Consider the following 57671-nt stretch of genomic DNA (forward strand, 5'->3'; position numbering starts at 1 on the left):
CGGTACGATCAACATGGTATTTAATGGCTTCATTGTTGTGGCAGCAGGCTTTATGTTTGGGTGGCCCTACGCATTTTATTCCGCTTTAGGTTTGTTCGTTAACGCTAAAGTAATGGATATGGTTTACACACGACAAAAAAAGATGCAGGTCATGATCGTAACTTCGTCCCCAAACAGTGTGATCGAGTCTATACAAAATAGATTAAGACGTGGGGTTACCATCGTTCATGGGGCTGAAGGTGCATACAAACACGATGCGAAGACGATTTTATTTACCGTTATCTCGCGTTATGAACAACCTGAGTTACAACGTGCTATGCACGAAGCTGATCCCCATGCTTTTGTTAGTATCGCTGAAGATGTGCATATTATGGGTCATTTTTATGAACCGGACCTTTAGATCGGAGATGTGTTCTTAATAAATGTTAAAAACTATTTATTTGTGGCTGGTATCGTTTTGTTCAAGGTTATTTTTCAAAAACAACTCGGGACAAGTTGTTTACCTAATGAGTTTTTCTGGTAACGAAGATTTTATTGTTCATTTGGCTCAGCGAGTTGAACAAGAACCAGGAGATAAGTTGCTTGTACTTTACCGTGAAAATTGCACTACCAGTGTGCAGAAATTACAAGATCACGATATTGAATGTATTGAGTTTTCAGATGACTTCCATTTCTTGTTACATCAACTGAAAAACGTGGTTCAAGCCAAATTGATTTTTGCAGATAATTATTATGCCTTTTTAGGTGGCTGTAAATTTGACCATCAGCGAACACGGATCGTTCAAATATGGCACGCTAATGGAGCTGTTAAAACTTTTGGCTGGGAGGAACCAAGGACAAAAGAGAGATCAGCCAGTGCTAAAAGACGTTTTCAAAAAGTCTATGACCAATTTGATGATTTTATAGTCGGTTCTGATAAGATGGGTGAAGTCTTTTGCAACAGTTATCATCAACCAGGGGAGAAGATGAAAGTTTTAGGTTATCCCCGTACAGACTTTTGGTTTGCAAATGAAAAAAAAGCGCAAAGGAGAAAACAAATATTATCTCAACATCCCGAGTTAGAGAAAAAAGAAGTGATCTTATATGCACCTACCTACCGTGAAACTGCTGCTGGTGAAACGTATTTCACTTTACCGCAAGATTTTGTTGCGATGTTATCAGCTTTAAATGATAAGCAAGTTATGCTAATAAAATTGCATCCACATTTGAAAGCAGCTACTGCTCAATTAAAAGAGCAGCATTTACCCCATGTTGTCTGGATCGATGACTTTACTACTGATGATTTATTATTGGTAAGTCAACGTTTGGTAACAGATTATTCTTCTGTGATATTTGACTATACTCTCTTAGAAAACGCACAACAGCTGATCTTTTATTGTTATGATTTCGAAAAATATGCCCAGGTAGTTGGTATCCAAAAAGATTTTAACGAATGGATCCCGGGTCCGCTTGTTTCTAATGCTCGCGACTTGCAAAAACTTTTAGAAGTTCCGCTCTCTTTAACGTCAGCTGATTTTAGTGTTTTTAATTATCTATGGAATAAGGCAAATGATGGTAACGCCGTATCTCATGTGTTAAAAAACTATTTCTTCGGAAATTAAATATTTGTGGATCATATTTTACGGTTATGTAAGGAGGCTTATTATGTTATTAGGGTGTCATGTTAATATGCGCGGGCAAGAAATGTTATTAGGGTCTGCAAAACAAGCTGTCAGTTATGGGGCTAATACATTCATGATCTATACAGGTGCTCCGCAAAATACTAGACGTAAAGAAATTAGTCAAATGAATATCCCCGCTGCTCACCAATATATGAAAGAGCAAGGGATCTCAAATATTGTTGTTCATGCTCCCTATATAGTCAATCTGGGAAATACCACTAAACCAGAAAAGTTCGATTTTGCGGTCCAATTTTTACGAGATGAGATCAAAAGAGCAGCAGCATTAGGTGCCAAGCAGATCACCTTACATCCTGGTAGTCATGTTGGTGCCGGTGCTGATGCTGCGATCAAGAGTATTGCTAAGGGTTTAGACGAGGCAATTTTACCAGAAGATGATGTGCAGATAGCATTAGAGACGATGGCAGGAAAGGGAACAGAAGTTGGCAAGACTTTCGAAGAGTTGGCGAAAATTATCGATCGAAGTCAAATGAATGACCGCTTGTCGGTGACACTTGATACTTGTCATACCAATGATGCAGGTTATGATATCAAACATAATTTTTCTGGCGTTTTGAAAGAATTTGATCAAGTGATCGGATTAGACAGACTAAAGGTTGTTCATGTCAATGATTCTACAAATGAGCGTGGTGCACATAAGGATCGCCATGAGAATATCGGCTGCGGAAAGATCGGCTTTCTTGCATTAAATAATGTAGTTCATCATCCACAATTGAAAGGGATCCCTAAGATTTTAGAAACACCTTTTGTTGGTCCTGATAAAAAGCATAAATTTGCACCTTATGGCTATGAGATCAAAATGCTGCAAGAGGGAAAATTTGAACCTCAGTTAAAAGAGTTGATCTCACAGAATCAAGGAATAGTGCAGAAATAAAAAAACGAGCTTTAACACCTGTCTTCACACAAAGTAAAGTCGAGGATGTTAAGGCTTGTTTTTAATACTTAAAAATTATTCGGTAGGATCTTGGTGGTCGTTCAAACTTTCCATAATCAAAGTAGCTGTTTCTTCAATGGATTTGTTGGCAGTGTTAATAACTAAGCAACCTAATTGGCGGTAAAGATCTTGAGAAAAATTCAGCTCACTATTGATATTATCGAGATCAGAATAATGTGAATCAGGGTCTAATCCATATGCCACCATTCTTTGACGGCGAATTGAGTTTAAAATTTCTGGATCATTAGTTAATCCAAAAATCCTACGCTGATCGATCTCGTATAATTCTGCGGGTATTTTAGTTTTTGGAACCAAAGGAAGATTGGCTACTTTATAGCCCTTATTAGCTAAATATAAGGACAATGGCGTTTTAGAAGTCCGTGAACCCCCTAGTAAAACAATATCTGCTTGAGTAAAACCGCTTGGATCCTTGCCATCGTCATAGGTGACCGCAAATTCCATACATTCGATCCGCTTAAAGTAATCTTGGTCTGTATGGCGGTTCATACCCGCTTCTAAACGAGGAGCAACATGACTCTTGTCTGTTAACATTTGTAACAAGTCATCTAAGGCTCCTAAACATTGGAGATAGTTTTCCTGGCAAAACGTCTCGATTTGTTCAGATAGTTTTTTTAAAACCAAGGTGTGGACAATAATTGCATTTACACGTTTGGCCCGTTTAAGGATACCACTCAGCAAAGATGATGTTCTAACTAGTGGGTATTGTTGAATGTTAAAATTAACCTCAGGAAATTGGACTGTTGCTGCCTGAACTAAATTATAGGCAGTTTCGCCAATTGAATCAGAGATCACAAATATATTTATTTTTTCGTTGTCTGACATGTAACTTCCCCCTTAATAAATATGATCACTTGCTAGTGCTTATTGCTAAATTTTACAGTAATACTTCTTGCCAATAATTATACATGCTAAGTAAACCGAATAAAACCGCTAATATCTTAAGTGACATTTTCTTTTCAAGGAAAAGTACTTTCAGTAAACTAAGAAGTCATAATAATTTGAAAATTTGTAATTAGGTTTTAATAATATATTGACTGGTATTTTAAGTTTATGTATCGTCGTTTGTAAAATTAAGTTAGAAATAAAAAAGCCATTTGTGGTAGACTTTTGAATATCCCTAATCAAAAGAGAGGTAACCACAAATGACTTATAAACATCTTACCACACGTGAATTAACCTTTATATATAATTTTTGGAAACAAGATATTAAAGCCTATCATGCCGCTAAAGCTCTTAAACGTTCCAGCGAAACCGTTTATCGTGTTTACCGGTTTCTAGATGCTGGTAATTCAATTAGTCAATTTCAAGAAAATCATCGAGTTAATAAAACTCATTGCGGTCGAAAAGCAATTGAATTACCAGAAGATGAAACCAAATACATTAAGCAGAAACTCGCATTAGGTTGGACCCCTGATACGATTATTGGTCGAGCTGAGATACAGATCAGTTGTAGTATGAGAACCTTATACCGACTTTTTCAAAGAGGTGTTTTCAATGTGAAATTGTTGCCAATGAAAGGTAAAAGGCATCCAAATGGTTACGTTGAACGGCGTGGTAAAGCTGGCCGACTCGGCAGAAGTATTTATCAACGCTATCAGGATTATCCTCATTTTCAACATGAATTTGGTCATTTAGAAGCAGACACCGTCCAAGGCAAAGCACATCAAGGTGCAGTTATGACCTTAGTTGAGCGTCTCTCCAAAGTTGAAATCATTTTAAACATCCAACAAAAATCGGCTGAATGCGTTAACAAACATCTTAATCAATGGTTGTCCCAACAGCCAAAACACCTTTTCAAGTCAATTACTTTTGATAATGGTAAAGAATTCACTGGTTGGAAAGAAATCGCAAATAAGCATGATATTAGTACTTATTTTGCCGAAGTTGGGGCTCCTAACCAGCGTGGCTTAAACGAAAATAATAATGGACTAATTAGACGAGATGGTCTCAACAAGAGCATGGATTTTCGCAATTTACCAAATGCTTTAGTTCAACAAGTCAGTAGCCGGCGTAATCATATTCCAAGAAAATCATTAAATTATAAAACACCAATTGAGGTATTCATGGAAAACATCACAGATAAACAGCTATGTTATTTCTAACTTAATTTGACATTTCAAGTATAATAATAAAGAACTGGTAAGTTTGTGTTTTGATATGCAATTTTATACGGTTACACTTTAAGCTCGGAGGGAGGGAAAACATCATGTCAAAGACAGTCGTTCGTAAAAACGAATCTCTTGATGACGCTCTTCGTCGCTTCAAACGTACCGTTTCCAAAACAGGTACATTGCAAGAATATCGGAAACGTGAATTCTATGAGAAGCCAAGTGTTAAGCGTAAGAAAAAATCTGAAGCAGCTAGAAAACGTAAAAACAAACGTCGTTTCTAAAGTCCTAAGGGGGCAGATGGTTTGAGTTTGTTAGAGACTCTGCAAAAAGATATGGTAGCAGCGATGAAGGCAAAGGATAAGGAAAAATTAAGCACTATCCGGTTGCTGAAGGCTGCTGCGACAAATGAAAAAATCAACTTGGGTCATGATTTGACTTCCGATGAAGAAGTTGCAGTTTTGTCGCGTGAGCTTAAACAACGTAAGGATTCTTTGGCAGAGTACAAAGCTGCTGATCGTCCAGAGACAGTTGCTACGTTGCAAAACGAAATTAAAATCGTTGAAAGCTATATGCCTGCTCAACTTAGCGAAGAAGAAGTTAAACAAGTCGTCGCTGAGACAATTGCAGCTGTCCATGCGGAATCACCAAGTGATTTTGGTAAAGTCATGGGTGCTGTGATGCCCAAACTAAAAGGGCAGGCTGATGGAAAGCTCGTTAACTCAACTGTTAAAGAGTTACTTTCAAATTAAAGATCAAGGAGTTCGACTATTCAAAGTCGGACTCTTTTTATGTTACTAAAAATTTCGTTTTCAGCAAGCTATACTTGTAATAAAATAAGGTATAAGCTATATTTAAGTTATTCTAGTTACGATTTTAAAGGAGACGTTCAATTGTCAGAGGAACAATTAATTGAAAAAGAACTGCGAGTCGGCAAGCCGGAAGTACAGGCAGCCGTGTCTGGCGTGAATGACAGTTACCTAAAATTGATCGAAGAAGGTCTCAGTGTAGATATCAGACCTGTGGGGGATGCACTCAAGATCAAAGGTGATCAGCAAGCGGCAAGTCAAGCAATTGATATCATTCAAAAGCTTAAAAAACTAGTTGAACAGGGTGTTGGTATTTCCGAAAGTGACGTCCTTTCCGCGATAAAAATGGCGCAAAATGGGACCTTAACTTATTTTCAAGATCTATATAAAGAAACCTTGATCAAAGATAATAATGGTCGTCCTGTGCGTGTTAAAAATTTTGGTCAACGTAAATATGTCCAAGCGATCAAAAACAACGACCTTGTTTTTGGTATTGGACCGGCCGGAACTGGTAAGACCTTTCTTGCGGTTGTGATGGCGATCGCTGCTCTTAAGAAGAAACAAGTTGAAAGGTTGATTTTAACTAGGCCAGCGGTTGAAGCTGGTGAATCACTTGGATTTTTGCCGGGTGATCTCAAGGAAAAGGTCGATCCATATTTGCGTCCGATCTATGATGCGCTGTACGCAATTTTAGGCTCTGAGCATACTGAAAGATTGATAGAACGTGGTGTCATAGAGATCGCACCATTGGCATATATGCGTGGACGGACATTGGATAATGCGTTTGTGATCCTTGATGAAGCACAAAACTCGACACGGGCACAAATGAAAATGTTTTTGACACGTTTGGGGTTTGGTTCCAAGATGATCGTGAACGGTGATGTCAGTCAAATCGATTTACCAAAAGGACATCAACAAAGTGGTTTGATCGATGCTAGTAAAATTTTGCAGGGATTACCGCACATCAAGTTTATTCAATTTTCCGGTAATGAAGTCGTCCGTCATCCAGTAGTTTCAGAGATCATTGCTGCTTATGAAGATGTTGACAATAAATTGCCGTAACAATTATACAGAAAAAGAGGATTATTAAATATATGGATCTAGAGATTTTTGATGAGACAAAAGCAGTATCACAAGAATGGTTGACAATGATCGCTGAGTTGCTAAATTATGCGGGAAATTATATCAACTTACCCGATAACACTGAGATGTCTGTGACGATCGTTGATAACGATAGGATCCACGCTATCAATAAAAAATATCGTGGAGTTGACAAGGCGACGGATGTGATCAGCTTTGCGATCGAAGAAGATGACGGTGAAGAAGGCCCAATAATTTTTAGCGACGATTTTGATTTTGACATTCCTAAAAATATTGGGGACATTTTTGTTTCACTCGAAAAGGTAAAAGAGCAAGCAGCATATTTGGGACATTCTGAAAAAAGAGAATTAGGATTTCTAGTCGTTCATGGTTTTTTGCATTTAAATGGTTACGATCATATGAAATCTGAAGATGAAAAAGAGATGTTTGGCTTACAAAGAAAGATTTTAGATGCCTATGGCCTCAAAAGATAAAAGAAGATTTACCACAAAATGGAAAAATCATAGTTTTTTGCAGTCTTTAAAACATGCCAGTGAAGGCCTACGGACTGTTTATCAAAATGAACGGAATTTTCGCTTCGACTGTTGGGCAGGAGTGCTTGTCGTTATTGCGGGTTTTTTGTTGCGGGTAACTAATAATGAATGGCGCAGCTTGTTACTGGCTGTTTTTTTGGTTTTGGCCAGTGAGGCGTGGAATACAGTGATCGAAAACATTGTTGATTTGGTATGTGGTGCAAAACACTATTCGTCTGCTAAAAAAGCAAAGGATATTGCCGCGGGGGCCGTTTTACTCTCTTCTTTTTATGCTATTTTCACGGCAGCTATGATTTTATTACCAAAATTCTGGCACTTGTTTTTTTAAATTTCACTCGTGCTAAATTCTTCTTAACAAAGAAAGGAAAATATAATGACAAACACTTTTCACTCTGGCTTTGTTGCGATCATCGGTCGTCCAAATGTCGGTAAATCAACTTTTCTTAATCATGTGATCGGACAAAAAATTGCTATTATGAGCGATAAACCACAGACTACCCGTAATAAGATCCAGGGGATCTATACTACTGATGATTCGCAAATTATTTTCATTGATACTCCTGGTATACACAAACCTCAAAGTAAATTGGGGGATTTTATGGTAGATTCTGCACTCTCCACGTTAAATGAAGTTGATGCAGTTTTATTTATGGTCAACGCGACACAAAAACGTGGGAGAGGTGACGATTTCATCATCAAGCGATTACAAAATGTCAAAAAGCCGGTCTACTTAGTGATCAATAAGATAGATCAGATCCATTCCAATGATATTTTGCCAATTGTTGACGATTACAGAAAAACATTAGATTTTCAAGAAGTTTATCCGATTTCCGCTTTGAAGGGGAATAATGTGTTTGAGTTAGTTGATGATCTGGTAAATGATTTGCCAGAAGGGCCGCAATTTTACCCAGAAGATGAGATCACGGATCACCCTGAACGCTTCATTATTTCCGAGTTGGTCAGAGAAAAAGTTAACCAACTAACACGTGAAGAGATCCCCCATTCTGTCGCGGTAGTGACTGAACGCGTTAAACGAGAGGATGAAGAAAAGGTCCAGGTTTCTGCTTCGATCATCGTTGAACGTAACAGCCAAAAAGGTATTATTATCGGTAAAGGCGGCAAAATGCTGAAAAGGATCGGTACTTTAGCTCGTAAAGATATCGAAACTTTATTAGGAGATAAAGTATACTTGGAGTTATGGGTCAAAGTTCAAGAGAATTGGAAAGACCGTAAAACTGACCTTCAGTCTTTGGGGTACAAACAAGATGATTATTAACTCTTAAACAGATCTAGCTTTTACTGGTTTAGATCTGTTTTTGTTAGTCTTAAAAGGTGTAAGATACGAAAAGGGGGGGTTAAGTTGGCTCAACATCAAGGCATAGACTTCCAAGGGATCGTTGTTTCACGAAATGATTATAAAGAACGGGATATGTTGGTTAAGATCTTGACCGATAAGTTTGGCATCAAAACGTTTTTTGTTAGAGGCGCGCGAAAAAAGGGCTTCAAACTAGCCTCAGCGATCTTGCCATTTTCGCATGGGCTGTATTTCGGAAACGTTAATGACCACGGTCTTTCGTTCATCAATGGCACGTCAGAACTGGAGCAGTATCAACAAATATATGCAGATATCGAGTTAAATGCCTATGCGTCGTATATTTTCGGACTGGCAGGGGCTGCATTTGGAAATGACGAACCTCTACCTGGTGGATGGTTTAATAAGATCGCTACTTCTATCAATTTGATCGACCAAAGATTTGATCCCGCGATAATTACCAATATCATTGAGATCCAACTTCTAGATCAATTTGGTGTTAAACCATTTTTGGAGAGTTGTGTAGTCTGTAGCAGCACTTCTGGCCCATTCGATTTTTCTGAAAGTTATGGTGGGTTATTGTGTCGCAAACATTGGTATCTTGATCTTCATCGGCTGCATCTAGATCAGCGGACAATTTATTATTTAAGACAGTTTTCTGCCATTGATCTTGACCAATTACGTTCGGTCAATGTCAAAAATGAAACTAAGAAGTGTTTACGTCAGACTATTGACACTTTGTACAACGATCAAGTTGGTGTTTATGTAAAAGCCAAAAAATTTATCGACCAAATGGGCAAATGGGATCAAATTTTGAGAGATCCTCAAGAATGATTCAGGTATTTTGCACAATTGTTTACCTGAGTATCTTTATGATAAAGTAATTGAAGTTGGCATCCCCCTAATTGTCAACAAAATCACAAAGAGCACAAGTCTCCACGAGTGATGTTCAGTCGGTAACGACTGGACATTTTTTACGTATAAGTATATTTTGAAAACTGCACTATAATTTTTTATTGACAAATATTTCTTTCTGACTTATTGTTTAACTATTCGAATAACGTTGGCGAGAATGAGATTTGATCGAATTTAACTGGTTTTAGCGAGTCTGGAAAGTGAAAGCAGATCACCAGTACTTCGAGTGGCGATCTTTAGTCAGAATTTAAAAGTAGTCGGTTGCGTAAACCGGAAATAGGGTGGAACCGCGATCGTTTGACCGTCCCTATGTAGCATCATCTATTGCTGCATAGGGGCTTTTTTTGACTTCTAATATTGAGATAAAGTGGTTATGTTTTCTGCCGGCTGATCTTATTATTCAAACAAGGTTCGGGAAATGATTTGTCTTATTGCTACCGTTATTGCTGGTTATATTTTCGAGGAGGAAAAACTTCATGTCTAAAAAGTTAAGTATTCAAGAGATCATCTTAACATTACAACGCTTTTGGTCAGACCAAGGCTGTATGTTGATGCAGTCTTATGATACGGAAAAAGGGGCCGGGACGATGAGTCCATACACCTTTTTACGTGCGATCGGTCCTGAACCGTGGAATGTTGCTTATGTTGAGCCATCACGTCGTCCTGCAGACGGTCGTTATGGTAAAAATCCTAACCGTTTGTACCAACATCACCAGTTTCAGGTGATAATGAAACCATCTCCTGCTGATATTCAAGATATTTATTTGGATAGTTTAGCTGCTTTAGGGATCGACTCTAAAGAACACGATATTCGTTTCGTTGAAGATAATTGGGAAAATCCATCAATGGGCTGTGCCGGTGTTGGCTGGGAGGTGTGGTTAGATGGAATGGAGATCACTCAGTTTACCTACTTCCAACAAGTGGGTGGCTTGAATGTCTGGCCGGTTGCTGCCGAAGTAACGTATGGTTTAGAAAGATTGTCATCTTACATCCAAGACGTTCAGTCTGTTTTTGATCTAGAGTGGGCAGACGGTGTCAAATATGGCGACATTTTTTTACAGCCTGAGTATGAGCAATCAAAATATTCGTTTGAAGAGAGTGACCAAGAAATGTTGCTCAAAGCTTTCGATCAGTATGAGATCGAAGCAAAAAAACAAATTGCTAATGGTTTAGTTCATCCGGCTTATGATTACATTTTGAAATGCAGTCATACATTTAATTTATTAGACGCCAGAGGAGCAGTTTCTGTGACAGAGCGAGCAGGTTATCTGGCCCGGATCAGAAACATGGCTAAATCCGTAGCTAAAGTCTTTATTGCCGAACGCAAGAAACTTGGCTATCCTTTGATCAAAGACGAAAAATTACGGACAAAATTGTTAGAGGAGGACAAGTAAGATGAAACACACATTCTTATTAGAGATCGGATTAGAAGAGATCCCTGCGCATGTTGTTACTCCAAGTGTTGCCCAGTTGGCAACGCGCATGCAAGATTTTTTAAATGATTCAAGGATCTCTTATGACAAGATAGAGACCTACTCAACGCCACGACGGTTAGCCGTTAAAGTACTAGGCCTTGCAGATAAACAGCCCGATATTAAAGAAGTGGCCAAGGGGCCAGCTAAGAAAATAGCAGTGGATGAACAAGGTAACTGGTCTAAAGCAGCACAAGGCTTTTGTCGCGGACAAGGCGTTGATCCGGACAAGATTTATTTTAAGGAATTTAAGGGTACAGAATATGCTTATGTGGAAAAAACTATCTTGGGTAAACCAGTCACTGAAGTGCTAACTGATGTTGATCAGGTGATCAAAGCGATGCGTTTTCCAACCATGATGCGGTGGGGTACGAACGACTTTGAATTTGTGCGTCCTATTCGATGGTTGGTGAGTCTCTTAGATGACCAAGTAATACCAATTCAGATCTTGAATATCAAAGCAGATAGGGTCTCTGCGGGACATCGTTTTTTGGGAAATGATGTTTCACTTACAAGCGCAAATGATTACCCGGCAAGTTTACTTGATCAGATGGTCATTGCAGACGCAACAAAACGTAAAAACATGATCTATAATCAGATCAAGGCTCTCGCACAGAAAAATGACTGGCAAGTTGTGATCGATGATGATCTGTTAGAAGAGGTCAATAATTTAGTAGAGTATCCAACCGTTTTTGCCGGATCATTTGACAAAAAGTACTTGAATTTACCAGATGAAGTTTTGATCACCTCTATGAAAGATCATCAACGTTTCTTCTATGTTCTTGATCAAGATAGTCAGATGTTACCGTATTTTGTATCAGTTAGGAATGGTAACGATAAGTTTATAGGAAATGTAGTTGCCGGAAACGAAAAAGTTTTGACCGCACGTTTGGAAGATGCCCGTTTCTTTTACGAAGAAGATCAGCAAACTCCGATCGCCACTAATGTTGAACGCTTAAAGAACGTAATGTTTCATGATAAGATCGGTACGGTTTATGCTAAAATGCAACGTGTTACTTTAATTGCAGGTTTCTTAGGTAATAAAATTGGCTTAACAGATGAGCAATCAAAAGAGCTAGCACGTGCTGCCCAAATTTATAAATTTGACATTGTAACTGAAATGGTCGGTGAATTTGCAGAACTTCAAGGTGTAATGGGTGAAATTTATGCTCGTTTATTTGGTGAAAGTGAAGGCACTGCTGTGGCTATCAAAGAATCTTATATGCCTGTTGGTTCTGAAAGTAAATTACCTCAAACAGACGTTGGCGCGATTTTGTCGCTCGCAGATAAATTAGACAGTATTCAATCGTTTTTCGCTGCAAATATGTTACCTAGCGGTTCTAATGATCCTTATGCCTTGAGAAGGCAAGCTTTGGGGATCGTGCGGATCGTTTTGGCTAAACGTTGGAAGGTATCAGTTGTTGATTTGGCAGCTGCAATTACCAATGCTTACAAGAAAGCACAGGATTTGTATACAAACATTGAGCCGGATCAAAATCAAAGTGAGTGGGAGCAGTTTGTTATGGATAGAGTCCACCAGTTATTAACTGACAAGAATTATGCTTATGACATTGTGAATACGGTGGTCGCAACCAAAGAAAATACTTTCCAGCAGATCTTTTCAGCGGCAGATGTTTTAACAAAACATCAATCTGATCCTGATTTTAAGGAAAATATTGAGGCATTGACTAGGACTGTTCGTTTGGCACGAAAAGGACAAAACGACGTTTTACTTTCAGTCAAGCAAGATTTATTTGAAAATGATTCTGAAAAGAAGTTGTTTGCAGCCTTCAATGCTGTTGCTAAGTCATACTCAGAAGAAAACTTGGAAGAACGCTATAAATCACTTGCAAGTTTGCGTGAACCGATCAGTGAATATTTCGATGAAACGATGGTCATGGTCGATGACCAGGCAGTTAAGGATAATCGTTTGACGCAATTAGATAGTATTGCTAAGCTAACATATTCTTTTGGTGCACTGGACGATCTAAATGTTAAATAATAGCTGGTAAAATTCAGCTGTAAATGCCCAGAGAGCGCATTCTCTGGACATTTTTGATTTAGGAGATGAATATAGATTTCAAGAATTTGAAAATTGCATGAAGTCCGACCGTAATTAAAAAAAGAATTTGTGGAAATGTTAGTTTCATAAGCGTTTTTCTTGCATAACGTTGTGTTTCATTATATGATTACTGTCGATTATGTAAAAATAGACATGGCGAAGTCGCACATCTTTTAGTGCGACTTTTAACCACTGTTGTTAAAGTTATTTTGAGGTGGTCGTGTGAGCAGAAGGATCCCCGAAGAGGTGATCGATGATGTCCGTTCTCAAGTCAATATTTTGGATATTGTTGAGCAATATGTTCAAATGCATCGTTCTGGTCAAAACTGGTTCGGTCTATGCCCTTTCCATACGGAAAAAACGGCATCTTTCTCTGTAAATGAACGGAAACAGATTTTTAACTGTTTTTCATGTCACCGTGGAGGCAACGTCTTTAAGTTCATTATGGAGATCGAGAACTTAAGTTTTCCTGAAGCAGTCATACGTGTGGCTGCTTTAGGGAACGTGACGGTCGATCAGGAGTATATTGATAATGTTAAGGTAGGTAGCACTGCAACGTCTGGTGAAAAAGCAGATTCGGATGTTAATGTTCTGATAGATTATCACCGTGAAGCAGCTGAATTATATCATCATATTTTAGTCAATACAAAACTAGGTGAAGAAGCACTAAATTATTTACACGGGCGTGGCCTAACGGATGAGTTGATCGATGAATTTCAGTTGGGTTATGCTCCGGCAAACAAATTACTTTTACCGTTCTTTGATGAACACCAGCCGGATTACCAGAAATTGCGTAAAACTGGGTTGTTTGTAGAAATGCAAGACGGTAGTCTAAGTGATCGTTTCAGGCAGCGGGTCATGTTTCCGCTCAGAAATACGGCAGGTCAAGTGATCGCGTTTTCTGGTCGTTTGTTACAGAAAAATGAACAACAGCCAAAGTATTTAAATTCCCCAGAAACCGAACTGTTTAATAAGCGGGATGTTTTATTTAACTTTGATAAGGCCAAAAATTCAGTTCGGAGCGAAAAAAATATTATTCTTTTTGAAGGTTTCATGGATGTCTTAGCTGCTTATCGTGCTGGAGTAAAAAATGGCGTAGCATCAATGGGGACAAGTTTAACGGAACAACAAATTTATACGTTAGCAAGAGTTTCTAAAAAAATCAGTATTTGCTATGATGGAGATGACCCAGGGCAAAATGCGACTAAAAGAGCGTTGGAATTACTAGGTTCGCTGGATCGTTTTGAGATAACGGTTATTTCTTTACCAGAAAAATTAGATCCAGACGAATATATTGGTAAGTATGGAACGGAAAAGTTTTATGAACGCGTGCATAGTAGTCCAGAAAGCGAATTAGCCTTTTATCTGCGTTATTATAAGCAAGGGCGTAATTTGAATAATGAACATGACCAGTTGGCGTATCTAGATGATGTGTTAAAAAAATTAGCACAAAGTAATGATGCAATCGAAGTCGATCTATATTTGAATCGCTTAGCACAAAAATTCCAGGTGGATAAGAATGCTTTAGAAGCACAGCTTAAGGAAATTCGTTCTTCCATACAGGAAAAAAATAGTTTTCAATGGCAACAGAAAACTCAACAACAACAACCTGTTACTTGGGATCCACAGGCACAGGCTCCAGTGCATTATTCTCGGATAGAACAGGCCGAAAGATTGTTATTGTATAGGATCTTACATGATCACAGTGCTTGGTTAAAGGTTGCCAATGTACCAGAATTTAGTTTCGTTCATGAAAACTACCAAACTCTGTATTTATTGGCCCAAGGTTTTTTCAATCAACATCAAGATTATGATAGTGCCGCGTTCCTAGATTTTATTCAAGAAGGTGCACTGCAGGAGATCGTTGTTTCGCTTGAAATGAATCATTTTTCGGAACAAACTAGTGAGCAGGAGATAAATGATTGCTTGAAGTTGATTTTACAGGCTTCTCCTTTAGAAGAGCAGATAGAGTCTTTGCAGGTACAACTCGCTCGTGCTAAAAGAATGAATGATCAAGATAATGTCGTTGAACTAACAGTTAAATTGGTCGAATTATTACAACGTAAACAAGCTGGAATTTCAGCAATATAAGGAGGATCTCGCCTTGGCAGAAGAGAAAAAGAAAATAAATGATGTAGAGAAACAATATAAAAAGGAATTACGGAATTTGATCCATGAATTTAAACCCAAAAAGCAGATCCAATATTCTGTATTGTCCAAAAAATTAGTTGAACCATATCAGCTGAATGCAGACGCAATGGATAAATTGATCGAATCAGTTGAAGATGCAGGGATCGCTGTTGTAGACGAGAAGGGTGAACCAAGTGAACATGCCTTACATGCGGCTACTAAACAAGCTGAAAATGCCAAAAGAGATGTGTCTGCGCCTTCTGGTGTTAAGATCAATGATCCAGTCAGAATGTATTTGAAAGAGATCGGTCGTGTCGACTTGTTAACTGCCGATGAAGAAATCGCACTGGCTTTAAGGATCGAACAAGGTGATGAGTTTTCTAAACAACGTTTGGCAGAGGCCAATTTACGGTTAGTCGTTTCTATCGCTAAACGTTACGTTGGTCGGGGAATGTCGTTTCTTGATCTGATCCAAGAAGGAAACATGGGTTTAATGAAAGCTGTTGAAAAGTTTGATTACCGTAAAGGGTTCAAATTCTCCACTTATGCGACATGGTGGATCCGTCAGGCGATCACTCGTGCGATCGCTGACCAAGCTCGGACGATCAGGATCCCGGTCCACATGGTCGAAACTATCAATAAATTGATCCGGATCCAGCGGCAACTTTTGCAAGACCTTGGTCGTGAACCTGTCCCGGAAGAAATTGGTGCTGAGATGGATATGCCGACGGAAAAGGTCCGTGAGATCTTGAAGATCGCTCAAGAGCCTGTTTCACTTGAAACTCCGATCGGCGAAGAGGATGACTCTTATTTAGGTGATTTTATTGAAGACGATGAAGCCACTAGCCCAGCAGATCATGCTGCCTATGAACTATTAAAAGAGCAGTTAGAAGGTGTACTTGATACTTTAACGGATCGTGAAGAAAATGTTTTGCGGTTACGTTTTGGCTTAGATGATGGCCGGACAAGGACTTTGGAAGAAGTAGGTCGAGTTTTTGGTGTGACCCGTGAGCGGATCCGTCAGATCGAAGCGAAGGCGTTGCGTAAATTACGTCATCCTTCCAGATCTAAGCAGTTAAAAGATTTCTTAGATTAAAAGTAATTTTGTGATAGTTCATGTTAAAAGGCCGAAACGTTTTTCGGTCTTTTTTCTTTACATAAGTTAGGAAATTACTAAGCTAGTATAAAAATATTATTCATTTGGTGTACAATAATAGAGAAAGTTAATTGATCAAGGAGTAAGAAATGGATGCAAATAGATTGTCTCAACGGTTGCTGCATGTAGCGCAACATGTCCCGTTAGGTGCGCGGCTGGCAGATATTGGTTCGGATCATGCTTATTTACCAGTATATTTAGCTAAAAAGGGCCTGATCTCTTATGCTGTCGCTGGTGAGGTCGTAAAAGGCCCTTATCAAAATACCACACAGATCATTAAACAAGAACAAGTAGAAAACATCGTGCATTCACGCTTGGCTAATGGACTTGCCGCCTATACTAAGGAAGACAGGATAGACACTATCACGATTTGTGGGATGGGTGGCCCACTGATGGTCAACATATTAAATGCCTCTCCCGAAAAACTCGCTGCTCGTCCTGTATTGATCCTCCAGCCTAATGTAGGAGCTGATGCCGTTCGTGAGTGGTTGGAAAAAAATTGCTATCGGATCACACAAGAAGAGATCCTCGACGAGGCAGGGCATGTTTATGAGATCATAGTTGCTGAAGCTGATCCAAATGCTCAAAAAATGACTGCAGATGAGTTATTTTTTGGTCCTTTTTTACTGCAACGAAAAGATCTTGCTTTTGTCAAAAAGTGGTCTAGAGAATTACACCGTGAAGAAAAAATTTTTTCTGCTTTGACAGACGCAAAAAAAGTGAACGATCCAAAATATTCTGAAGTTAAAAAGAAAATCATCCAAATCAAAGGAGTGTTATACCATGACGACAGTCAATGATATCGTGACTAGATTTGAAGAATTCGCACCTAAACAGCTGGCGGAAAAAGGAGATCCGATCGGTTTGCAATTGGGCGACTTGCAACAAGATGTTCATAAGATGATGGTCAGCCTTGATGTCAGACCCGAAACAGTACAAGAAGCGATCAGTTCGGGGGTCGATCTTATATTTGCACATCATCCCGCGATGTTTCATCCGGTAAAAAGTTTTGACCTTGGTGTGCCGCAAAACCAGATGTATGCGGAATTGATCAAACACAACATTTCAGTGTATGCAGCTCATACGAATTTGGACAGTGCTCAGGGGGGGATGAATGATTGGCTTGCTGATAAATTAGAACTTCAACAGACTGAACCCTTACTGGGGCCATTCGAGGAAAAAACATATAAACTCGCAGTTTTTGTTCCCGTTGATAATGCTGGTCAACTACGACAAGCTTTAGCTGCGGCAGGGGCTGGCCAATTCGGGGATTATTCTAGCTGCTCTTTTGCTGTTCAGGGAAAAGGGCGTTTTTTGCCAGCTGAGAGTTCACATCCATACCTGGGACAAGCGGGCCAACTAGAAGTGGTCAACGAAGAAAAAGTCGAAGTGGGTTTTCCGGCTAAATATAAAAAGCAGGTTTTAGCTGCCATGTATGCTAACCATCCTTACGAAGAAGTTGCTTTTGATCTCTACCAAATTGAGGGTTCAGGATTAAAATACGGGATGGGTCGTATAGGTGACCTTGCTTCGCCTATGACTTTAAAAAATTTCATTGCTCAGTGTAAGGAAGCTTTTGAGATCCCAAGGTTGCGAGTCGTGAGTCCTGATCTTCAACAAGAGATCCAAAAAGTTGCTGTTCTTGGTGGCAGCGGCTCTCAATTTTATACTGATGCGTTGGCGAAAAGCGCTGACGTTTATGTTACGGGTGATGTAAGTTATCACACCGCTCATGATATGTTAGCAAGTGGATTGAATGTGATCGATCCTGGTCATCATTTTGAATGGATCTGTCAGCCTAAGCTACAGCAGCTCTTTACTAAATGGGCTAAAGAGGATGGTTGGGCAGTTGATGTCACTGCTACTACAATTAACACTGAACCATTTAAATTTATGTAAGTAATATTTTAATTTTATAGAGGAGGATCTTTCATGGCAAAATATGATAGTTTAATTCCACGTTTTTTAAAGTACGTTCGTAAGGAAACCCGTTCAAACGAAGATTCAACCACTGTGCCTTCCACACATAATCAGGTAGAATTCGCGAATGAGCTGGTGTTGGAATTAAACGAGATCGGTTTATCAAATGTTCGTATCGCTGAGAAAAGCAGTTACGTCTTTGCAACACTGCCAAGTAACTTACCTGCCGATAAAAAAGCAAAAAAGGTCGGCTTCATTTCCCACATCGATACGGCAGACTTTAATGCTAAAAATGTATCACCTCAAGTTATCGAGAATTATGATGGTCAATCAGATATCAAACTGGGGAATAGTGGTTATTCGTTAACAACTGACGAGTTTCCTAATTTAAAGAATTACAAGGGCGATAATTTGATCACTACCGATGGCAATACATTATTAGGTGCTGACGATAAGGCCGGAGTGACAGAGATCATGACAGCCGTAGAATATTTGGTCAAACACCCAGAAATAAAACATGGCGAAGTGGAAGTTGCTTTTGGTCCAGATGAAGAGATCGGAACAGGTGCCGACCGTTTTGAAGTTGATGAATTTGGTGCAGACCTTGCTTACACCGTTGATGGTGGGCCTTTAGGACAATTGGAATACGAAACTTTTAATGCTGCTCAGGCTACTATTCGTTTTGTTGGTAAAGACGTTCATCCTTCAGAGGCTAAGGGTATTATGATCAATGCCTTAAAGTTAGCCGTTGAGTTTGAAAACCATTTGCCAAGTGCTGAAGTGCCAGAAAGAACCGAGGGACGTCAAGGCTTCTTCCACTTGTTGAGTATCAATGGTACTGTTGACCAAGCTAAAATGACTTATATTATTAGAGACCATGACCGTAGTAAGTTTGAAGAGCGTAAGCGATTGGTCAAAAATATTGTGGCAAAGATGAACGAACAATTTGACGAACAACGTGTTATTTTGGACATGAAAGACCAATACTATAATATGCGTGAGGTTATCGAAAAAGATATGACTGTTGTCGATCTCGCTAAAGAGGCGATGGAAGACCTTGAAATTAAACCGCTGATCGCTCCCGTGCGTGGTGGAACTGACGGATCGAAGATCTCTTTTATGGGGTTACCAACCCCTAACTTGTTTGCCGGTCCAGAAAACATGCACGCGAGGTTCGAGTATATCTCTGAACAAACAATGGAAAAGGCAACCGATGTTGTTTTGCAGATCGTAAAATTAGTTAGTAAAGGCTAGTGCTTTTATAGGCTATTAGGAACTTTCTGAATTAGTCTTGATAGACATTTTCAGTGACACTGTTATTAGTTTGTTGCCTGATCCTGAGTCCTAAAAGGTTAAGTAATTATTTGCCTAATGTAAATGATAAAGATCTATATCAAAACTTGGTATAGGTCTTTTTTGATAAAGTTTAACTAATTTGACTAAAAAGATAACAATTTATGGCTTAGCTATTTTATGCTGTCTTTTAATGATTTTGTTGGTCTAAGGCATTAACTTTATTTTAAAAAAGGTGTTTAATCGTTGATATAACAATTTGGTCAAAGAAGGTAAGACTTTTTACTAGCATCTGTTTTGATATCTTGTATAATGGAGACAATGAGTGAATTGCTAAACTGAAAACAAGTAAACTGAAAATAAATGAAAAATGAACAGAAGGGACGAAGTGCATGAATAACGATAGTTTGACAAATGCAGTGCAAGAAGCGATCGGTCAGGCACAGCAAATAGCAATGACACGTAAGCACCAAGAGATCGATGTGGTTCATTTATTTAAATTCCTGTTCCAACCTGGTGAATTTGCGGCTGATTTATACCAAAAGGCTGGACTTAATGTTGATGAATTTGAAAAAGAGATCGATCAACAACTAGACAAGATCGCAATAGTTTCTGGTAATGTCGCTTATGGCCAAACGGTCAGTCAAAATTTAGCCCAACTACTGCAAAAAGCAGACCAATTAAAACAAAAGTTAGGCGACGAGTATATTGCTATTGATACGCTCGTTTTAGCACTTATGCAATTACAGTATCATCCGTTAACTGAATTTTTAAAACATAAGGGCGTTACTGAAGAAAAGTTGCAGGCAGTCATCGATGATTTGCGAGGAGGAGAACACGTGACATCTAAGGACCAAGAAGCGCAATATAAGGCATTAGAAAAATATGGAACGGATTTAGTTAAAGAGGCACGGTCTGGTAAACAAGATCCAATTATTGGCCGTGACGAAGAAGTCCGCGATGTGATACGGATCCTTTCACGCAAGACAAAAAACAATCCTATTTTGATCGGTGAACCAGGAGTTGGTAAAACAGCGATCATCGAAGGATTAGCCCAACGGATCGTTAAAAATGACGTCCCTGCAAATTTAAAAGACAAAACTATTTTCTCTTTGGATATGGGTTCTTTGATAGCGGGTGCCAAATATCGTGGAGAATTTGAAGAGCGACTAAAATCGGTCCTTAAAGAAGTTAAGAAAAGTGAAGGGCAGATCATCTTATTTATTGATGAGATCCATAACATTGTTGGTGCAGGAAAAACAGAAGGAAGCATGGATGCCGGCAATCTTTTGAAACCAATGCTTGCTCGGGGAGAACTGCATTTGATCGGTGCAACTACTCTGGATGAATATCGTGAGAATTTAGAAAAGGACAAAGCGCTCGAGCGTCGTTTTCAGAAAGTGCTTGTTCAGGAACCAACTGTGGAAGATACGATCGCGATTTTGCGGGGGTTACGAGAAAGATATGAGATCCATCATGGCGTTCGGATCCATGATAATGCATTGGTTGCAGCTGCGACACTTTCAGACCGGTATATCACGGATCGTTTCTTACCAGACAAAGCAATCGACCTGGTAGATGAGGCCTGTGCTGAGATCAGAGTCGAAATGAATTCTGTTCCGACTGAACTAGATCAAATTAACCGTACCGTCATGAGGCTTGAGATCGAGGAAGCCGCATTAAAGAAAGAAACTGATGATGCTTCGAAGAAACGTTTGACTGACGTCCAACAGGAACTAGCTAACGCACATGAAAAAGACAATCGGTTAAAAATGCGGTGGGAAAGTGAAAAAGAGGACATCCAAAAAGTCAGTGACAAGAAATCTGAGATCGATCAAGCTAAGCATCAATTAGAAGATGCTGAAAACCAATACGATTTAGAAAAAGCAGCTAAATTGCAGCATGGCACTATCCCACGTCTTGAAAAAGAATTAGCAGGCCTAGAGAAAGGCGACCGGCCGGATGATTGGTTAGTTGAAGAATCGGTCACTGAAAATGAAATTGCTGAAGTTGTTAGTCGGTCGACAGGGGTGCCAGTTTCTAAATTAGTCGAAGGTGAACGGCAAAAGCTGCTTCATTTGTCTGATAGTTTGCATAACAGGATCATTGGTCAAGATGAAGCTGTGGACGCAGTTTCTGATGCAGTTTTACGTTCACGAGCCGGTTTGCAAGATCCATCGAAACCATTAAGTTCATTTATGTTCCTGGGTCCAACTGGTGTTGGTAAAACAGAATTGGCAAAGGCACTAGCTGAAAATTTGTTTGATTCTGAAAAGCATATGGTGCGTTTAGATATGAGTGAATATATGGACAAGATCTCAGTTAGTCGCTTAGTTGGAGCCGCCCCTGGATATGTTGGTTATGAAGAGGGCGGGCAGCTTACGGAAGCTGTTCGTCGTAATCCGTATACGATTATTTTGTTAGACGAAATTGAAAAAGCACACCCAGATGTTTTTAATATTTTACTGCAAGTGTTGGATGATGGTCGTTTGACCGATAGTCAGGGCCGGACGGTCGACTTTAAGAATACTATTATGATCATGACCTCTAATTTAGGATCAGACATTTTGTTGGATCAGGTCGCCGAAGATGGAAAGATATCTGAAGAAACACATTCTGCCGTCATGAAATTAGCTCAAAGCCACTTTAAACCCGAATTTTTAAATCGTGTGGATGATATTATTATGTTCACACCATTGTCTATGGATGCCATCAAACAGATCGTTGATAAATTTATCGGCTTACTATCAGATCGCTTGGCGGACCAAGAGATTTCCTTAACGATCACTGATGCGGCTAAAGAATGGTTAGCTAAAAATGGTTATGAACCTGCATACGGGGCTCGGCCTTTGCAACGTTTCATTACTGACCATGTTGAGACACCCTTAGCTAAGCAGATCATAGCTGGTAAGATCATGCCGAGATCAACAGTTGAGATCAGCTTAGGAGGACAAGAAAACCTGATCTTTAACGCACAAGAAAATAGCAAAGTAAACGAAACAATGAATTAAAAAGTTAAAATGGCAGTAAAAAAGCGTTGCATTAAGCAACGTTTTTTTATTTAGTATTATAATTTTTTGGTTTTAACATAGGCGCGATCAGGTTGATCACAACAAGGCTGCCAATCATTGCGACTACAAGGCTCATTGTAACATTGAAAACCCCACCAGTTAAAGCAGAGACAATATAGCCCAGTACCAGACCATAAATTGCACTCCAAAAGAGCAAAGTGAGCTGTTTAAGCATTTCATTCACCTCTCATTAATTAGTAGTTTAGCACAAAAATGAAAAAATAAACATATATTTTAAACGAGTTTAAGCCGAAATATTTCTGCGATTTTTGATAAAGTTGCATATTAAAAGTGGGAATGTTTTTGAAGGTAGTTGAAAATTTGAGTATAATTAACTTAACAAATAAAAGAGGAAGGGGGAGTACAATGTTTAGTCCACTACAAGTTATAAGTTGTTATAGTTTGTTGCACAGTCCGCTTAAGATTTCGGAATTGGTAAAAAAAGCCAGTGAACTAGGGTATCAAGCACTGGCTCTCACTGACATTAATGTTATGTACGGTGTTTTGGACTTTTATAAGGCCTGCCAAACTCATCATATTAAACCGTTATTGGGTTTAACTTTACAATTGGACGATAGCAAGCAAGATGACGCGACAAATGAACTGATCTTGATCGCAAAAAACAATCAAGGCTACCATAATTTAATAAAATTATCGAGTCGAAAAATGACCAAAGAGCCTGACGAGTTGAATGGAGATCGTTTGTCACTTAAGGATATCTCTCCGTTTTTACAGGATCTTTTTGTGATCACGCCTACTAAAAATAACATAATGATCGACGCTTTAGAAAACCATAATTTATCAGTAGCGAAAAAAGAGGCGGCCAAGTTTAAAGAGATCTGTGCACCGGCTAGTTTATTTTTAGGAGTCAGTCCACATATGTCAGACCAAATGGTGCTCGATATCCGTAGTCTGGCAAGGGAATTAAACCTAGAAATCGTGGCGGCTTCCCCTTTGAAATATATACGTCCTGAGCAAAATTTTGAAGTTGCGGTTTTGAATGCTGTCAGACTTGGCAAAAAAATGACGAGTACAGAATTAACTCAACAAAGGGACGGTTCACATTACTTGAAGTCCCCTGCCGAATTTTCACAAGAATATCAACAGTCTGGCTTAGAAGATGCATTTCAAAATGTATCTCAAATCGTGGAGCAAGTTGACATCAAACTTAAATTCCCACCGACTCGATTGCCACGTTTCAAGACTCCCACAGGTTATACCTCGGCCCAATATTTGCGGAAATTATGCTCAGAGGGACTGAAAAAGCGGCTCCAGGAAAACAAGATCAGTAATATTAAACCGTATCAGGAACGGTTAGACCATGAACTTGCAGTCATAGATCGAATGGGATTTGATGATTATTTCTTAGTAGTTTGGGATGTTACCCATTTTGCACACGAACAGCATATCATGATCGGACCAGGACGAGGTTCAGCGGCCGGTTCCTTAGTCGCTTATACTTTGATGATCACTGACGTTGACCCACTTGAATACAACTTGCTTTTTGAACGATTTTTAAACGAAGAGCGTGCTCAGATGCCAGATATTGATCTGGATATTCCTGACCTAAAACGTGATCAGGTCATAAAATATGTTCATAAAAAGTATGGACATGAACAAATGGCTCAGATCATCACATTTGGTACTTTGGCTGCTAAGCAGGCGTTGCGAGATGTGGGACGCGTGATGGGTGAGACGACTTACGAAATGGATCAATGGAGTAAAGCCATACCGTCAGTTTTGCATATTACACTGGCTGAAGCTTATCAGCAGTCACAAAGGCTGCAAAATTTAGTTGCAGATAGTCAAAAAAATGAGTTGATCTTTAAAACGGCTACTCATCTCGAAGGTTTGCCACGACATTATTCTTTACATGCGGCTGGTGTGATCTTAAGTGAACAAAGATTATCCGATATAGTCCCAGTTCAATTGGGGCCCGATGAAATGTTGGTTACACAGTTTGCTAAGGATCAGGTTGAAGAGGTCGGCTTATTAAAGATGGATTTCCTTGGTTTACGTAATTTGACTATCCTAGAAAATTCACTGCGTTTTATTTCGATCGGCTATCATAAGCAGTTAGATATCCGACAAATAGACTTAAAAGATCAGCAAACATTAAAACTTTTTCAGTTGGCGGATACAAATGGTGTTTTTCAATTTGAATCTGACGGGATCCGTAATGTTCTCAGAAAGCTGGAACCGAATTCTTTTGAGGATATTGCTGCCGTTAATGCATTGTATCGCCCAGGGCCAATGAATAATATTGACGAGTTCATTGCGCGTAAGCATGGTCAAAAACGTGTAACGTATCCAGAGCCGTTTTTGAAAAAGTTTTTGGAACCAACCTATGGCATCATGGTCTATCAAGAGCAGGTCATGCAAGTTGCTTCGGCGATGGGAGGCTTTTCTCTTGGCCAAGCCGACCTCTTGCGTCGAGCAATGAGTAAAAAGAAGCATGATGTGATCAAAGAAATGCAACAGAAATTTATTGATGGTGCTATAAAAAAAGGGTTTGACGCTCGGACTGCAGAAAAAGTATACGACTATATCGGTCGGTTCGGTGATTATGGCTTTAACCGCTCGCATGCGGTTGCTTATTCTAAGATGGCTTTTGAATTAGCATATGTGAAATGTCATTATCCAGCAGCTTTTTACGCTTCCTTATTAAATTCTGTGATCGGGTCGTATAAAAAAATCAAGACTTATCTCACAGAGGCAAAAAGCCGTAATATCAAAGTCCATGCCCCAGCAATCAATGAAAGTGAAACTTATTTTATTTTAAAAAAGCATGCCATTTATTTTGGCCTAGGGTGCATAAAAACGATCCGACGAAATTTTGTGCATGAAATCATTCAAGAAAGAAGAGCACATGGTCCATACCGAACATTTAACAATTTTTTACAACGGCTGCCTCCGGAATACTTAAAACAGGATGCCATTGAAGCTTTGATCTACAGTGGTGCCTTTGATAAATTAGATCCTTCACGAGCAGAGCTGCTTGATCAATTGCCTAAAATGCTCAAAACTGCGGAATTAAGCGGTGCTAACGTTGACTTATTTGAGAATTTAGCTCCTAAAGCACAAGGAAAAATACCTGAGTTATCAGAAGAAGAACAACTCAATAAAGAAAATTATTATTTGGGTGCCTTTTTATCCGGTCATCCGGTTGAAAAGTTTGCAAAATTAGCCCAGATATATCAGACAACAAAAGTTAATACAATACAGGCAGGAAAAAGTGTTACCAGTATCGTTTATCTGAAAAAAATAAAGGTCATTAGGACAAAAAAAGGAGAACAGATGGCTTTTGTCACGGCTGACGATGAAACAGGATCCATTGATTTGACCGTTTTTCCCCAACAGTTTCGTAAGTTTTATCCTCTTTTGACCGAGAGTACGGTCGTGGTAGTCAAAGGCAAAGTCGAAGAACGGCGCGGGATCCAACTATTAGTGGATTCAATTGAGTTAGCGAGGGACTTAAATGGTCAACGTTACTTTCTTCGCCTTAAAAGTGGGAGTTCTAATCAGCAAAAGCGGGAATTGGAAAGATTGCTCAGAACTTTTCATGGCCAAGTTCCAGTGATCGTTTATGATGAAAGCACAGACCGTAAAGTTTTATTAAATGAGAACTTGTGGTTTACTAGTGCTAGAGAAGCCCAGCAGAAGGTTATCGACTTATTAGGTGAAAATAATGTGGTTTTGAAGTAATGAAAATAGATGTAAATCGCATGAAAAATTTCATAATTTTTTCGAAATAAACAAGACAATGCCTGTGAAAAGTGATATTATGAACATTGGAGAATGTAGTACATTTAGAAACTTTACTTGAGGTGAAATTATGAAGCGCATTGGCATTTTGACGAGTGGTGGAGATTCTCAAGGTATGAATGCTGCGATCCGTGCGGTTGCCCGTTCAGCTAACTCTGCTGGCTTGGAAGCATACGGCATTAATTATGGTTACAAAGGTTTGGTGGAAGGCAATATTGAACTTTTAAACCTTGACCGACTTGATGGCATTATCAAACGTGGCGGAACGATTTTGTATTCAGCCCGTTTTCCTGAATTTGCTGAAAAAGCATATCAGTTAAAAGGTATTGATCAGTTAAAAAAATTCGGGATCGATGCCTTAGTTGTTATCGGTGGTGACGGTTCTTATCACGGTGCAGAGCGATTGACGCAGCACGGATTTAATTCTATCGGTATCCCCGGGACTATCGATAATGATATTCCTGGGACTGATTTTACGATCGGTTTTGATTCCTCTGTTAACGTTGCTGTTGATTCGATCGATAAGATCAATGACACTGCAACTTCTCATCAAAGAACCTTCATTGTAGAAGTTATGGGACGTGGCGCCGGAGATATTGCACTATGGGCAGGACTTGCGACAGGTGCAGATGCGATCGTCATTCCTGAACATCATTATGATATTCAGAAGATCGCAGATAAGTTAACGAAAAATCGTGAAAATGGTAAAGACCATGGCTTAGTTGTGATCGCTGAAGGTGTGATGTCGGCCCAGAAGTTTAAGGAAGAACTTGATCAACATGGTGACTTTGATAGTCGGGCAGTCACTTTAGCTCATGTGCAGCGTGGTGGGCAACCAACAGCCAAAGATCGTGTGTTTGCAACGCAACTTGGCGACTACGCTGTTCGTTTGCTGCTCGAAGGAAAGGGCGGTTTAGCTCTAGGAGTTCGTGACAACAAACTTGTTGCGTCTGAGATCATCGATACCCTTGAAAATCACAAGCATCAAACTGATCTTTCACTGTTAGAGTTAAATGACAGAGTGAGATTTTAATCAACCATATTTAAGACACTTAATTTTTAGTTATTTTAAGTGATGTTTACAATACTTTATTTTCCAAAGGAGAGGTAACTTATAATGAAAAAGACCAAGATCGTAAGTACACTTGGACCAGCCAGTAATGATCTAGATACAATTGTTAAATTGATCGAGTCAGGTGCTAATGTATTCCGTTTTAACTTTTCTCATGGTGATCATGAAGAACAATTAGGCAGAATGAGCTTAGTTACAGAGGCTGAAAAAATCACTGGTAAGATGGTCGGCCGTTTGTTGGATACAAAGGGTGCTGAGATCCGGACTACAGCTCAAAAAGAAGGAAAGCTCTCATTTGAGACCGGCGACGAAGTACGGATCTCGATGGATGACTCTATCGAGGGAACTCGCGAAAAAATTGCCGTAACATATCCTGGTTTGTATGACGATGTTCATGAAGGCGGCCATGTTTTATTTGATGACGGCTTGATCGACATGCAGATCGAAAAAAAGGATGATGAAAATAAGGAACTAGTATGTGAAGTCCTTAATAACGGTGTTTTAGGTTCCAAAAAGGGTGTTAATGCTCCTGGCGTTTCCATCAATTTGCCTGGTATTACTGAAAAAGATTCTGATGACATTCGTTTTGGTTTGGACAATGAGATCAACTTCATTGCTGCATCTTTCGTTCGTAAACCGCAAGATGTTTTGGACATCCGTGAGTTATTAGAAGAAAAGCATATGGAGCATGTTCAGATCTTTCCTAAGATCGAATCTCAGGAAGGTATCGATAACTTTGATGAAGTTCTAAAAGTTTCAGATGGTTTGATGGTCGCTCGTGGGGACATGGGTGTTGAAATTCCTGTTGAAAATGTTCCGTTAGTACAAAAGAGTTTGATCAAGAAATGTAACGCTGCTGGCAAACCAGTCATTACTGCTACACAAATGCTTGATTCAATGCAAGAAAATCCACGTCCTACACGTGCTGAAGCTTCTGACGTTGCTAATGCTGTCTTTGATGGTACAGACGCAACAATGCTTTCCGGCGAATCGGCAAATGGTGATTATCCTGTAGAATCTGTTGCTACAATGGCACGGATCGACGTGAAGGCAGAAAATATACTGCGTCAGCATAAGAGTTTTTCGATCAATGATTTCGATAAAACTGATGTAACTGAAGCAGTTGCACGTTCCGTCGCTGAAACGGCTGATAACTTAAACATCAAGACGATCGTTGCTGCTACAAAATCGGGACATACAGCTCGTTTGATCTCGAAGTATCGTCCAGACGCAAACATTTTGGCTGTAACGTTTGATGAGCGCACGCGTCGCGGGCTATCAATTAACTGGGGGGTTGATCCTGTCTTGGCTGATACTCCTGCTTCAACTGACGAAATGTTTGCTTTAGCAACTGAAAAAGCTAAGAATGAAGGTTTCGCCAAAGAAGGTGACTTGATCTTGATCACTGCTGGTGTGCCTGTTGGTGAAAAGGGTACTACTAACGTTATGAAGATCCAGTTGATCGGTTCTAAGATCGTCGACGGCCAAGGTGTTGGTGATGAAACAGTCATTGGTAAAACAGTCGTAGCAAGATCAGCTAAGGAAGCTAATGAAAAAGCTGTTGAGGGCTGTGTTCTTGTTACAAAGAATACTGATAAAGATTATCTTCCAGCGATCGAAAAAGCATCCGCATTAGTTGTCGAAAATGGCGGCTTGACTTCACATGCTGCTGTTGTCGGTATTTCTATGGGTATCCCTGTTGTCGTAGGTGCTCATGATGCCACATCATTAGTATCAGAAGGCGAAGTTGTCACTGTTGATTCACGTCGTGGAATTGTTTACCATGGTGCTTCTAACGCACTTTAAAACTAAATAATTTTTAGCAACTAGCTTAATTTGCTAGCTGGACCCGAAACTAATTTGATTTCGGGTCTTTTTTTTAATTTTTAAAAGATGGGACTACAAAACAACTCAGTTTATTGTTTAACAAGCAAAGTTGAGTTCGCTTTTTAGAAGTTAATCCGTTACAATGTTTAAGAGAAGCTTTAAAGATAGGTGGTATAGTTCATGGAGAGTTGGTTGTTTTTGTTACTGGTTTTGGCAATTGCTTTGTTTGGAAGGAATCTTTCGTTGGTCATCGCTGCTGGGGTGGTAATGATCATCAAGGCTTTGCCTTTTGCTGCAAAATGGTTACCAACTATTCAAAGTAAGGGTATTAATTGGGGAGTCACGATCATCTCGATAGCAATTTTAGTGCCTATCGCTACTGGCGAAGTTAAATTCAGTGATCTGGTCAGCGTTTTTAAAACTCCTGCTGGTTGGATCGCAATTGCTTGCGGAGTGGCGGTTGCTGTTCTTTCACGTTATGGAGTCGATCAACTTGCTGCATCCCCGCAAGTTACCGTTGCATTAGTTTTTGGAACGATATGTGGGGTCGTTTTTTTACGCGGAGTTGCTGCCGGCCCTGTGATCGCAAGTGGTATGGCATATTGTATTATCACATTACTTGGCTTGAGTTTTAAATAAGGGAAGAATTCATTATGAAAAAAGATATTCTTGGAAAAGTAGTGACGGCTGGTGTCACTGATGAAAATGACAAATATATATATTCGCAGATCGAAGGAGAAACTTTTCGGACTGCAAAAGCAGAGTTAAAAAAATTACCTAAAATGGGCAGCAAATTAACTGGGTTTGCATATGAAAATGAAAATCATCATCTGCAATTGACTAAGAATACTCCTAAGTCTGGCATAGGCCGCTACGCATGGGGAACGGTAGTTTCTGTTCAACGTGACTTGGGTGTTTTCGTGGACATCGGTCTACCAAATAAAGACATCGTCGTGTCGCTGGATGATTTGCCAGAGCAACGTGAAATTTGGCCTAAAAAGGACGACCGACTAATGATCGGATTAAAAGTCGATAAAAAAGGACGATTATGGGGTGATTTAGCCTCAGAAACAATGTTTCAAGGGATCAGCCAGAGGGCAACTTCTTCAATGAACAATCAAAATGTGAAATGTGTTGCATACCGCTTAAAAAAAGTAGGGACGCGTGTTTTAACTGAAGACTATTGTCTGGGCTTTATCCACCCGTCTCAAAGAAGCGAGGAACCTCGCTTAGGACAAGTTTTGGATGCCCGAGTGATCGGTATCAGAGAAGACGGCTCCTTGAACCTTTCCCTTAAACCAAGAGCTTATGAAGTTATTGGTGATGATGCACAGATGATCTTAGCTGCTTTGCAACATTCATCTGGAGTCTTAAATTTTTCGGATAAAAGTGACCCAGAAGAGATCAGAGATTATTTTGGTATCAGCAAAGGCCAATTTAAACGTGCCTTGGGTCATCTGCTTAAGGCTGGTGCTGCCAGACAAGAAAACGGTAAGATATATTTGAACGATTAAGGTCGAGGAAAGGAGCATTGCCATGGATACAAATAATGAAATGGTGAAGATCCAAAATTGTATGCATAATGCAGGCTTTAAGTTGACTCCGCAACGGCAAGCAATCGTTAAAGTTTTGTTGGACCACCATCATGAGCATTTATCGGCCGAAGAAATATATATAGAACTTTTACGAGCCTCTTTCTCGTTTGGTTTGGCTACTGTTTACCGCACGTTAGATATTTTAACAGACCTAAATTTACTAACCAGGATCTCTTTTGAAGACGGTGTCGCTCGTTATGACCTTCGGACTGAGGATGCTGAACATTTTCACCATCACCTAATTTGCACTGAGTGTGGTAAAACTTTTGAAGTTCACGAGGATCTACTGGGTGATATCGAAAAACTGGTCCTCAGAAAATATCATTTTAAAGTTTCAGATCATCGGTTAACTTTCTTAGGTCTTTGTCAGGAATGCCAAGGGAAAAAGGTATTAGGGGATGAAACCTATCAATGAAATAGTCAATGATTATCTTCGCTATTTAACAGTTGAACGGGGATTATCTAATAATACGGTAGCAAGTTATCATAATGATCTGGAACAATTTGTGACGTATTTGAAGGAGCAAGGCTTTTCAGATTTTGCGGAAGTTCAACGAAGTGATATCACGGGATACTTGCACCAAGAAACTACGGCGAAAAAAGCCAATTCAACGATCATTCGTAGCGTGACAAGCTTACGTCGCTTTTATTCATATCTCGTTCATGAAAGAATGGTCGTTGAAGATCCAATGGCATTGATCGATACTCCCAAACAAGAAAAGCATTTGCCTGAAGTCCTTTCGCGTACAGAAGTAGAAACTTTATTAAAAACACCAAACGAAGGTAGTACGTTAGGTGTGCGTGACCGTGCGATCTTAGAGCTGATGTATGCAACCGGCTTGAGAGTCAGTGAAGTGATCAACTTAAAATTAACTGATCTACATTTACCAGTAGGATTGATAAAAACTATCGGTAAGGGACAAAAGGAACGAATAGTTCCGATCGGAGATACAGCAGCATATTGGATCAATGAATATTTAGAACGTGGGCGTTCGCAACTGCTTAAAGGAAAACGCAGTGATTATTTATTTTTAAATTTTCATGGCAATAAACTGACCCGCCAAGGAATTTGGAAGAACCTTAAAGCACAAGTACAAAAGGCTGGGATCACCAAAAATATCACCCCACATACTTTACGTCATTCTTTTGCGACTCATATTTTAGAAAATGGGGCAGATCTACGAATCGTGCAGGAGTTATTAGGACATTCTGATATTTCTACTACACAGATCTACACTCATTTATCCAAACGCAGACTAAGTGATATATACGATCAGACACATCCGCGTGCTTAAAGACGGGTTCACTAATTGAAAATCTATCAAGAATTTCTTATACTATTTAAATTTTCTGAAATTTGTTTTAGTTTCTTAATTGTGATAGTCTGACATATAACGTAAAAAACTGCGGGGGAATTAAATGCTTTATAAATACAAAAGTGGTTATAGAAAAATTGCAATGGGCTTACTTTCTTTTGTACCAAACCTAAAGGAAGTTTCACGTCTTTCGACGGAACTCGACTGGTACGAGGCCCAAGACGACCGTTGTTTATATTTATGGAAAAATGAAGATGGCGATTTTTGTGGCATCATTGGTGCAGAGATCAGCGATACTGTGGTGGTTGTTCGTCATGTCGCCGTTTCTCCACAGTATCGTGAAGAAGGTATCAGCTTTGCAATGTTTTCGGCGCTCGCACAACTTTATCCTGAGTATAAAATGATGGGTAGTTTCGAGGTAGCACCCTTACTTACAGAGTGGGAAAAGAATCATGGACAATAAAAATAGCGCGCACGAGATGCGATCTTTTGACAAGTTGACCTTTAAAATTGCTGATTTTGAAGGCCCTTTAGATCTTTTATTACATTTGATCAAAAAAAATGAAATGGATATTTATGATATTCCAATGACAGAAATAACTTCTCAGTACATTGACTATCTCCATCACATGAAAAAAATGGAGTTAGATATCGCTGGGGAGTATTTTGTTACGGCCGCAATGTTGTTAAACATTAAAAGTCGGATGCTTTTGCCAAGTCATCCTTATGAAGACGAAGGACTGGCAGATAATAGTGATGATCTGCAAGAAGATCCGCGAGATACTTTAGTTCAACAATTGTTGACTCATCAACTATATCAACAGGCGGCTGGCCAGCTACGAGAAAAGTATGAAGAAAGAACACAACACTATGAACGAGATACTGCTCTTGTCCCCGCTGATGCACATTTAGGTAGACTTGATGCACAGTCGGCAAATATAAAGCAGCTAGCAAGGGCCTTTAGTAAAGTCTTGTTAAGGCAAGAAAAAAGTATGCCGATCCGTAGGAGTGTTAGCAACGACAAATATTCCATCAAAGAAGAAATGGTTCGTTTAGATCAAAAAGTAAGAACAGCACATCGGCCTGTTTTTTTTAATGAGCTATTCCATTCTGAGTTTGAGATCGAATTGTATGTGACCACTTTTTTAGCTTTATTGGAATTAGTTAAAAAGGGGAAGATAAAGATGGTTCAGAATAGTAATTTTGAACAAATCAAAATGGTGAGTGGTGGTTAATAATGCTATCAAATCAAGCAAAAATTGAAAGTCTTGTTTTCGTTAGTGGTAACGAAGGGATCACAGTGGCCGAACTTGCTCAACTTTGTGGCCTGATGAAACCCGCAGTGTTCGAACAGTTAAAGAAACTCAAAGAGAAATATACGAACGATAATACTTGTAGTTTTCAACTTTATCAAACAGGAGAGCATTTTAAATTAACGACCAAAAAAGCTTTTGCTTCATTGGTCAAAAATTACTTTGAATCTCCAACAATGACCGCCTTATCGACCCAGGCTTTGGAAACATTAGCGATCATTGCGTATAAGCAGCCCATTACTCGGACTGAGATCGATGCAATACGTAGCGTGCAGTCAAGCGGTATGCTGCAAAAGTTGACTGCCTTCAATTTGGTGGAAGCACAAGGAAGGTCCCAAGCACCTGGAAGACCTATTTTGTACAGGACAACTGAAGAGTTTCTGAATTATTTTGGCCTAACTAGTCTCAAAGAACTTCCAAAAATTAAGCAAGAACAGCAAGAAACAGATTTCAATGTGGATAATTTAATGGGCTTATTTGAAAAAACTATTGCCTCTGATGATACAAAGAAAAAGGAGGAAGATAATGACTGAAAGATTACAAAAAGTAATGGCAAACGCCGGCGTTGCTTCAAGAAGGGCAAGCGAAAAACTGATCACGGATGGAAGAGTTCGTGTGAATGGTGAAACCATAACAGAATTAGGTGTAAAAGTCAGTGGCGAAGATGCGGTTGAAGTTGACGGCCATTTGATCCCACAAAGTGACCAAAAGGTGTATTTTATTTTGTATAAGCCGCGTGGTGTGATCTCTGCGGCCAAAGATAACAAAAATAGAAAGGTCGTTACAGATTACTTTGAAGATATCCCACAACGGATCTACCCAGTAGGAAGATTGGATTATGATACATCCGGCTTGGTATTGCTGACTAATGATGGCGACTTAGCTAATAAATTGATGCACCCTAAGTATCATGTCAATAAAACATACGTTGCCAAAGTTAAAGGAATACCGGAAAGTAAAGAGTTAGAACACCTCCGCCATGGTGTTCAACTAGATAAACAACATAAAAGTTCACCAGCTAAAACGAAAGTGATCTCGGTCGATAAGAAAAAAAAGACCGCAATAGTCTCGTTGACTATACATGAAGGCCGCTACCACCAAGTAAAAAAAATGCTTGAGGGCATCGGGCATACCGTTGAAAAATTAAAGCGGGAAACCTATGGTTTTTTAAATCTGGATGGCCTCACTTCCGGAGATTTTCGTGAATTGACGAAGCAAGAAGTCACGGCACTAAAAAAAATGGTCGCACAGAAATAAAAGCTTAAATTACTTATTGGAGGCACTGTCATGGTAAAGTTAAAAGCTGAAAATTGGCTGGTGTTTTTTTCAATAAAACAAGCGAGACGACCAGCCGTTGTTAGGCAGATTTTGACCAAACGTTTATCAAGCTCAGCACTTTTTTGGGGAATGCGTTATCAACTCCTAGATTATATCAATGTTTATCCCAAGTTAGATATAGTCAAATTTGACCAGCAAATCGATTCTTTATGCAAGCGTGGCTACTTGCAACGAAATGATGATGGAACTGTCATAATGACAAAAACTGGCTCGTCTAAACAAAGTTCCATAAAGAAACAACGGGCTTTACTTCGACCAGATCTATTTAATGTGTATCGGATCTCGGACTTGATGCAAATGATTCAGTTGCTTGTTCAGGTAGCTTCAGAGGCCAGTTGGAATAATTCACGTTACTACGTCGCAGTAGATAATTTTGAATGTCAAATGGTTATTAAAAAGTGGCTCAAACGTTATGGGATGGCCACTTTACAAAAAAGTCTCCCTCACGAGCTGTCAAGCTTCTTACAACACGAAGAAGCACTTGAAGCATGGATCTTTTGCGCACGCCTCACCGGTCATGATCTTGTTCCCGCTACTACTGAGCAGTTGGCTATTCGTAGTGAGTTGACCGAAGATGAGGTCGAGATCATTTTATTAGACCTATCCAGTCGTTTTTCTTTACATTTGGTCCAAGAACGATCATCATTGTCTGACATAGTCGCGCATTTTCAAGTCAAAAATTCTTTATATGATAAAAGTCGCGCTGCATTAGCGTTGGTTTTAGATGGAGCTAATATTCCAGCAATTGCTCGGCAAAAGCAATTGAAAGAAAGTACGATATGTGAACATTTATTAAATGCTGCCATCATAGAAAAGAAATTTCCCTATTCATTTTTTTTAACTAACAAGGAAGAAAAGCTACTTAGTGATTTGTTGCCAGAGGATATTGATCAGTGGCAATATGGAATGATCGGGCAGCTACAAACAAAGATCTCGTTTTTTAAATATAGATTGTTTGCAATCAAGAGGAGTCACGAGATAATTGGTCATGAATGAAAAATTATATGAATACTTAAAAAATAATTTTGGCTTTTCCAGCTTCAAACCGGGACAACAAGATGTGATCACTAACTTGCTGAATAAAAGATCCACCGTAGCCGTTCTACCTACAGGTACGGGTAAATCGCTGTGCTATCAATTTTTTGGTAGATATACTCAAAAAACCGTACTTGTTGTTTCTCCACTGTTGTCTTTAATGCAAGATCAGGTAGAACAATTACGTTTGCATGGTGAGAAAAGAGTTGTCGCCATCAATTCTAATTTAAGGTTTCAGGAAAAACAGCAAGTATTACACAACTTGGATCAGTACTCCTTTATTTATTTGGCTCCTGAGATGTTGCGTAACGAAGAGGTCATTAGGGCTTTTGATAGCATTGATCTTGGGTTGTTAGTGATCGATGAAGCACATTGTATTTCAGCTTGGGGTCCTGATTTTCGGCCAGATTATCTGCAATTGGGTAAAGTTAGGCATCAATTAGGAGATCCATTAACTTTAGCTGTTACAGCTACCGCAACGAAAATGGTCTTAAAGGATTTGTTTTCACTATTGGAGCTGCCAAATGATACACGGTTGATAAGACACTCAGTCGATCGACCTAATATTTTTTTGGCCGCTGAAAAAACTGATGATGAGCGTGGCAAAAACCAGCGACTGCTAAAATTAGTGCAAAAGACCCCTGGGCCCGGTCTGATTTATTTTTCTAGTAAAAAACAGTGCAATAAAGTCAGTAAGTTACTTGCAGATAAGACTAGTTTAAGGGTCGGTGCATATCATGCCGGGCTTTCTTTTAGTGAACGTTATGCTGTACAACAACAGTTTTTGAGCGGACGTTTGGATCTGATCTGTGCGACCTCAGCGTTTGGAATGGGGATCAATAAAAATGATATCCGTTTTGTGATCCATTACCACATGCCACAAGATCTAGAAAGTTATGTTCAAGAGATCGGCAGAGCGGGGCGGGATGGCAAGCAAAGCATTGCTATCGTTTTATTCAGTGAAAATGACCAGTTTTTGCAAAGAAGGTTGGCGTTAAGCTCACTGCCGAATTCAGAGGAGTTAGCAGTGTATCAAAAAAATCCTGCTCTCTTGCAAGAAACAAGTCAGCAAAATGAAAGTGCCGAGTTGGTGAGACGGTATCGTCAAATGGGGATCAGTTTTTTTCAAATGGAACACATCTTTGCTCAACGCCGTACCGAAAAACTGCAGGCGAACCAGCAAATGTTGTCCTATGTTACTTCGTTAAATTGTAAACGGAATTTCATTTTAAATTATTTCGACGAGCAGCAAGCAGCAAAACATGATGAGAAGTGCTGTCAACTCGGTGATGAACCGCTTGACATCGATTTGCTTTTCGGGCAGCAAAGTCCACCTAAAATAAGCCGAGAAAACAACGATCCTCAAGACTATCAGACGATCCTGAAAAAACTATTTAAGAATTATTAGCGAAAATTCTTTCCGGTTCTTTTTCTATCTGTGTGGCATTAAATAGTTTAAGGCTTTCTTATTTTCTGATTTAACAGTATTTTTAATGGCCCATTTCTTTTTAAAAAAAAATAACTATGGTAAAATATTTATGAGTTAGTTTAAGGGGGGTGTGATCTTATGGATAAGAAGAATGACCAACATACAAAAAAACCTTGGGAGAGTACTTTTGAAGACGAAAAGGATAGCAGTGGAAATTACTCACGGTCAGTGACGCGGCGTAACAATAAAAGCAACACTGTTTTGACCAGTTCTTTATTGGTTATTTTTCTGATCATCATTATTGGGACTATCGCACTTTATTTCATTTCACAAAGGACTTCATCTAATAAAACTTTAAATAGTGATGATCAGGTTGAAGTAATTTCTTCTTCAAAGAAAAAGACAAAAACTGCAAAAAAGAAATCTAGTAAAAAAGCAGTAGCTAAAAAGAGCTCTAAGACTTTAGCAAATTCAAGCAGTGTGAAAAGTTCATCCAAGCAAAGTGCTCCGGCTTCTTCGTCTTCCAAAAAAGAAGCTGCTGCATCGAGTACATCAAAACTTGCAAAACAAGAGTCTTCTAATTCGGGTTCTCAGAGTTCTTCTGCTTCTTCATCTGAAGGAGGTTCATATGTGACCGTGGGGGCTGGCCAAGGCCTTTACCGTGTAGCAGCAAATAATGGTCTCTCAGTGGATGAATTGGTACAACTTAATCCGGGATTAACTCCTGGTTCAACTATCAATCCTGGACAAAGGATCCGGATCAAGTAAGTTATGCAAGTGAGAGGTCGTTCTCATTGAACTGACCTCTATTTATTTGGCTTGTTCTTCACTTTTAGAAGATAGCAGATTTTAATAATATAATAACTAATTATCAATAAGAAACAATGTTCTTTGGCCTGTACATAATTAGTGTAAAAAGCATGGAGGAAAATGATGTCAACGAAAATGCAAATTGCGATCGATGGCCCCGCATCAGCAGGGAAAAGTACCGTTGCTAAGCTTGTTGCAAAAAAATTAGATTATGTCTATTGTGATACTGGCGCAATGTATCGTGCTGTGACTTATGCAGCTCTCAAAGCGGGAGTGCCATTGGATAATGACGCTGCTTTAAAAAAAATGTTAACGCAGTTTAAACTAGAGTTTGTTCCAGCTGATCCAGAACAGTTGGTATTGGTAAACGGAGAGGATATAACTAAGCAGATCCGCTTACCGGAAATAACAAATCAGGTTTCTTTAGTTTCGGCACAGCCAAGTGTCCGCCAAGAAATGACAAAACGCCAACAAGAGATTGCTGCAGCTGGCGCGATCGTGATGGATGGCAGAGATATCGGAACAACTGTTCTACCCCAGGCAGAAGTAAAGATCTTTTTAGTAGCGAGTGTTCATGAACGAGCAGTCCGTCGTTATAAGGAAAACATTTCTAAAGGAATAAAAACTTCGATGGAAACTCTAGAAGGTGAAATACAAGCGCGTGATCACAAGGACTCACACCGTGAAATATCTCCGTTAACACAGGCTGGTGACGCTATCCTATTAGACACGACTTCATTAAATATTACACAAGTTGTAGAAAAAATACTTAAATTTATCTCTGAGAAAGAAAAAATGTAAAATTAACTGGAAATTTTAAGCAAAATCAGTTAAGATGTACCCTAGAGTTAGTCGTTAAGGAGGACTTAGTCCATGAGTGAATCAGAAAACAAGGATTTATTAGAAGCTTTAAACAGTGTTAAACCTGTTAAGATCGGTGATGTCGTTAAAGGCGAAGTTTTAGCTTTAGACGATTCAAAACAAGTAATTGTCGGTATCGAAGGTACAGGTGTTGAAGGCGTCGTACCTGCCCGCGAATTGAGCATCAAAGCAGACGAGATCGAAGATAACGTCAAGGTGGGCGATAACCTTGATTTAGTTGTAATTTCGAAGATCGGCTCTGATAAAGAAGGCGGCAGTTTCTTGTTGTCCCAACGTAGACTTGAAGCACGTAAGGTTTGGGATGAAATTGAACAAAAATTTGAAGCTGGTGAAAATATCACAGCTCCTGTGACGCAAGTTGTTAAAGGTGGCTTGGTTGTTGATGCAGGTGTTCGTGGCTTTATCCCCGCATCTATGGTATCTGATCACTTTGTGGAAGATTTAAGTCAATTCAAGGGACAAGAACTTGAACTTAAGATCGTTGAAATTGAACCCAGTGAAAACCGCTTGATCCTTTCTCATAAAGAGATCGCACGTGCACAACGTGAAGAAAAACGCCAAGAGATCATGAGCCAATTAGCTGCTGGAGATGTTGTTGAAGGTAAAGTTGCTCGTTTAACAAACTTCGGCGCTTTTGTCGACTTGGGCGGTGTTGACGGTTTGGTTCACGTTTCAGAAATTTCTTATGAACGTGTTGGCAAGCCATCTGACGTGCTTAAAGTTGGTCAAGACGTTAAAGTCAAAGTTCTTTCTGTTGACCCAGAAAGAGATCGGATCTCGTTGTCGATCAAGCAAACATTACCACAACCTTGGGATAATATTAATGAAAAGGTTGCTGAAGGTGACGTTGTTGAAGGCACAGTTAAGCGTTTGACGAGTTTCGGGGCATTTGTTGAAGTCTTCCCTGGTGTTGAAGGTTTGGTTCATATTTCACAAATCTCACACAAGCATATCGCTACACCAAACGAAGTTTTGACATCCGGTGAAACTGTTAAAGCTAAGGTTTTGAGTGTTGATGGTGAGAATCATCGTTTGGCACTGTCAATTAAGGCTTTACAAGACAAGCCAGCTGCTGAGCCAAAAGCCGAGAAACAACATTCACAAAAGAACGATTCCAACGATTTTCCTGATGAAGAAACAGGCTTTACATTAGGAGATATTATTGGTGACGATTTAAACAAATAAATTGATCTAAATCGATGATTGAAACCAGTCCATGTATTTGTTCTTGGACTGGTTTTTTAGTTGTTAGTTTTGTTAAACTAGAGAAAATAATTTATGAAAGAGGTGGATGGTAATGGCTAATCCTGTAGTTGCTTTCGTTGGCCGGCCTAATGTTGGTAAGTCAACTATCTTTAATCGCATAGCCGGAGAACGTATTTCAATAGTCGAGGATACGCCTGGTGTCACAAGAGACCGAATATACGCGCATAGTGAATGGCTCGGTCAGAATTTCGACATTATTGATACCGGTGGGATCGAAATTAGCAATGAACCATTGATAACGCAAATTACTGAACAAGCAAAAATTGCGATCGATGAAGCTGACGTGATCGTTGCGATCGTTAGCGTTCAAGAGGGTGTTACTGATGCAGATGAAGAAGTTGCTCAGATCCTCTATCACTCAAATAAACCAGTAATTTTAGCGGTAAACAAGGTCGATAACCCAGAGACAAGGGCTCAGATCTATGACTTTTATTCATTAGGCCTAGGAGATCCACTTCCTGTTTCTGGTACTCATGGTATCGGTACTGGTGATTTATTAGATAAGATTTGTGCATCGTTTCCAAGTGATACTAAAAATGATGAGGATGCGACCGTAAAATTTAGTTTTATTGGACGCCCAAATGTTGGTAAGTCATCATTGGTCAACTCTATTTTGGGCGAGAATCGCGTTATCGTATCCGGTATTGGTGGGACGACGCGAGATGCTATTGATACTAAATTTTCAACTGAAAACGGAACAGAGTTTACCATGATCGATACGGCCGGGATCCGCAAAAGAGGTAAAGTATATGAAAACACCGAAAAGTATTCAGTTTTACGAGCTATGCGGGCTATCGATAGAAGCGATGTAGTCTGCGTGGTCTTAAATGCCGAAGAAGGTATCCGTGAACAGGACAAACATGTCGCAGGATATGCGCACGAAGCAGGGCGCGGTGTGATCATTGTTGTCAACAAATGGGACACTCTTAAAAAGAGTAACCACTCTATGCAACAGTTTGAAGCAGCTGTCAGAGCAGAATTTCAGTATCTGAGTTATGCACCGATAGTTTTCGTTTCCGCTAAGACCCACCAGCGTTTGAGCACCTTACCACAGTTAGTTCAACGGGTCTATAACAATCATAAACAAAGGATCTCGTCTTCTGTTTTAAATGATGTTTTGATGGATGCGATGGCACACAACCCTACTCCAACAGATAATGGAAAACGACTGCGAGTTTATTATGGGACTCAGGTTGCTATTCAACCACCGACTTTCGTTCTTTTCGTTAATGACCCAGATTTGATGCATTTTTCGTATGAACGTTTCTTAGAAAACCAAATACGTAATGCATTTGATTTTACAGGTACACCTTTGCGAATGATCGAAAGACGGAGAAAGTAACGAAGTAAGGCTTTTCATTAGAATGTTTTAATATAAGGCCTTTTTTGCCAAAAAAAATACAAATTAAAAGTAAAAACCTTGTTATATTAGGCTTTATGTGCTATCTTATTACTTGAGCAATGATTTTGTTAGTCATTGTTTCATGTTTTTGGTGAATAACCAATTACTTAGAATAGATATAAAAATATTTTATATCTGAGATCTAGTTCAGGAGGTGAAACACATGGCAAACAAAGCACAATTGATCGAAACTGTTGCAGAAAAAACAGGTTTGACAAAAAAGGACGCAACTGTTGCAGTTGATGCTGTTTTCGGTTCAATTCAAGATTTCTTGAAGGATGGCGAAAAAGTTCAACTTATCGGTTTTGGTAACTTCGAAGTGCGTGAACGTGCTGCTCGTAAGGGCCGTAACCCACAAACAGGCGCAGAAATTCAAATTCCTGCAAGCAAAGTCCCTGCATTTAAGCCAGGCAAAGCTCTGAAGGATGTTGTTAAATAAGAACAACTGCGTTGAACGGATCAGGTAAGATTTTCTTATCCTGGTCCTTTTTAATTATAGTTGGCAATTTTAACTGAGTCTAACCTCCCTTTAATAAAAAACAAGGTGTTAATGATCAGATATATCAAAAAAGGAGCAGTGAAATGAGTTATTCGGAAGAAACACTGACTAATTTAGAACTAGGCCAGCTAGAGGAAGCTAAAAAAAAGTTTGCTTGGGCACTGCGCAAAGATAATGATGACACACTGTTCAGTTTAGCAGAGGAATTATATTCCCTTGGCTTTAGTTCTATGTCTAAAAGAACGTATAAGCTTCTTTTAGAACGTTATCCGCAAGAAGATGAATTAAGGACCGCTTTGGCTGACATTGCTATTAGTGAGGGCCAAGATGATCAAGCACTGAATTATCTAAGTGAGATCGCAGAAACATCGCCAGCATATCTGGAGTCCTTGTTAGTAGAAGCAGACCTGTATCAAACCCAGGGGCTTTTTGAAGTTAGCGAACAAAAATTATTGACTGCTTCACGAATAGCTCCGGATGAAGAGGTCATACAATTTGCTTTAGGTGAATTATACTTTAGTATTAAAGAATATCGTAAAGCAGTGAACTACTATCTGAGTTTGATCAAACAAGGCATCCAGTCTTATTCTAAAGTCAATATCGTTTCAAGGCTCGGCGTTTGTTACGCTGAGATCGGTAAATTTGAACAAGCTTTAGGTTATTTAGAACAAATTCATGAAGAAGACCTTGATGCTGACACACGTTTTCAATTAGCGGTCACTCAATATCAATTGAAACACGAAGAGGACGCCTTGCGTAACTTTAACAAGCTAGAAGAAAGTAACCCTGATTATGCAACTATTTATCCTTATATCGCCAAAATATATGAGAATAAAGGACAACTGGAAAACGCTTTAATTACTTTACAAAATGGATTAAGTATTGACCAATATAATATATCGCTCTATCGAAATGCCAGTCGGGTCGCACAAAAATTAGGCCAAGATCAAGATGCAGAAAAATATTTACGAACTGCTCTGAAACAAGATCCTGATAACTTAACGCTTGTGATCGACTTAAGTAATTTGTTAGTTCATTTAAAACGGCATCAAGAAAATTTAGACCTGATCCAATCCTATCAAAAGCAAGACCAGACTGATGCCAGATTGTTGTGGAACCAAGGACGCTCTTTTGCTGCGTTAGATAATTATACCGATGCTATCAATGATTATGAGGCTGCTTATAATGAGCTAGGTACTGCGCCAGATTTTCTTTCAGACGCAGCCCTATTTTTCCGCAATGTCGGCCGCAGACAACAAGCCATCAATTGTGCCAGGGCATATTTAGCAATTTATCCAAATGACCCGGATATGAACGATTTCTGGGATGAAATGCAAGACTAATAAAACTAGGGAAATCGAAAAAACCAGCTTGTCGATCATCTGTGGTCATGAGCTGGTTTTCTTAGTTATTATAGGCCTTGTCGAGACATAGTGCGGTAATAATTCAATGAAGTCCGGTCTAAACGTAAGATCCCACATAATTGACCATCAGTCATTTCTTGGTGTTCGTTGAGATAGCTGATGAGGGCCGCTTGTCGTAAACGTTGGGGAGCTAATGGCAATGAACAGTGCGGTTGATCCTTTTTAAGAACTTTATGCAGACCAGCCAAAGATAAACGAGGTGAAGACAAGTCGAGTCTTGTTTTTAAAAATAGATCAGAACAGTTTTGCAGTTGTTGTCTGGGAGCTTCTTCTTTTTGAAAAACAATGATAAAATCACTTTCATAACTATTCCACTCTTCACGCTCTAAAACTTGATAAAATCCTGCAGTTACTACTTCTGAGATAGTATAAAAATGTGCCAACAAGAGTAAGACCATTTTTGTGTAATTTGAAAGAGGAGAAGTGTTTAAGTAGAACGGTAAATCGTTTTGCCAACCATAAATATCTGCAAGTTCTTTTGTTGGACGTTTTAACCCTTGGAGAGTCACGGTTGGTAAAGCAGTTGATAGTTTGTTCTTGAATAAAAATTTGAAATAGGTGTTCAGGTGAGTCAAGACCTTATTGTAAGTAGTATTCTTGATATTTCTTTTAGTTTGTAACATGATCATGTATTCGCTAACATCTGATTCCTCTAAAAGCGACAAGTCAGCGAAGAGACGGTAGCTATCGTTGAAGTTGCGTAAATATATAAAGAGGTCGTTTACGTCATGACAAACATCATGTTTCGTTGCTGGAGCAACAAGTTTATCATTTTGCAGATAACGACTAAAACGTTTTTCGTATGGAAAGGCCATTATTATCCTCCTGTTAGAGTTAAAGTAATCAGTTACTTTAACTCTAACAAAAACATCTACCATAAACAACACCTAAGTTCCCAAGTCTCCCAAATCCTCCTAATATTAGCACTCATAAAAACTGGCGTATTTTAACGTAGACTATGAAATTAACTATAACTTTGCTAAAATAATAGCAAGACTTTATAAAGGGATGTGGTGTCAGTGATCAAGATCTTAGTTGCTGGGTATAAAGGTAAAATGGGTCAGCAAACAGTATCATTGATTTTAGAACATGAAGGTTTTGAATTAGTCGGTGTGTATGATCCACATACGTCGGACAGTTTGTTAGACAAGGGTGAAAGCCAGATCCCTGCGTACTCCAAACTTTCAGCGATCCCAAATGAATGCGCGGATGTTTGGATAGATTTTACTTCGCCGCAAGCAGTTTATGAAAATGTCAGAGCTGCTTTAGCCAAAAAGATCCATCCTTTGATCGGAACTACAGGGCTATCTGATGAACAAATTACGGAGCTACAGGGGATTGCCCAAGAAATATCTGTTTCAGGCTTAATAGTGCCTAATTTTGGCATTTCAGCGGTCTTACTGATGCAATTCGCTCAACAAGCAGCTAAATATCTGCCAGATGTCGAGATCATAGAAATGCACCATGACCAAAAGGCTGACGCTCCATCAGGCACAGCGATCAATACTGCCAAAAGAATCGCTGAGGTCCGTAAATCACATCACCAAGGCAACCCGAACGAAAAGGAAACTATTAGGGGTGTTCGTGGCGGTGAGTACGATGGTATCAGATTACATGCCGTCCGCTTACCTGGGTACGTTGCTCATGAGCAGGTGTTATTTGGCGGGCCCGGAGAAGCTTTAACGATCAGGCAAGATTCGTTTGACCGCGCTTCTTTCATGACTGGTGTTGCACTTGCAATTGAGAAGATCGATACAGTATCAGGATTGAGAGTAGGTTTAGAAAACATTTTATGAAAGTAGCAAGTTTACCACAAAATTTCATTGAGGCGCGTCCTATCCTTGAACAGCTTCAAGAACATGGTTTCGAGGCATATTTTGTTGGGGGCAGTGTCCGCGATACACTTTTAGGCGTAGATATCAATGACGTTGATATAGCAACTAACGCCTACCCAGCCGAAGTCAAAAGTATTTTTAAACGTACTGTCGATACGGGTATCAAGCATGGTACAGTGATGGTTTTAGACCATGGACGTGGTTATGAGGTAACGACCTTTCGAACTGAGAGCGGCTACCAAGACTTTAGACGTCCCGACCGCGTTACTTTTGTTCGTTCATTAAAAGAAGACCTAAAACGAAGAGACTTAACTATCAATGCACTCGCAATGGATCCTGCGGGTAATGTCATAGACCTTTTTGGTGGATTGAATGATTTAAAAATGAAAACTATTAGGGCGGTCGGTCAACCGGCAGCACGGTTCCATGAAGATGCTTTGCGAATGATGAGAGCGGTTCGTTTCGTAAGCCAATTGGGCTTTACTTTGGATGAACAGACCCGTCAAGCTATCACAGACAATGCCCCTTTGTTATCAAAAATAGCTGTTGAACGGATCCACGTGGAATGGGTCAAGTTAATGAGAGGTCGTGAACCACAAAGAGGATTAACAGAATTTGTTAAAACTGGGATGTTTCAATTCTGTTTATCTTTTAAAGAACACAAAGAAGCTCTGTTAAAAATTTCTCACCTTAACGGCCTAAACTTGCGCTCTGAAACAGCCGTCTGGGTCTTGATCGGACACTTCTTTGGGTTAAAACCCAAACAAACTGGGGAAATGTTGCGAGAATGGAAAAGTTCGAATGAAATGATAGCTGATGTAATAAAAGCTCAAAACGCGTTACATTATTTCCCAGAGTTGCCTACACAGGTCCTTTACAAGACAGGACTGCCATTATTGTTAATCGCAAATCAAGTGGCAAAGTATGAACAGTGCTCGCTTCCACAACAAAAATTAACAAACTTGTATGTTTCTTTACCGATCAAGAGTAGAAAAGAACTTCGATTAACAGGTACCGACTTGATCAAAAACTTAGGTGCCAAGCCTGGTCCTAAAATCGGACAGACTATTAATTCAGTTGAGCAGCTTGTTTTAAGCGGCAAATTGCCAAACGACAAAAAGGCTTTATTGCAATATGCAAAAACTAACTTATAGGCTACTTTAGCTGTATTATTTTGATGAAATTTGCATGAAAGAGTGAAAATTTTGCAAACATTACAAGTAGAACATTTAACAAAAACATATGGAGAAAAGACCTTATTTGAGGATTTAAATTTTATTATCAACGAGCATGATCGCATTGGCTTGATCGGCACAAATGGTTCAGGTAAAACAACTTTGCTTAATGCAATTAGCGGAAGTGATCCGGCTGACTCAGGACAATTGCTACATGCTAATGATTATGAGATCGGTTATCTTCGTCAAGACCCTGAGTTAGCTACTGACAAAACTGTGATGGGAGCTATTTTTGAAGGAAGTGCGCCTGTTTTTAAGGTCATTCGTACGTACGAGGAAGCTTTAAGAGAACTTGAACAACATCCAGAGCAAAAAGACGCTGTAACTCGTTACTCAAAAGCAGAAGAACGTATGAATGAAGCAGATGCCTGGAATGCTGAAAACGATGTTAAAACTATTTTGACACAACTGCATCTAACTGAACTTGATCAAAAGGTCGCAGATCTATCTGGTGGTCAACGGAAGAGAGTTGGTTTAGCACAGATCTTGATCCAAAACCCAGACCTTTTAATTTTAGACGAACCTACTAACCATCTAGACTTTGATTCTATTGATTGGTTAGAAGAATATCTTAAAAGTTACCAGGGTGCCCTATTGATCGTCACTCATGATCGTTATTTCCTTGATCATGTCGCTAACCAGATCTATGAATTATCTTTTGGTAAACTTTATATTTATCAAGGTAACTATGAAGATTCTGTTCGCTTAAAAGCTGAGAGACAAGAAAAAGCTTTGCAACAAGAACACAAAGACCAGCAGCAATACAAAAAAGAATTAGCCTGGATGAAAACAGGTGCCAAAGCCCGTTCGACCAAGCAGCAAGCGCGGATCGAGCGTTTTGAAAAATTGTCTGATAAGGTCAGTGATAAAGTTCAAGTCGACCAAAACATCGACATCAACTTAGGTCAACAGCGTTTGGGTAAAAAAGTATTAGAGTTAAAAGACGCTTCACTCAAACTAGGTGAACATCAAATAATCGATCATTTTAACGCACTGATCAATGCAGGTGACCGGATCGGTATTACTGGTAAAAATGGTGCAGGAAAAACAAGTTTTTTGAATGTTCTTGCTGGTCAGCTCCAACTTGATTCTGGGGAACTGATCGTTGGTGAAACTGTGAAAGCCGCTTACTATCGGCAACAAACTGAACCGATCCCCGAAGACAAACGTGTTATTAGTTACCTCGATGAAGTCGCTCAAAACGTGGTCAATAGTAAAGGTGAGCGAATCAGCACAACACAACTATTGGAACAATTTCTTTTCCCTCGTTTTATGCATGGAACATTGATCAGAAAATTATCTGGCGGAGAAAAAAGACGGCTATATTTGTTAAAATTATTGATGACCCAGCCCAATGTTTTATTTTTAGATGAACCTACTAACGATTTAGATGTAGGAACGTTGTCTGTTCTCGAAAATTATCTAGAAACGTTTGCCGGCACAGTCATTACAGTTTCCCACGACCGTTATTTTTTGGATAAGGTGACAGACCAGCTGTTGATTTTCGATGGTGCTGCTAAGATCGAACGGTATACAGGACGATTCACAGACTACTTGAAACAGCAAAAGCAAGAAAATAAAGCACCTGCTAAAAAGGACAAGCCTGCTTCTAAAAAAGACGCTGACAGTAATGATAATGGAAAAAAAGTGAAAACGAAATTGACTTATGCTGAGCAGATCGAGTTCGATAATTTAGAAAAAGAGATCGATCAAGTTGAGCAAAAGATAGATGAAGTCAAGAAACAAATGGCGCAGATCAGTGGGCAAGACTATTTACAATTAGGAGATTTACAGCAACAGTTGAATAATTTAGAAAATGAGTCTGAAGAAAAAATGGCTCGCTGGGAACAATTAGGACAATACGTTGAATGAGTTTGATACAAAACTAATGAAAAAATATTTTGGAGGAACGAAATGGCTAAGCTAGAAGAACCATATTTACAGTTGATCAGGGATATTTTGGAGCATGGCCACTATAAAGGCGACCGTACCGGCACAGGAACCAAGAGCTTATTTGGTTATCAAATGCGTTTTGATCTTAGCCAAGGATTTCCGTTATTAACTACGAAAAAAGTTCCCTTTGGTTTGATCAAAAGTGAATTGCTGTGGTTTTTAAAGGGTGACACTAACATTCGATTTTTGTTAAAGCATAAAAATCATATCTGGGATGAGTGGGCGTTTGAAAATTGGGTCAAAAGTCCAGAATATGAAGGCCCTGACATGACCAATTTTGGTTTACGTTCACAACAAGATGCTAAATTTAATGAGCAATATCAACAGCAAAAACAACTTTTCTGTCACAGGATCATCGATGATGATAATTTTGCAGCAAAATATGGCGATCTCGGTGATGTTTACGGGGCACAGTGGCGTCGCTGGCAAACACGTTCGAATGATACGATCGATCAGATCAAGGACGTGATCGAAACTATCAAAAATAACCCAAATTCGCGCAGGATGATCGTAACTGCTTGGAATCCCGAAGACGTGCCCACAGCAGCCTTACCTCCATGTCACACACTTTTTCAATTTTATGTGGTTGACGGTAAGTTAAGTTGCCAATTATATCAAAGAAGCGGTGATGTCTTTTTAGGTGTCCCCTTTAATATTGCCAGCTACGCCTTGTTGACGAACTTGATCGCGCGAGAAACTGGCTTAGAAGTTGGTGAGTTTGTTCATACTTTAGGTGACGCGCATATTTACGTTAACCATTTTGAGCAGGTCAAAGAACAACTTCAACGTACACCTAAAGATGCCCCACAAATCTGGTTAAATCCGGAAAAAGTACACATCGAAGATCTCACAATGGCTGATATCAAAGTCACGGACTATGAACCTTGGCCAGCTATCAAGGCTCCGGTTGCGGTTTAAAACATAAGTCGAATTGTCAATAAACACTATTTCACTGCGTTCATTTGACCCGGTGAAAAGTGTTTTTTGTTTTCGTGCATCACTGTAAATTGTAGTTAGAAAAAATAAGTTAATTTTAAATTCGAGAAAATCATGTGCAGGTAATATAAAAACTAGCATTAACATGCTATGATTAACGCATGTGAATATATTTGGATAAGGGTGGGATAAATGAAAAAAATAACTGAGGTCGGCAAATTATTATTATCTTTGTTGGTTCTGAGTTGTATTTTCTTTGCGCTTTTTTATTTTCTGGCTCACCCACATCATGATCAAACATCACAGCCAGAACGAACGTCACAAAAAGAAGCCAAGACAAAAAACAACAAGAAAACAAAACTAAATAATTTAACGGTCGTTGGACTAGGTGATTCTTTAACTTACGGAGTCGGTGACAGTCAAAGTCGTGGCGGCTATGTGCATTTGATCAAACAAAAACTACTTAAAAATGATGCCAAAAAAGTGAATGACTTTAATTTTGGTAAAACTGGAGACACTACTGTTCAAATCAAAAAAAGGCTTGATACTCGACCTCAGATCAAAAAACAGTTAAAGAAAGCTGATGTGATCACGGTCACTGCCGGAGGTAATGATTTAATGCACGTCTTGCAAAACAATTTTCAGACCATTTCCTCAAATCGTTTTAATGACAGTATGCAAAGAGCTAAAGATGACTATCAGCTGAATATAACAGCTTTGTTAAAAGATATTCGTAATACTAATAATGAGGCTCCTATCTTCTTATTCTCAGTTTATGAGCCGTTTTATGTCTATTTTCCTACTATTGACGCCCTACAAACATATACAAAACAGTGGAACAAAATAGCTTCGAATCAACTGCAACAATTGAAATCCACATATTTTGTTGATGTAAACCAGCAGCTTTCTGAAGGACAGTATTTTGGCAAATCTAAAAAGGGATTAGAAAATTCTACTAATTCCGATTTAAGCCAGGCAGATGATAAAAACCTAGAAAAACTGTTATCTGATCCTAAAGAAAAAAATGAATTACTGTCTTCCGCTGATCACTTCCATCCAAATGACAAGGGGTATCGGTTAATGACCAAAAAGCTATATGAAACTATGCTTAAACACAAAGGAACTTGGTTTAAGGAGACACAATAATGAAAAAAAATAGAAGAGAAAGTCAACGTAGAGTAGTTAATAAAAAAAGAGACCCGTGGAAAATTGCTTTTACTGTATTATTGGCGTTTGTGATCGCATTTATTGCGTTTGTGATGGTCGAAGTATATACACCAAGTACGGATGTCCAACAGAAAAATCAAGTCCAGCCTCCAGCAGATCAGATGACTTCGATCGATGTTAAAATGAATAAAAAGCAGCTAAGTAGTGTGCTTAATTATTATTTGAATCACCAACAAAAAAATAGTAATAATATCAAATACAAATTTGTCCTAAATCGTTCGGCGATTTTGATCGGAACGACCAAAGTCTTAGGTGAAAGAGTCTCATTCACCTTATATGCTATGCCAACACTTAACAAAAACGGAAATATTTCGTTAAAAATAAAGTCAGTTGCAATTGGTTCATTAAATGCACCTAAAAAATTTATTTTGACTTATGTCAAAAATCATTTTAAAACCGGGCAGGCAGTACAGATCTCACCGAAAAAGTCCGAGATCATTTTGAATTTGAATCGTGTTAAAACAAAGCAGGGGATCCGTGCAAAAGGACAACATTTAGACCTTAAAAATGATGACATTCGCTTTAAAATACTGATCCCACTTGGAGAGGAGGAGAAATAATGCGTAATGAAATGACATTTTATCAGTTTTTGATGACTCAAAGAGATCCTGATGATCATAGTGAAGTTGTTCAGTTTGCTAATAACGCTTTTTTTGACCAATCTTTCCCAAAACAGCAGACGGATTACGAAAAATTATCCCAATATTTGGAAATGAATGGTAATTATTTACCATCAATGACTATTTTTGATGAGGCTTGGCAACAGTACTTAGATAAAATACAGTAGAATATACGAAAGAAGGAATGATTTTTGAATGAAAAAAATAAGCAATTCAAAAATTCCCCAAAGAAAAAGAGATCCTTTAGCCTAACAACGCTGATCGTTACCGCACTGATCGCACTACTGATCGGTGGCGGAGGAACATTTGCTTTGATGAATTCTCGCTTACAAGCCGCCGAACAAACTAGCGCTTCAATGGGCAAGATCAATGCTGTTTACAAAGCTCTAGATAAATATTTTTACAAAGGAGTCAGCAAGAAAAAACTTGAGACCGGCGCAATAAATGGAATGGTCAACGTTTTAGGCGACCAATTTTCAGAATACATGACTAAGTCCGAAACAGACTCATTGAATGATACTATTTCTTCGAGTTTTACTGGGATCGGTGCGGAAGTTCGCAAAACAGGCGAACAGATCCAAATTGTTTCACCGATCACTGGGACGCCTGCCCAAAAAGGCGGTTTAAAAGCGAAAGACATTATTTTAAAAATAGATGGCAAGTCATTAAAGGGTTATTCTCTTAATAAAGCAGTTTCTTTGATCAGGGGTAAAAAAGGAACCTCTGTCAAGCTGCAGATCAAGCGTGGCAGTTCTGTTTTTGAAAAATCATTCAAACGAGATAAAATACCAGTTAAGACTGTGAACGGGAAGTTAGATACGAAGGATAAAAAAGTTGGCTATATTCAAGTGACAACTTTCTCAGATAATACAGCCAAAGAGATGAAGCAAACTGTCAAGCAGCTTAGAAAAAAGGGTGCACGTTCATTTGTGATCGACATGCGTGATAATCCTGGTGGTTTGATGGATCAGGCACTTAAATTGTCATCTATGTTCTTAAAAAACGGGCAAACGATCATGCAAGTTAAACAACGCGATGGCAAACCCGAAGTCTATAAAGCTGGTAAAAAATACGACAATGGTTTCAAGATCCGAGAAAAAACGGTAGTTATGATCAATGGCGGTTCAGCAAGTGCAGCTGAGATCTTTGCCGCTGCCTTACACCAATCTGCCGGCGATAAACTGGTCGGAACTAAGTCATTTGGTAAAGGTACTGTTCAAAATGTGATGCCTTTCAAAGATAAAACGGAACTTAAACTAACGATCGCCAAGTGGTTGACGCCTAATGGTTCTTGGATCCATGAAAAAGGTCTGCAACCGACGATCGAGGCTGACTATCCTAAAGTGGCGTACCAAGCATTGATCAGCACGAATAAAAACTATAAAGAAAATGATGTTTCCAAAGAAGTTAAACGGCTCCAACTGTTTTTGCAAGCCTTAGGTTACGATCCTGGTCGAAAAGACGGCTATTATAGTGCAAAAACAAAAGACGCGGTCCAAAAATACCAAAAAGACCATCATCTTGATACAAATGGTGTGGCGGATAAAAAGACGGTCAATAGCATTCAAGAAGCTATCGCACGATTGATCATGGATTCAGATCATGCCTATGATGCTGCTATCAAGGCAGCTCGTTGATTTCCCAAAAGCAGGCATCGTTCCCAACTAAAGGGGGCGATGCCTGCTTTTGACTAAAAAACCCAAAAACATATTTACCCGCTCACTGCGTTATTCAGTTTGGCCAAAGACATCCGCCCGTGTATAATACCTAACTGAAAGTTTAATTTCTGTTATATAAGGTTCTGTAACTTTAGTTTAATAAATCAGTACAAATACAAGGAGGAATAATATGGCAACCATTCAATGGTATCCGGGGCACATGGCCAAGGCTTTACGTCAAGCAGAGGAAAATCTGAAAACGGTCGACATAGTTTTGGAACTGGTGGATGCACGATTACCTGAATCATCGCGAAATCCAGAACTAAAAAATATGCTTGAAAACAAACCGTCAGTCATAGTACTGACAAAAATGGATCTAGCTGATCCGAGACAAACAAAGAAATGGTTAAGCTACTATGAATCTTTTGGTCAACCCGCAGTAGCAGTTAACAGCACTAATGGTTCGTTGAAAGTGATCGAAAAAAAGATCAATTCAGTTTTGGCGGATAAACTAGCTAAACGGAAAGAAAAAGGGATCCAATCAAAAAAAATAGGTGTGATGTGTATTGGGATCCCTAACGTTGGCAAGTCAACATTATTAAACCATTTGGTCAAAAAAAACGTAGCCTCGGTCGGTGACAAACCTGGGGTAACAAAAAAACAGCAGTGGCTCAAAGCTGGCAAAAATTTACAGCTGCTGGACACGCCGGGGATCTTGTGGCCCAAGTTTGAAGATCCCCTGGTCGGGCAAAAACTGGCTTTAACTGGCGCTATTAAAGACAAGTTATTTCATGATGATGATGTTGCTTTGTATGCTATCGAATTTTTCAAAGACAATAATGCGCAAAATTTGCAGGAACGTTATCGTCTAACAGAAGAAGAAATGTCTGCTACTGATGTAGATACATTACTAGCTATTACAAAAAATGCCGGTTTCCGTGATGATTATGATCGTGGTGCGCAACGTTTGATCCAAGATATACGTAAACAAAAACTTGGACGCTATACATTAGATCTTGTGCCGCAAGTTGTTGAGCCAGACACAAGAAAAAGTGATTCCGATGACTGATGAAAAAATGAAGAAAAAAAGCATCTCGCAGATCAAAGCTTTTCTAAAAAAGGCTGAAAGCGATCAGAAAATACTCACTGCAGAAATAAGCACTAAGTTACGTAATGATAAACGTCAAGGTGTTAAACAACTACTGAAAAGCTTTGAAAATAGACAAGCTAAGGAACTAAAAAAAAGGGCTGCATTTGAAAACAGGCTAATTTTAGAAAAGGAATTCTGGCATGCTGGTAAACAACTGATCGCAGGAATCGACGAGGTCGGACGTGGACCATTGGCGGGCCCCGTTGTTGCGGCAGCTGTGATCTTACCCCATGACTTTGCACTTTACGAAGTCAATGATTCAAAACAATTAAGTGTCAAAAAAAGACAAGAATTAGCCCCGCTTATCAAAGAACAAGCGCTGAGCGTTGGGGTCGGTATCGTGGATAGCCAAACGATCGATCAGATAAATATTTATGAAGCCGCTAAGTCAGCTATGGAGCAGTCTGTTTCACAATTAGACCCTCAACCGGATGAATTATTGATCGATGCCATGGAGTTACACACGCAGATCCCCCAACGTAAATTGTTCAAAGGAGATGCACGCTCAGTCTCTATCGGGGCAGCTAGTATAGTTGCAAAGGTTACACGAGACCAGCTGATGGAAGATTATGCAAAACTTTACCCTAGTTATGGTTTTGAAAGAAATGCAGGTTATGGTACTAAACAACATTTAGACGCGATCAAGAAGAACGGTATCACACCAATTCACCGGCAAACATTTGAACCGATAAAATCAAAATTAATTAAATAAAATAGCCGCCTTTTGCGTATATACTTACAAAAAGCAAAGGCGGCGTTTTTATGGACGAACGATCTTTTTTATTACGGGTCCATCTTTGTGCTGGTGTCGGGATCAAGGGAGAAACCAAAATTTACTCTTTTATGCAAAAAAATAAGCGGCAACCCAATTTGACAGAACTTTCACAACTGTTTTCCGGTTCAAAAAACAACTTACAAAATTTCTTAAATGATTTTCATTCAGCAGCGGTCACACAAAAAATGCGTGACAACCAACGAAATAGTGGGATCCTTACGATCCTTGATCCTGAATATCCAACACAGTTAAAGGAGAGTTTTGAGCCACCTATTGTCTTATTTTATCAAGGAAAGTTAGAATTACTCAAACGACCTATTTTGGCAGTGGTGGGTGCTAGAAAAATGACTAAATACGCTACTACCGTTTTATCAAAATTGTTGCCTGATATTTGTTCCTACCGGATCCCAGTGATCAGCGGAGCGGCTAGTGGTGTGGACAGTCTTGCACATCGTTTGGTCCTGGATGAAAACTCAGCAACGATCGCTGTGATCGGGACTGGTTTAGACCAAATTTATCCTCGGAAAAACTATGAGCTACAGTCTTTGATCGCACAAAAAGGACTTGTGTTATCTGAATATGCTTTGGGACAAAAACCATTACCACATCATTTTCCGCTGCGCAACCGGATCATAGCAGGATCGTGTCACAGCTTACTAGTCGTTGAAGCCAAGCATCATAGTGGTAGTTTGATCACGGCTAACCTTGCCTTACAGGAAAACCGGAATGTTTTGGCGGTCCCAGGACCGATCGACAGTGATCTATCGGTTGGTTGTAACGAATTGATACAAGCAGGTGCAAAACCAGTTTTAAATAGTAGCGATATTCTTGAACATTTTTTAAATTTCTTGACAAATCAAACTTGAAAGGCATAGTATTGTTATCGATTTTGATTAACAACTTAAACTTTCAATAACTACAATTAAAATATAAATTAAATAAAGGAGTGGGACGTTTTGCCGACATCCACACAGCCAAAATCTAAAACAAAGAAAAAAAGAAGTACTAGGAAAACTAAAAGGAACTTAGTTATCGTAGAATCACCATCAAAAGCCAAAACGATCGAAAAATATTTAGGCTCTCGCTATAAGGTCATGGCCAGTTTAGGTCACATTCGTGATCTGCCTAAAAGTAAAATGGGCATCGACGTTGAAAATGACTATGAGCCTCATTATATTTCGATCCGTGGTAAGGGTGATGTGATCAAAGAATTGCGTAAAGAAGCTAAAAAAGCTAACCATGTTTATCTAGCATCTGACCCGGACCGTGAGGGAGAAGCAATTGCGTGGCATCTTTCCTATTTACTGGGATTGGATCCACAAGATAAAAATCGGGTGGTCTTTAATGAGATCACAAAAGACGCAGTCAAAAATGCTTTTAAACATCCAAGAGCTATCGATATGTCTCTGGTTGACGCGCAACAAGCTCGTCGGATCCTAGATCGTTTAGTGGGGTATTCTATCTCACCATTACTATGGTCAAAAGTAAAAAAAGGACTTTCGGCTGGTCGTGTACAGTCGATCGCACTAAACTTGATCATTCAAAGAGAAAAAGAGATCAAGGATTTCGTACCGGAAGAATATTGGAATATTGATTCCAAATTCAAAAAAGGTCGGAGTAAATTTGATGCTGGTTTCTACGGCCTAGGAGGCAGGAAAACAGCTCTCAAAAATAATGCTGCTGTACAGGAAGTTTTGCAAAAAATTTCAAAGACTTCTCCCTTTGAAGTGGCTAAGGTCGTAAAAAAGGAGCGCAAGCGTTTTCCAGCTCTTCCTTTTACAACATCGACTATGCAACAGACCGCAAATAACTCTTTAAATTTTAGAACGCAAAAAACGATGATGGTCGCTCAACAATTATACGAGGGGCTCAACATTGGACGTGGTGGTTCCGTTGGTTTGATCACTTATATGAGGACCGACTCTACACGGATCTCTACTATCGCCAAGCATGAAGCAGCGGGTTTTATCACTGACACTTACGGTGATGAATTCGCGGCTTCTAAACCTCGCGCTGGCAAACTTGCTGAAAACGCCCAAGATGCCCATGAGGCGATCAGACCTTCGTCGGTCTTGCGGACGCCAGATTCGCTGGCAAAATACTTGACCAAGGATCAAATGAAACTGTATTCCTTGATCTGGTCACGCTTCGTTGCCAGTCAGATGACGCCAGCGGTAGTTGATACTGTTCGTGCTGACTTAGTACAAAATACAGTCACTTTTAGAGCAAATGGTTCAAAAATGAAGTTTCCTGGTTATACCAAAGTGTATGCAGAATCGAAACGCAAAGACAATATTTTACCTGAACTAAACGAAGGTGATAAGGTAACCCTAGTAAAAACTGATCCAAGTCAGCATTTTACGTTGCCGCCTGCGCGGTATTCTGAAGCAACATTGATCAAAACACTTGAAGAAAATGGCGTGGGGCGTCCATCAACTTACGCACCAACACTAAACACGATCCAAAAAAGGTATTACGTTAAGTTAACAGCACGGAAGTTTGAACCCACCGAACTGGGTGAAATAGTGGATTCAATGATCGCAGAATGTTTCCCGGACATTTTAGATATGTCGTTTACTGCTGACCTTGAAGATGAACTTGATGAGATCGAAGAAGGCAAACAAGAGTGGGTCCAAGTGATCGACAAATTTTATCGCCCATTCGCCAAAGAAGTCGAAAGCGCTGATCAAAAGCTGGAAAAGGTTAAGATCAAAGATGAGCCCGCTGGATTCAATTGCGATGTTTGTGGAGCGCCGATGCTGATCAAGATGGGCCGGTATGGCAAATTTTATG

53 protein-coding genes (2 of these 53 running past the window's edge) are annotated in these 57671 nt (G+C 39.4%); 50 read left to right on the plus strand and 3 right to left on the minus strand.

Annotation, left to right across the window (positions count from 1 at the left end; all coding sequences use genetic code 11):
* From AC3XNE_RS09670 to AC3XNE_RS09680, 3 genes are all read left to right on the plus strand, one after another.
* On the plus strand, positions 1–400 hold the end of the coding sequence (locus AC3XNE_RS09670) for a YitT family protein (protein WP_489831862.1). The gene continues 473 nt to the left of window position 1, outside the view; 400 of the gene's 873 nt are visible here — the last part of the coding sequence; the start codon falls outside the window, past its left edge; its stop codon occupies positions 398–400.
* Between the two features lie 106 nt (positions 401–506).
* Entirely contained in the window at positions 507–1601 is a 1095-nt protein-coding gene (locus tag AC3XNE_RS09675; protein WP_489831863.1) for a CDP-glycerol glycerophosphotransferase family protein, read from the plus strand.
* A gap of 43 nt (positions 1602–1644) precedes the next feature.
* Complete coding sequence (locus AC3XNE_RS09680) at positions 1645–2553, plus strand: deoxyribonuclease IV (protein WP_489831864.1); 909 nt, start codon at positions 1645–1647, stop codon at positions 2551–2553.
* A 75-nt stretch (positions 2554–2628) separates the two neighbouring features.
* Here the strand turns inward: AC3XNE_RS09680 and AC3XNE_RS09685 are convergent, their stop codons facing one another.
* Positions 2629–3456 (minus strand): pyruvate, water dikinase regulatory protein, encoded by an 828-nt coding sequence (locus AC3XNE_RS09685; protein ID WP_489831865.1) that lies wholly within the window; start codon positions 3454–3456, stop codon positions 2629–2631.
* A gap of 320 nt (positions 3457–3776) precedes the next feature.
* On the opposite strand from AC3XNE_RS09685, the gene AC3XNE_RS09690 reads away from it, so the two are divergent.
* From AC3XNE_RS09690 to clpB, 16 genes are all read left to right on the plus strand, one after another.
* Positions 3777–4736, plus strand: a complete 960-nt coding sequence (locus AC3XNE_RS09690; protein WP_010500073.1) for an IS30 family transposase — start codon at positions 3777–3779, stop codon at positions 4734–4736.
* 104 nt (positions 4737–4840) lie between these two features.
* Positions 4841–5026 (plus strand): 30S ribosomal protein S21, encoded by a 186-nt coding sequence (gene rpsU, locus AC3XNE_RS09695; RefSeq protein WP_003690207.1) that lies wholly within the window; start codon positions 4841–4843, stop codon positions 5024–5026.
* A 21-nt stretch (positions 5027–5047) separates the two neighbouring features.
* Positions 5048–5494: a GatB/YqeY domain-containing protein gene (locus AC3XNE_RS09700; protein WP_489831866.1), complete on the plus strand. Its 447-nt coding sequence runs from the start codon at positions 5048–5050 to the stop codon at positions 5492–5494.
* 141 nt (positions 5495–5635) lie between these two features.
* Positions 5636–6613, plus strand: a complete 978-nt coding sequence (locus AC3XNE_RS09705) for a PhoH family protein (RefSeq protein WP_489831867.1) — start codon at positions 5636–5638, stop codon at positions 6611–6613.
* Between the two features lie 32 nt (positions 6614–6645).
* Complete coding sequence (gene ybeY / locus AC3XNE_RS09710) at positions 6646–7125, plus strand: rRNA maturation RNase YbeY (RefSeq protein ID WP_489831868.1); 480 nt, start codon at positions 6646–6648, stop codon at positions 7123–7125.
* Positions 7126–7162: 37 nt separating this feature from the next.
* Positions 7163–7513, plus strand: coding sequence for a diacylglycerol kinase family protein (locus AC3XNE_RS09715; RefSeq protein WP_489831869.1), 351 nt, complete (start codon positions 7163–7165; stop codon positions 7511–7513).
* 45 nt (positions 7514–7558) lie between these two features.
* Positions 7559–8461 carry a GTPase Era gene (gene era / locus AC3XNE_RS09720; protein WP_489831870.1) on the plus strand — a complete coding sequence of 301 codons (903 nt, stop codon included), beginning with the start codon at positions 7559–7561 and terminating at the stop codon, positions 8459–8461.
* Positions 8462–8545: 84 nt separating this feature from the next.
* Positions 8546–9331, plus strand: coding sequence for a DNA repair protein RecO (gene recO / locus AC3XNE_RS09725; RefSeq protein ID WP_489831871.1), 786 nt, complete (start codon positions 8546–8548; stop codon positions 9329–9331).
* A gap of 557 nt (positions 9332–9888) precedes the next feature.
* Positions 9889–10806, plus strand: coding sequence for a glycine--tRNA ligase subunit alpha (gene glyQ / locus AC3XNE_RS09730; protein ID WP_489831872.1), 918 nt, complete (start codon positions 9889–9891; stop codon positions 10804–10806).
* 1 nt (position 10807) lies between these two features.
* The gene (glyS, locus tag AC3XNE_RS09735) at positions 10808–12886 is read left to right on the plus strand and encodes a glycine--tRNA ligase subunit beta (RefSeq protein ID WP_489831873.1); all 2079 of its coding nucleotides are present in this window, start codon (positions 10808–10810) and stop codon (positions 12884–12886) included.
* A 282-nt stretch (positions 12887–13168) separates the two neighbouring features.
* Positions 13169–15037, plus strand: coding sequence for a DNA primase (dnaG, locus tag AC3XNE_RS09740; RefSeq protein WP_489831874.1), 1869 nt, complete (start codon positions 13169–13171; stop codon positions 15035–15037).
* Positions 15038–15071: 34 nt separating this feature from the next.
* Positions 15072–16172, plus strand: coding sequence for an RNA polymerase sigma factor RpoD (rpoD, locus tag AC3XNE_RS09745; protein ID WP_489833400.1), 1101 nt, complete (start codon positions 15072–15074; stop codon positions 16170–16172).
* A 149-nt stretch (positions 16173–16321) separates the two neighbouring features.
* The gene (locus AC3XNE_RS09750; protein ID WP_489831875.1) at positions 16322–17032 is read left to right on the plus strand and encodes a tRNA (adenine(22)-N(1))-methyltransferase; all 711 of its coding nucleotides are present in this window, start codon (positions 16322–16324) and stop codon (positions 17030–17032) included.
* On the plus strand, positions 17016–18131 hold the full coding sequence (locus tag AC3XNE_RS09755; RefSeq protein WP_489831876.1) for a Nif3-like dinuclear metal center hexameric protein: 1116 nt from the start codon (positions 17016–17018) through the stop codon (positions 18129–18131). The genes AC3XNE_RS09750 and AC3XNE_RS09755 overlap by 17 nt, the downstream gene beginning before the upstream one ends.
* Positions 18132–18164: 33 nt before the next feature.
* Positions 18165–19406 (plus strand): peptidase T, encoded by a 1242-nt coding sequence (gene pepT / locus AC3XNE_RS09760; RefSeq protein WP_489831877.1) that lies wholly within the window; start codon positions 18165–18167, stop codon positions 19404–19406.
* A 431-nt stretch (positions 19407–19837) separates the two neighbouring features.
* On the plus strand, positions 19838–22456 hold the full coding sequence (gene clpB, locus AC3XNE_RS09765) for an ATP-dependent chaperone ClpB (RefSeq protein WP_489831878.1): 2619 nt from the start codon (positions 19838–19840) through the stop codon (positions 22454–22456).
* Positions 22457–22502: 46 nt separating this feature from the next.
* Here clpB and AC3XNE_RS09770 read toward each other — a convergent pair whose 3' ends face one another.
* A complete protein-coding gene (locus AC3XNE_RS09770; RefSeq protein ID WP_489831879.1) occupies positions 22503–22691 on the minus strand; it encodes a YjzD family protein in 189 nt (62 codons plus the stop codon).
* 191 nt (positions 22692–22882) lie between these two features.
* Between AC3XNE_RS09770 and dnaE the strand changes: the two genes are divergently transcribed.
* The 19 genes from dnaE to AC3XNE_RS09865 all read left to right on the plus strand — a co-directional run bounded on the left by dnaE (position 22883) and on the right by AC3XNE_RS09865 (position 43408).
* Positions 22883–26221 (plus strand): DNA polymerase III subunit alpha, encoded by a 3339-nt coding sequence (gene dnaE / locus AC3XNE_RS09775; RefSeq protein WP_489831880.1) that lies wholly within the window; start codon positions 22883–22885, stop codon positions 26219–26221.
* A gap of 130 nt (positions 26222–26351) precedes the next feature.
* Positions 26352–27314, plus strand: coding sequence for a 6-phosphofructokinase (gene pfkA / locus AC3XNE_RS09780; RefSeq protein ID WP_489831881.1), 963 nt, complete (start codon positions 26352–26354; stop codon positions 27312–27314).
* Between the two features lie 84 nt (positions 27315–27398).
* Positions 27399–29159, plus strand: coding sequence for a pyruvate kinase (gene pyk / locus AC3XNE_RS09785; protein WP_489831882.1), 1761 nt, complete (start codon positions 27399–27401; stop codon positions 29157–29159).
* A 201-nt stretch (positions 29160–29360) separates the two neighbouring features.
* Positions 29361–29819, plus strand: coding sequence for a DUF441 domain-containing protein (locus AC3XNE_RS09790; protein WP_489831883.1), 459 nt, complete (start codon positions 29361–29363; stop codon positions 29817–29819).
* 14 nt (positions 29820–29833) lie between these two features.
* On the plus strand, positions 29834–30694 hold the full coding sequence (locus AC3XNE_RS09795; RefSeq protein ID WP_489831884.1) for a CvfB family protein: 861 nt from the start codon (positions 29834–29836) through the stop codon (positions 30692–30694).
* A 22-nt stretch (positions 30695–30716) separates the two neighbouring features.
* Complete coding sequence (locus AC3XNE_RS09800) at positions 30717–31190, plus strand: Fur family transcriptional regulator (RefSeq protein WP_489831885.1); 474 nt, start codon at positions 30717–30719, stop codon at positions 31188–31190.
* A complete protein-coding gene (gene xerD, locus AC3XNE_RS09805; RefSeq protein WP_489831886.1) occupies positions 31174–32070 on the plus strand; it encodes a site-specific tyrosine recombinase XerD in 897 nt (298 codons plus the stop codon). Before AC3XNE_RS09800 ends, xerD begins: the two co-directional genes overlap by 17 nt.
* A gap of 124 nt (positions 32071–32194) precedes the next feature.
* Complete coding sequence (locus tag AC3XNE_RS09810) at positions 32195–32554, plus strand: GNAT family N-acetyltransferase (protein WP_489831887.1); 360 nt, start codon at positions 32195–32197, stop codon at positions 32552–32554.
* Positions 32544–33326 carry a segregation and condensation protein A gene (locus AC3XNE_RS09815; protein WP_489831888.1) on the plus strand — a complete coding sequence of 261 codons (783 nt, stop codon included), beginning with the start codon at positions 32544–32546 and terminating at the stop codon, positions 33324–33326. Before AC3XNE_RS09810 ends, AC3XNE_RS09815 begins: the two co-directional genes overlap by 11 nt.
* Positions 33327–33328: 2 nt before the next feature.
* Positions 33329–33937, plus strand: coding sequence for an SMC-Scp complex subunit ScpB (scpB, locus tag AC3XNE_RS09820; RefSeq protein ID WP_489831889.1), 609 nt, complete (start codon positions 33329–33331; stop codon positions 33935–33937).
* Positions 33930–34661, plus strand: coding sequence for a pseudouridine synthase (locus AC3XNE_RS09825; protein WP_489831890.1), 732 nt, complete (start codon positions 33930–33932; stop codon positions 34659–34661). The genes scpB and AC3XNE_RS09825 overlap by 8 nt, the downstream gene beginning before the upstream one ends.
* A 30-nt stretch (positions 34662–34691) precedes the next feature.
* Entirely contained in the window at positions 34692–35738 is a 1047-nt protein-coding gene (locus AC3XNE_RS09830; RefSeq protein WP_489831891.1) for a helix-turn-helix domain-containing protein, read from the plus strand.
* Positions 35731–37185, plus strand: coding sequence for a RecQ family ATP-dependent DNA helicase (locus AC3XNE_RS09835; protein WP_489831892.1), 1455 nt, complete (start codon positions 35731–35733; stop codon positions 37183–37185). The genes AC3XNE_RS09830 and AC3XNE_RS09835 overlap by 8 nt, the downstream gene beginning before the upstream one ends.
* 159 nt (positions 37186–37344) lie before the next feature.
* Positions 37345–37974, plus strand: a complete 630-nt coding sequence (locus AC3XNE_RS09840) for an SAG1386/EF1546 family surface-associated protein (protein WP_489831893.1) — start codon at positions 37345–37347, stop codon at positions 37972–37974.
* Between the two features lie 165 nt (positions 37975–38139).
* Complete coding sequence (cmk, locus tag AC3XNE_RS09845) at positions 38140–38817, plus strand: (d)CMP kinase (protein ID WP_489831894.1); 678 nt, start codon at positions 38140–38142, stop codon at positions 38815–38817.
* 72 nt (positions 38818–38889) lie between these two features.
* Positions 38890–40083, plus strand: a complete 1194-nt coding sequence (gene rpsA / locus AC3XNE_RS09850) for a 30S ribosomal protein S1 (RefSeq protein WP_489831895.1) — start codon at positions 38890–38892, stop codon at positions 40081–40083.
* 112 nt (positions 40084–40195) lie between these two features.
* The gene (gene der, locus AC3XNE_RS09855; RefSeq protein ID WP_489831896.1) at positions 40196–41506 is read left to right on the plus strand and encodes a ribosome biogenesis GTPase Der; all 1311 of its coding nucleotides are present in this window, start codon (positions 40196–40198) and stop codon (positions 41504–41506) included.
* A 223-nt stretch (positions 41507–41729) separates the two neighbouring features.
* Entirely contained in the window at positions 41730–42005 is a 276-nt protein-coding gene (locus AC3XNE_RS09860; RefSeq protein ID WP_017868147.1) for an HU family DNA-binding protein, read from the plus strand.
* A 143-nt stretch (positions 42006–42148) separates the two neighbouring features.
* On the plus strand, positions 42149–43408 hold the full coding sequence (locus AC3XNE_RS09865) for a tetratricopeptide repeat protein (RefSeq protein ID WP_489831897.1): 1260 nt from the start codon (positions 42149–42151) through the stop codon (positions 43406–43408).
* Between the two features lie 68 nt (positions 43409–43476).
* Here the strand turns inward: AC3XNE_RS09865 and AC3XNE_RS09870 are convergent, their stop codons facing one another.
* Complete coding sequence (locus AC3XNE_RS09870) at positions 43477–44304, minus strand: integrase (protein WP_489831898.1); 828 nt, start codon at positions 44302–44304, stop codon at positions 43477–43479.
* 204 nt (positions 44305–44508) lie between these two features.
* On the opposite strand from AC3XNE_RS09870, the gene dapB reads away from it, so the two are divergent.
* The 12 genes from dapB to topA all read left to right on the plus strand — a co-directional run.
* A complete protein-coding gene (gene dapB / locus AC3XNE_RS09875; protein WP_489831899.1) occupies positions 44509–45285 on the plus strand; it encodes a 4-hydroxy-tetrahydrodipicolinate reductase in 777 nt (258 codons plus the stop codon).
* Entirely contained in the window at positions 45282–46478 is a 1197-nt protein-coding gene (locus AC3XNE_RS09880) for a CCA tRNA nucleotidyltransferase (protein ID WP_489831900.1), read from the plus strand. Before dapB ends, AC3XNE_RS09880 begins: the two co-directional genes overlap by 4 nt.
* A 51-nt stretch (positions 46479–46529) precedes the next feature.
* On the plus strand, positions 46530–48431 hold the full coding sequence (gene abc-f, locus AC3XNE_RS09885) for a ribosomal protection-like ABC-F family protein (RefSeq protein ID WP_489831901.1): 1902 nt from the start codon (positions 46530–46532) through the stop codon (positions 48429–48431).
* Positions 48432–48473: 42 nt separating this feature from the next.
* On the plus strand, positions 48474–49430 hold the full coding sequence (locus AC3XNE_RS09890) for a thymidylate synthase (protein WP_489831902.1): 957 nt from the start codon (positions 48474–48476) through the stop codon (positions 49428–49430).
* A 210-nt stretch (positions 49431–49640) separates the two neighbouring features.
* Entirely contained in the window at positions 49641–50594 is a 954-nt protein-coding gene (locus AC3XNE_RS09895; RefSeq protein WP_489831903.1) for a GDSL-type esterase/lipase family protein, read from the plus strand.
* Positions 50594–51235 carry a YpmS family protein gene (locus AC3XNE_RS09900; RefSeq protein WP_489831904.1) on the plus strand — a complete coding sequence of 214 codons (642 nt, stop codon included), beginning with the start codon at positions 50594–50596 and terminating at the stop codon, positions 51233–51235. Before AC3XNE_RS09895 ends, AC3XNE_RS09900 begins: the two co-directional genes overlap by 1 nt.
* A complete protein-coding gene (locus tag AC3XNE_RS09905) occupies positions 51235–51462 on the plus strand; it encodes a YozE family protein (RefSeq protein WP_489831905.1) in 228 nt (75 codons plus the stop codon). Before AC3XNE_RS09900 ends, AC3XNE_RS09905 begins: the two co-directional genes overlap by 1 nt.
* A gap of 24 nt (positions 51463–51486) precedes the next feature.
* Complete coding sequence (locus tag AC3XNE_RS09910; protein WP_489831906.1) at positions 51487–52932, plus strand: S41 family peptidase; 1446 nt, start codon at positions 51487–51489, stop codon at positions 52930–52932.
* Between the two features lie 211 nt (positions 52933–53143).
* Positions 53144–54022: a ribosome biogenesis GTPase YlqF gene (gene ylqF, locus AC3XNE_RS09915; protein WP_489831907.1), complete on the plus strand. Its 879-nt coding sequence runs from the start codon at positions 53144–53146 to the stop codon at positions 54020–54022.
* Positions 54023–54029: 7 nt separating this feature from the next.
* On the plus strand, positions 54030–54815 hold the full coding sequence (gene rnhB, locus AC3XNE_RS09920) for a ribonuclease HII (protein WP_489833401.1): 786 nt from the start codon (positions 54030–54032) through the stop codon (positions 54813–54815).
* Between the two features lie 50 nt (positions 54816–54865).
* Positions 54866–55744: a DNA-processing protein DprA gene (gene dprA, locus AC3XNE_RS09925; RefSeq protein ID WP_489831908.1), complete on the plus strand. Its 879-nt coding sequence runs from the start codon at positions 54866–54868 to the stop codon at positions 55742–55744.
* Between the two features lie 90 nt (positions 55745–55834).
* On the plus strand, positions 55835–57671 hold the 5' portion of the coding sequence (gene topA, locus AC3XNE_RS09930; RefSeq protein WP_489831909.1) for a type I DNA topoisomerase. 284 nt of this gene lie beyond the right edge of the window; 1837 of the gene's 2121 nt are visible here — the first part of the coding sequence; it begins with the start codon at positions 55835–55837; the stop codon falls past the right edge of the window.

Source organism: Ligilactobacillus sp. JN-6 (Y).1, assembly GCF_058111525.1.

Bases quoted from the DNA above. Each gene is read 5' to 3' on its own strand.
- glyS (WP_489831873.1), top strand. From the start codon at position 10,808: ATGAAACACACATTCTTATTAGAGATCGGATTAGAAGAGATCCCTGCG.
- dprA (WP_489831908.1), top strand. From the start codon at position 54,866: ATGGACGAACGATCTTTTTTATTACGGGTCCATCTTTGTGCTGGTGTC.
- AC3XNE_RS09795 (WP_489831884.1), top strand. From the start codon at position 29,834: ATGAAAAAAGATATTCTTGGAAAAGTAGTGACGGCTGGTGTCACTGAT.
- AC3XNE_RS09770 (WP_489831879.1), bottom strand. From the start codon at position 22,691: ATGCTTAAACAGCTCACTTTGCTCTTTTGGAGTGCAATTTATGGTCTG.
- ylqF (WP_489831907.1), top strand. From the start codon at position 53,144: ATGGCAACCATTCAATGGTATCCGGGGCACATGGCCAAGGCTTTACGT.
- AC3XNE_RS09865 (WP_489831897.1), top strand. From the start codon at position 42,149: ATGAGTTATTCGGAAGAAACACTGACTAATTTAGAACTAGGCCAGCTA.
- AC3XNE_RS09790 (WP_489831883.1), top strand. From the start codon at position 29,361: ATGGAGAGTTGGTTGTTTTTGTTACTGGTTTTGGCAATTGCTTTGTTT.
- AC3XNE_RS09835 (WP_489831892.1), top strand. From the start codon at position 35,731: ATGAATGAAAAATTATATGAATACTTAAAAAATAATTTTGGCTTTTCC.
- AC3XNE_RS09815 (WP_489831888.1), top strand. From the start codon at position 32,544: ATGGACAATAAAAATAGCGCGCACGAGATGCGATCTTTTGACAAGTTG.
- dnaE (WP_489831880.1), top strand. From the start codon at position 22,883: ATGTTTAGTCCACTACAAGTTATAAGTTGTTATAGTTTGTTGCACAGT.
- era (WP_489831870.1), top strand. From the start codon at position 7,559: ATGACAAACACTTTTCACTCTGGCTTTGTTGCGATCATCGGTCGTCCA.
- pyk (WP_489831882.1), top strand. From the start codon at position 27,399: ATGAAAAAGACCAAGATCGTAAGTACACTTGGACCAGCCAGTAATGAT.
- AC3XNE_RS09830 (WP_489831891.1), top strand. From the start codon at position 34,692: ATGGTAAAGTTAAAAGCTGAAAATTGGCTGGTGTTTTTTTCAATAAAA.
- AC3XNE_RS09890 (WP_489831902.1), top strand. From the start codon at position 48,474: ATGGCTAAGCTAGAAGAACCATATTTACAGTTGATCAGGGATATTTTG.
- pfkA (WP_489831881.1), top strand. From the start codon at position 26,352: ATGAAGCGCATTGGCATTTTGACGAGTGGTGGAGATTCTCAAGGTATG.
- scpB (WP_489831889.1), top strand. From the start codon at position 33,329: ATGCTATCAAATCAAGCAAAAATTGAAAGTCTTGTTTTCGTTAGTGGT.
- pepT (WP_489831877.1), top strand. From the start codon at position 18,165: ATGGCAAAATATGATAGTTTAATTCCACGTTTTTTAAAGTACGTTCGT.
- rnhB (WP_489833401.1), top strand. From the start codon at position 54,030: ATGAAGAAAAAAAGCATCTCGCAGATCAAAGCTTTTCTAAAAAAGGCT.
- ybeY (WP_489831868.1), top strand. From the start codon at position 6,646: ATGGATCTAGAGATTTTTGATGAGACAAAAGCAGTATCACAAGAATGG.
- rpsA (WP_489831895.1), top strand. From the start codon at position 38,890: ATGAGTGAATCAGAAAACAAGGATTTATTAGAAGCTTTAAACAGTGTT.
- glyQ (WP_489831872.1), top strand. From the start codon at position 9,889: ATGTCTAAAAAGTTAAGTATTCAAGAGATCATCTTAACATTACAACGC.
- cmk (WP_489831894.1), top strand. From the start codon at position 38,140: ATGTCAACGAAAATGCAAATTGCGATCGATGGCCCCGCATCAGCAGGG.
- AC3XNE_RS09905 (WP_489831905.1), top strand. From the start codon at position 51,235: ATGCGTAATGAAATGACATTTTATCAGTTTTTGATGACTCAAAGAGAT.
- AC3XNE_RS09690 (WP_010500073.1), top strand. From the start codon at position 3,777: ATGACTTATAAACATCTTACCACACGTGAATTAACCTTTATATATAAT.
- AC3XNE_RS09755 (WP_489831876.1), top strand. From the start codon at position 17,016: ATGACGACAGTCAATGATATCGTGACTAGATTTGAAGAATTCGCACCT.
- AC3XNE_RS09685 (WP_489831865.1), bottom strand. From the start codon at position 3,456: ATGTCAGACAACGAAAAAATAAATATATTTGTGATCTCTGATTCAATT.
- rpsU (WP_003690207.1), top strand. From the start codon at position 4,841: ATGTCAAAGACAGTCGTTCGTAAAAACGAATCTCTTGATGACGCTCTT.
- AC3XNE_RS09810 (WP_489831887.1), top strand. From the start codon at position 32,195: ATGCTTTATAAATACAAAAGTGGTTATAGAAAAATTGCAATGGGCTTA.
- AC3XNE_RS09675 (WP_489831863.1), top strand. From the start codon at position 507: ATGAGTTTTTCTGGTAACGAAGATTTTATTGTTCATTTGGCTCAGCGA.
- AC3XNE_RS09800 (WP_489831885.1), top strand. From the start codon at position 30,717: ATGGATACAAATAATGAAATGGTGAAGATCCAAAATTGTATGCATAAT.
- der (WP_489831896.1), top strand. From the start codon at position 40,196: ATGGCTAATCCTGTAGTTGCTTTCGTTGGCCGGCCTAATGTTGGTAAG.
- clpB (WP_489831878.1), top strand. From the start codon at position 19,838: ATGAATAACGATAGTTTGACAAATGCAGTGCAAGAAGCGATCGGTCAG.
- AC3XNE_RS09860 (WP_017868147.1), top strand. From the start codon at position 41,730: ATGGCAAACAAAGCACAATTGATCGAAACTGTTGCAGAAAAAACAGGT.
- AC3XNE_RS09870 (WP_489831898.1), bottom strand. From the start codon at position 44,304: ATGGCCTTTCCATACGAAAAACGTTTTAGTCGTTATCTGCAAAATGAT.
- AC3XNE_RS09880 (WP_489831900.1), top strand. From the start codon at position 45,282: ATGAAAGTAGCAAGTTTACCACAAAATTTCATTGAGGCGCGTCCTATC.
- AC3XNE_RS09840 (WP_489831893.1), top strand. From the start codon at position 37,345: ATGGATAAGAAGAATGACCAACATACAAAAAAACCTTGGGAGAGTACT.
- AC3XNE_RS09825 (WP_489831890.1), top strand. From the start codon at position 33,930: ATGACTGAAAGATTACAAAAAGTAATGGCAAACGCCGGCGTTGCTTCA.
- AC3XNE_RS09680 (WP_489831864.1), top strand. From the start codon at position 1,645: ATGTTATTAGGGTGTCATGTTAATATGCGCGGGCAAGAAATGTTATTA.
- AC3XNE_RS09750 (WP_489831875.1), top strand. From the start codon at position 16,322: ATGGATGCAAATAGATTGTCTCAACGGTTGCTGCATGTAGCGCAACAT.
- xerD (WP_489831886.1), top strand. From the start codon at position 31,174: ATGAAACCTATCAATGAAATAGTCAATGATTATCTTCGCTATTTAACA.
- AC3XNE_RS09895 (WP_489831903.1), top strand. From the start codon at position 49,641: ATGAAAAAAATAACTGAGGTCGGCAAATTATTATTATCTTTGTTGGTT.
- AC3XNE_RS09900 (WP_489831904.1), top strand. From the start codon at position 50,594: ATGAAAAAAAATAGAAGAGAAAGTCAACGTAGAGTAGTTAATAAAAAA.